The sequence below is a fragment of the Caenimonas soli genome (assembly GCF_013155545.1).
GTDB lineage: Bacteria > Pseudomonadota > Gammaproteobacteria > Burkholderiales > Burkholderiaceae_C > Ramlibacter > Ramlibacter soli.
In genome coordinates, this window is sequence record NZ_JABJVV010000011.1 from 115,343 (window position 1) to 170,664 (window position 55,322).

General features: G+C 66.6%; 54 protein-coding genes and 1 riboswitch (2 of these 55 running past the window's edge). Of the genes, 40 read left to right on the forward strand and 14 right to left on the reverse strand.

Annotated features, from left to right (window positions below):
* Both HNE04_RS18035 and HNE04_RS18040 read right to left on the reverse strand, forming a co-directional pair.
* Positions 1-847 carry the 5' portion of a TolC family protein gene (locus HNE04_RS18035; RefSeq protein WP_235965142.1) on the reverse strand. The gene continues 425 nt to the left of window position 1, outside the view, so only the first 847 of its 1,272 coding nucleotides appear in the window; its start codon is at positions 845-847; its stop codon lies beyond the left edge, outside the window.
* 74 nt (positions 848-921) lie between these two features.
* Positions 922-1,311 carry a hypothetical protein gene (locus tag HNE04_RS18040; RefSeq protein WP_172222153.1) on the reverse strand — a complete coding sequence of 130 codons (390 nt, stop codon included), beginning with the start codon at positions 1,309-1,311 and terminating at the stop codon, positions 922-924.
* Positions 1,312-1,470: 159 nt separating this feature from the next.
* Here HNE04_RS18040 and HNE04_RS18045 point away from each other — a divergent pair, with 159 nt between their 5' ends.
* The 7 genes from HNE04_RS18045 (at position 1,471) to HNE04_RS18075 (ending at position 8,307) form a co-directional block, all read left to right on the forward strand.
* Entirely contained in the window at positions 1,471-2,523 is a 1,053-nt protein-coding gene (locus tag HNE04_RS18045; RefSeq protein ID WP_172222156.1) for a glycosyltransferase family 4 protein, read from the forward strand.
* 20 nt (positions 2,524-2,543) lie between these two features.
* Positions 2,544-4,715, forward strand: coding sequence for an amylo-alpha-1,6-glucosidase (locus HNE04_RS18050; protein ID WP_172222159.1), 2,172 nt, complete (start codon positions 2,544-2,546; stop codon positions 4,713-4,715).
* 57 nt (positions 4,716-4,772) lie between these two features.
* Entirely contained in the window at positions 4,773-4,922 is a 150-nt protein-coding gene (locus tag HNE04_RS18055; RefSeq protein ID WP_172222161.1) for a hypothetical protein, read from the forward strand.
* Between the two features lie 188 nt (positions 4,923-5,110).
* A complete protein-coding gene (locus HNE04_RS18060) occupies positions 5,111-5,290 on the forward strand; it encodes a ribbon-helix-helix protein, CopG family (protein WP_172222164.1) in 180 nt (59 codons plus the stop codon).
* Between the two features lie 71 nt (positions 5,291-5,361).
* On the forward strand, positions 5,362-5,544 hold the full coding sequence (locus HNE04_RS18065) for a CopG family transcriptional regulator (RefSeq protein ID WP_172222167.1): 183 nt from the start codon (positions 5,362-5,364) through the stop codon (positions 5,542-5,544).
* 29 nt (positions 5,545-5,573) lie between these two features.
* Entirely contained in the window at positions 5,574-6,983 is a 1,410-nt protein-coding gene (locus HNE04_RS18070) for a homospermidine synthase (protein WP_172222169.1), read from the forward strand.
* Between the two features lie 19 nt (positions 6,984-7,002).
* Positions 7,003-8,307: an NAD(P)/FAD-dependent oxidoreductase gene (locus HNE04_RS18075; RefSeq protein ID WP_172222172.1), complete on the forward strand. Its 1,305-nt coding sequence runs from the start codon at positions 7,003-7,005 to the stop codon at positions 8,305-8,307.
* A gap of 303 nt (positions 8,308-8,610) precedes the next feature.
* On the opposite strand, the gene HNE04_RS18080 is transcribed toward HNE04_RS18075, so the two are convergent.
* The 4 genes from HNE04_RS18080 to HNE04_RS18095 all read right to left on the reverse strand — a co-directional run bounded on the left by HNE04_RS18080 (position 8,611) and on the right by HNE04_RS18095 (position 13,510).
* Complete coding sequence (locus HNE04_RS18080; protein ID WP_172222174.1) at positions 8,611-9,216, reverse strand: 3-keto-disaccharide hydrolase; 606 nt, start codon at positions 9,214-9,216, stop codon at positions 8,611-8,613.
* Positions 9,217-9,287: 71 nt separating this feature from the next.
* Positions 9,288-9,734, reverse strand: coding sequence for a GNAT family N-acetyltransferase (locus HNE04_RS18085; RefSeq protein WP_172222177.1), 447 nt, complete (start codon positions 9,732-9,734; stop codon positions 9,288-9,290).
* Between the two features lie 21 nt (positions 9,735-9,755).
* Positions 9,756-12,818 (reverse strand): FAD-binding and (Fe-S)-binding domain-containing protein, encoded by a 3,063-nt coding sequence (locus tag HNE04_RS18090; protein WP_172222180.1) that lies wholly within the window; start codon positions 12,816-12,818, stop codon positions 9,756-9,758.
* A complete protein-coding gene (locus HNE04_RS18095) occupies positions 12,815-13,510 on the reverse strand; it encodes a GntR family transcriptional regulator (RefSeq protein ID WP_172222182.1) in 696 nt (231 codons plus the stop codon). Before HNE04_RS18095 ends, HNE04_RS18090 begins: the two co-directional genes overlap by 4 nt.
* Positions 13,511-13,626: 116 nt before the next feature.
* Between HNE04_RS18095 and HNE04_RS18100 the strand changes: the two genes are divergently transcribed.
* From HNE04_RS18100 to HNE04_RS18120, 5 genes are all read left to right on the forward strand, one after another.
* Complete coding sequence (locus tag HNE04_RS18100) at positions 13,627-14,856, forward strand: pyridoxal-phosphate-dependent aminotransferase family protein (protein ID WP_172222185.1); 1,230 nt, start codon at positions 13,627-13,629, stop codon at positions 14,854-14,856.
* A 25-nt stretch (positions 14,857-14,881) separates the two neighbouring features.
* Positions 14,882-15,850 carry a Bug family tripartite tricarboxylate transporter substrate binding protein gene (locus HNE04_RS18105; protein WP_172222188.1) on the forward strand — a complete coding sequence of 323 codons (969 nt, stop codon included), beginning with the start codon at positions 14,882-14,884 and terminating at the stop codon, positions 15,848-15,850.
* 32 nt (positions 15,851-15,882) lie between these two features.
* Entirely contained in the window at positions 15,883-17,103 is a 1,221-nt protein-coding gene (locus HNE04_RS18110) for a CaiB/BaiF CoA transferase family protein (RefSeq protein WP_172222190.1), read from the forward strand.
* Positions 17,100-17,876, forward strand: coding sequence for an enoyl-CoA hydratase/isomerase family protein (locus HNE04_RS18115; protein WP_172222193.1), 777 nt, complete (start codon positions 17,100-17,102; stop codon positions 17,874-17,876). Before HNE04_RS18110 ends, HNE04_RS18115 begins: the two co-directional genes overlap by 4 nt.
* 118 nt (positions 17,877-17,994) lie before the next feature.
* On the forward strand, positions 17,995-18,192 hold the full coding sequence (locus tag HNE04_RS18120; RefSeq protein WP_172222195.1) for a hypothetical protein: 198 nt from the start codon (positions 17,995-17,997) through the stop codon (positions 18,190-18,192).
* Between the two features lie 40 nt (positions 18,193-18,232).
* Here the strand turns inward: HNE04_RS18120 and HNE04_RS18125 are convergent, their stop codons facing one another.
* The gene (locus HNE04_RS18125; RefSeq protein ID WP_172222198.1) at positions 18,233-18,919 is read right to left on the reverse strand and encodes an ArsR/SmtB family transcription factor; all 687 of its coding nucleotides are present in this window, start codon (positions 18,917-18,919) and stop codon (positions 18,233-18,235) included.
* Between the two features lie 153 nt (positions 18,920-19,072).
* Between HNE04_RS18125 and HNE04_RS18130 the strand changes: the two genes are divergently transcribed.
* The gene (locus HNE04_RS18130) at positions 19,073-20,152 is read left to right on the forward strand and encodes a cytochrome P450 (RefSeq protein WP_172222200.1); all 1,080 of its coding nucleotides are present in this window, start codon (positions 19,073-19,075) and stop codon (positions 20,150-20,152) included.
* 12 nt (positions 20,153-20,164) lie between these two features.
* Positions 20,165-20,509 carry an antibiotic biosynthesis monooxygenase family protein gene (locus HNE04_RS18135; RefSeq protein ID WP_172222203.1) on the forward strand — a complete coding sequence of 115 codons (345 nt, stop codon included), beginning with the start codon at positions 20,165-20,167 and terminating at the stop codon, positions 20,507-20,509.
* A 5-nt stretch (positions 20,510-20,514) separates the two neighbouring features.
* Here the strand turns inward: HNE04_RS18135 and HNE04_RS18140 are convergent, their stop codons facing one another.
* The 4 genes from HNE04_RS18140 to HNE04_RS18155 all read right to left on the reverse strand — a co-directional run bounded on the left by HNE04_RS18140 (position 20,515) and on the right by HNE04_RS18155 (position 23,170).
* The gene (locus HNE04_RS18140) at positions 20,515-21,417 is read right to left on the reverse strand and encodes a transglutaminase-like domain-containing protein (protein WP_172222205.1); all 903 of its coding nucleotides are present in this window, start codon (positions 21,415-21,417) and stop codon (positions 20,515-20,517) included.
* Between the two features lie 22 nt (positions 21,418-21,439).
* On the reverse strand, positions 21,440-22,258 hold the full coding sequence (locus HNE04_RS18145) for a sulfite exporter TauE/SafE family protein (RefSeq protein ID WP_172222207.1): 819 nt from the start codon (positions 22,256-22,258) through the stop codon (positions 21,440-21,442).
* 352 nt (positions 22,259-22,610) lie between these two features.
* The gene (locus HNE04_RS18150; RefSeq protein WP_172222314.1) at positions 22,611-22,952 is read right to left on the reverse strand and encodes a cell division protein ZapA; all 342 of its coding nucleotides are present in this window, start codon (positions 22,950-22,952) and stop codon (positions 22,611-22,613) included.
* Between the two features lie 5 nt (positions 22,953-22,957).
* Positions 22,958-23,170 carry a DUF904 domain-containing protein gene (locus tag HNE04_RS18155; RefSeq protein WP_172222209.1) on the reverse strand — a complete coding sequence of 71 codons (213 nt, stop codon included), beginning with the start codon at positions 23,168-23,170 and terminating at the stop codon, positions 22,958-22,960.
* Positions 23,171-23,207: 37 nt separating this feature from the next.
* Positions 23,208-23,452: riboswitch (cobalamin riboswitch) on the forward strand.
* A gap of 78 nt (positions 23,453-23,530) precedes the next feature.
* Here HNE04_RS18155 and HNE04_RS18160 point away from each other — a divergent pair.
* The 23 genes from HNE04_RS18160 (at position 23,531) to HNE04_RS18270 (ending at position 50,824) form a co-directional block, all read left to right on the forward strand.
* Complete coding sequence (locus HNE04_RS18160) at positions 23,531-25,459, forward strand: TonB-dependent receptor (RefSeq protein WP_172222211.1); 1,929 nt, start codon at positions 23,531-23,533, stop codon at positions 25,457-25,459.
* A gap of 8 nt (positions 25,460-25,467) precedes the next feature.
* Entirely contained in the window at positions 25,468-26,283 is an 816-nt protein-coding gene (locus tag HNE04_RS18165; RefSeq protein WP_407926608.1) for a cobalamin-binding protein, read from the forward strand.
* Positions 26,276-26,848 (forward strand): bifunctional adenosylcobinamide kinase/adenosylcobinamide-phosphate guanylyltransferase, encoded by a 573-nt coding sequence (locus tag HNE04_RS18170; protein WP_172222213.1) that lies wholly within the window; start codon positions 26,276-26,278, stop codon positions 26,846-26,848. Before HNE04_RS18165 ends, HNE04_RS18170 begins: the two co-directional genes overlap by 8 nt.
* Positions 26,845-27,708: an ABC transporter substrate-binding protein gene (locus tag HNE04_RS18175; protein WP_172222215.1), complete on the forward strand. Its 864-nt coding sequence runs from the start codon at positions 26,845-26,847 to the stop codon at positions 27,706-27,708. The genes HNE04_RS18170 and HNE04_RS18175 overlap by 4 nt, the downstream gene beginning before the upstream one ends.
* A 29-nt stretch (positions 27,709-27,737) precedes the next feature.
* Complete coding sequence (locus tag HNE04_RS18180) at positions 27,738-28,700, forward strand: FecCD family ABC transporter permease (RefSeq protein ID WP_172222319.1); 963 nt, start codon at positions 27,738-27,740, stop codon at positions 28,698-28,700.
* Positions 28,697-29,461: an ABC transporter ATP-binding protein gene (locus HNE04_RS18185; RefSeq protein ID WP_172222217.1), complete on the forward strand. Its 765-nt coding sequence runs from the start codon at positions 28,697-28,699 to the stop codon at positions 29,459-29,461. The genes HNE04_RS18180 and HNE04_RS18185 overlap by 4 nt, the downstream gene beginning before the upstream one ends.
* Before the next feature lie 16 nt (positions 29,462-29,477).
* Positions 29,478-30,047, forward strand: coding sequence for a cob(I)yrinic acid a,c-diamide adenosyltransferase (cobO, locus tag HNE04_RS18190; RefSeq protein ID WP_172222219.1), 570 nt, complete (start codon positions 29,478-29,480; stop codon positions 30,045-30,047).
* A gap of 4 nt (positions 30,048-30,051) precedes the next feature.
* The gene (gene cbiB, locus HNE04_RS18195; RefSeq protein WP_172222221.1) at positions 30,052-31,011 is read left to right on the forward strand and encodes an adenosylcobinamide-phosphate synthase CbiB; all 960 of its coding nucleotides are present in this window, start codon (positions 30,052-30,054) and stop codon (positions 31,009-31,011) included.
* Positions 31,005-31,973: an aminotransferase class I/II-fold pyridoxal phosphate-dependent enzyme gene (locus HNE04_RS18200; RefSeq protein WP_172222223.1), complete on the forward strand. Its 969-nt coding sequence runs from the start codon at positions 31,005-31,007 to the stop codon at positions 31,971-31,973. Before cbiB ends, HNE04_RS18200 begins: the two co-directional genes overlap by 7 nt.
* Complete coding sequence (locus HNE04_RS18205) at positions 31,970-33,466, forward strand: cobyric acid synthase (RefSeq protein ID WP_235965144.1); 1,497 nt, start codon at positions 31,970-31,972, stop codon at positions 33,464-33,466. Before HNE04_RS18200 ends, HNE04_RS18205 begins: the two co-directional genes overlap by 4 nt.
* A complete protein-coding gene (cobT, locus tag HNE04_RS18210) occupies positions 33,463-34,518 on the forward strand; it encodes a nicotinate-nucleotide--dimethylbenzimidazole phosphoribosyltransferase (RefSeq protein WP_172222226.1) in 1,056 nt (351 codons plus the stop codon). The genes HNE04_RS18205 and cobT overlap by 4 nt, the downstream gene beginning before the upstream one ends.
* Before the next feature lie 5 nt (positions 34,519-34,523).
* A complete protein-coding gene (locus HNE04_RS18215; protein WP_172222228.1) occupies positions 34,524-35,336 on the forward strand; it encodes an adenosylcobinamide-GDP ribazoletransferase in 813 nt (270 codons plus the stop codon).
* A 2-nt stretch (positions 35,337-35,338) separates the two neighbouring features.
* Complete coding sequence (locus HNE04_RS18220; RefSeq protein WP_172222231.1) at positions 35,339-35,890, forward strand: histidine phosphatase family protein; 552 nt, start codon at positions 35,339-35,341, stop codon at positions 35,888-35,890.
* 79 nt (positions 35,891-35,969) lie between these two features.
* Positions 35,970-36,407 (forward strand): universal stress protein, encoded by a 438-nt coding sequence (locus tag HNE04_RS18225; RefSeq protein ID WP_172222233.1) that lies wholly within the window; start codon positions 35,970-35,972, stop codon positions 36,405-36,407.
* Positions 36,408-36,421: 14 nt separating this feature from the next.
* A complete protein-coding gene (locus HNE04_RS18230; RefSeq protein WP_172222236.1) occupies positions 36,422-37,066 on the forward strand; it encodes a class I SAM-dependent methyltransferase in 645 nt (214 codons plus the stop codon).
* Complete coding sequence (locus tag HNE04_RS18235; RefSeq protein ID WP_172222239.1) at positions 37,063-38,712, forward strand: alkaline phosphatase family protein; 1,650 nt, start codon at positions 37,063-37,065, stop codon at positions 38,710-38,712. The genes HNE04_RS18230 and HNE04_RS18235 overlap by 4 nt, the downstream gene beginning before the upstream one ends.
* Before the next feature lie 115 nt (positions 38,713-38,827).
* A complete protein-coding gene (locus HNE04_RS18240; RefSeq protein WP_172222241.1) occupies positions 38,828-40,261 on the forward strand; it encodes an efflux RND transporter periplasmic adaptor subunit in 1,434 nt (477 codons plus the stop codon).
* Positions 40,258-43,386: an efflux RND transporter permease subunit gene (locus HNE04_RS18245; RefSeq protein ID WP_172222244.1), complete on the forward strand. Its 3,129-nt coding sequence runs from the start codon at positions 40,258-40,260 to the stop codon at positions 43,384-43,386. The genes HNE04_RS18240 and HNE04_RS18245 overlap by 4 nt, the downstream gene beginning before the upstream one ends.
* On the forward strand, positions 43,383-46,640 hold the full coding sequence (locus tag HNE04_RS18250) for an efflux RND transporter permease subunit (RefSeq protein WP_172222247.1): 3,258 nt from the start codon (positions 43,383-43,385) through the stop codon (positions 46,638-46,640). The genes HNE04_RS18245 and HNE04_RS18250 overlap by 4 nt, the downstream gene beginning before the upstream one ends.
* Before the next feature lie 5 nt (positions 46,641-46,645).
* Entirely contained in the window at positions 46,646-48,046 is a 1,401-nt protein-coding gene (locus tag HNE04_RS18255) for an efflux transporter outer membrane subunit (protein WP_172222250.1), read from the forward strand.
* A 64-nt stretch (positions 48,047-48,110) separates the two neighbouring features.
* Positions 48,111-49,205 carry an alpha/beta fold hydrolase gene (locus HNE04_RS28425; RefSeq protein ID WP_172222252.1) on the forward strand — a complete coding sequence of 365 codons (1,095 nt, stop codon included), beginning with the start codon at positions 48,111-48,113 and terminating at the stop codon, positions 49,203-49,205.
* Between the two features lie 137 nt (positions 49,206-49,342).
* On the forward strand, positions 49,343-50,311 hold the full coding sequence (locus tag HNE04_RS18265; RefSeq protein ID WP_172222255.1) for a hypothetical protein: 969 nt from the start codon (positions 49,343-49,345) through the stop codon (positions 50,309-50,311).
* A 99-nt stretch (positions 50,312-50,410) separates the two neighbouring features.
* Positions 50,411-50,824, forward strand: a complete 414-nt coding sequence (locus HNE04_RS18270) for a hypothetical protein (protein ID WP_172222258.1) — start codon at positions 50,411-50,413, stop codon at positions 50,822-50,824.
* Between the two features lie 18 nt (positions 50,825-50,842).
* Here HNE04_RS18270 and HNE04_RS18275 read toward each other — a convergent pair whose 3' ends face one another.
* Both HNE04_RS18275 and nth read right to left on the reverse strand, forming a co-directional pair.
* The gene (locus HNE04_RS18275) at positions 50,843-51,112 is read right to left on the reverse strand and encodes a hypothetical protein (RefSeq protein ID WP_172222261.1); all 270 of its coding nucleotides are present in this window, start codon (positions 51,110-51,112) and stop codon (positions 50,843-50,845) included.
* 26 nt (positions 51,113-51,138) lie between these two features.
* Positions 51,139-51,789, reverse strand: coding sequence for an endonuclease III (gene nth, locus HNE04_RS18280; RefSeq protein ID WP_172222264.1), 651 nt, complete (start codon positions 51,787-51,789; stop codon positions 51,139-51,141).
* A 52-nt stretch (positions 51,790-51,841) separates the two neighbouring features.
* Between nth and HNE04_RS18285 the strand changes: the two genes are divergently transcribed.
* Together HNE04_RS18285 and HNE04_RS18290 are read left to right on the forward strand one after the other, a co-directional pair.
* Complete coding sequence (locus HNE04_RS18285; RefSeq protein WP_172222266.1) at positions 51,842-52,804, forward strand: tripartite tricarboxylate transporter substrate binding protein; 963 nt, start codon at positions 51,842-51,844, stop codon at positions 52,802-52,804.
* A gap of 18 nt (positions 52,805-52,822) precedes the next feature.
* Positions 52,823-54,433 carry a gamma-glutamyltransferase family protein gene (locus tag HNE04_RS18290; RefSeq protein ID WP_207717616.1) on the forward strand — a complete coding sequence of 537 codons (1,611 nt, stop codon included), beginning with the start codon at positions 52,823-52,825 and terminating at the stop codon, positions 54,431-54,433.
* A gap of 7 nt (positions 54,434-54,440) precedes the next feature.
* Here the strand turns inward: HNE04_RS18290 and HNE04_RS18295 are convergent, their stop codons facing one another.
* Positions 54,441-54,623, reverse strand: a complete 183-nt coding sequence (locus HNE04_RS18295) for a DUF3606 domain-containing protein (protein ID WP_172222269.1) — start codon at positions 54,621-54,623, stop codon at positions 54,441-54,443.
* A 103-nt stretch (positions 54,624-54,726) separates the two neighbouring features.
* Here HNE04_RS18295 and HNE04_RS18300 point away from each other — a divergent pair, with 103 nt between their 5' ends.
* Positions 54,727-55,322: the 5' portion of an aldose epimerase family protein gene (locus tag HNE04_RS18300; protein WP_172222271.1), read on the forward strand. Its footprint extends 475 nt past the window's final position; 596 of the gene's 1,071 nt are visible here — the first part of the coding sequence; its start codon is at positions 54,727-54,729; the stop codon falls past the right edge of the window.

The window sequence follows — 55,322 nt, forward strand, 5'->3', positions numbered from 1 at the left end:
CATAGGAAGCTTCCCAGGTCCAGTTTGGTCGCCGATTGCTTGCTGTAGACGCGGCCTCCAGGCGTGCGACCTGAACCTCCTGCTGCTTGACCAATACGCTGGGGTGGCCTTCTACAAATGCCTCCTCGGAGAGGCCGCCCATTTGCGGCGCCGCGGCCAGTTCGCCGGCCGCGACACCTGACCAGCGCTGCAGTGCGACCTGCGCGGCGGCTTGCTGCTGGTGAATTTCGGTGGATTCGTCCTCGGCCATCGCCCGTGCGCCCGTGAGCGCCAGGACCTCGGAGCTGCTGCCGCTGGAGGAGGCGAGGCGGGCCCGCGAGGCCTCGAATTCTTCGCGGGCGTGATGCTGCATCAATTGCGCGAGTTTCAACGCTTCGCCGGCGTAGAAGGCGTCCAGGTACGCAAGCGATGTTTGCAGCCGCGCCTCCGCCACGCTGGCCTTGAGCTGGGCCTCTTCCCGGCTGACCAATGCTTGCGCCGCTGCAGTCCGCGCGGCGCGCTTTTCAGCCGACAGCCATTCCTGGCTGATACCAATGCGCTTCATCGTCATGGAGTCACGGGTCGTGCTCAATCGGTCAGGGCCCGTGACGGGCAGATTGTCGATGCCGGCTCGGAGCGTCGGGTCAGGGAGTTGACCGGCGACGCGTGCAGATTGCGATGCGCTTGCCATGCTCGCGCGTGCTGCGCGGGCGGACTGCGACCGCTGGACGGCGAGTTCGAGCGCCCTGTCGAAGGTCAAGGACTCGGTGACGACAGGCGCGGCCTCATGGGTCATGGGCTGGGACACAGCCGGCATCGGCACCAGGGCAGCGGCGCAGGTGACCACAAGAAAATAGCGGGGCAACATGAGCTCTCCAAGACGAACGAGGACTTGCTGGCAGGCGGACTTGCCGCGCCAGCGCCAGTCAATCGACGGAGATTTCAGACGCGGAGTCTGAGCGTGGAAAGAAAGAGCGGGTCCGGTGGAGGGCGGACCTCGGGCTCGGCCGAAACCGGCAGTGCCAGGGCCTGGGCCGACAGGTTCAACACCGGCAGGAAGAGCACTTGAACCAGGGCCGGCAGGGTCGGAGTAACGACCTTCAGCTGTTCGACTGCCTGTGCGGCAGAGGCAGAGTACTGGTGGCAAAGAACTGGCTGGGCCGCATCCATCCCTTCACAGGGTTCGCCCGCAGCCATCATCTCCGCCATGGCGGCCATGTCCTGTTCGCCAGGACAGACGTAGTTCGCCAGCGCCAGCTGTGAGAACAGCAGCGACACGACCACCAGAAATGTGGTCAGAAAGCGGCGAGAAGGACGGCGGAACATGTGCATGCGAAGTGTATCAATTTGGCTGTCAACCGTCCCCGCTGAGTTGGCTTGGCAGTCCACACCCTGCGGCCGACACAAGGTCTCGTCCTACAGCTTGGGTCTATTCGCACAGCTATCTTCGGGTTCCGGTGCCACGCCGCACCACGAAAAGAGGACTCCCCCGTGAAGATTGCCCAGGTTGCGCCGCTGTACGAAAGCGTGCCTCCGCGCGCCTATGGCGGCACCGAACGCGTAGTTTCATACCTGACCGAAGCCCTGGTGGAAATGGGCCACGAGGTCACTCTGTTCGCCAGCGGCGACTCGGTTACGTCTGCACACCTGGTTTCCGTGCTGCCCCGCAGCCTGCGGCTGGACTCGCGCAAACCGGATCCGCTGGTGTGGCACACCATCATGATGGACATGGTGCTCAAGGCGGCACCATCCTTCGACGTGATCCACTTCCACACCGATGTGCTGCAGCTTGCGCTGGTGGGTCAATGCAGGACGCCCTGCATGTCGACGGCGCACGGCCGCCTCGACTTGCCGGACTTGAAGCCGTTATTCCGCTGTTTTCCAAAGCACCCCATGGTGTCGATTTCGGCCAGCCAGCGTGCGCCTCTTCCCTGGCTCAACTGGCGTGCGACGGTGCACCACGGCTTGCCGCTGGGCTTGTATTCGCTGCACCCGCAACCACAGGATTATTTCGCTTTCGTCGGGCGCATCTCGCCCGAAAAGCGGGCCGACCGGGCCATCGAGATCGCCAGGGCTTGCGGTACGCCACTGCGCATCGCCGCCAAGGTCGACCCTGCCGACCAGGCGTACTTCGAATCCACGATAAAACCGCTGCTGGACGATCCGCTGGTGACCTACGTCGGTGAGATCGGCGACGAGGCCAAGAACGACTTCATCGGCAACGCGAGGGCGCTGCTGATGCCGATCGATTGGCCCGAACCGTTCGGCCTGGTGATGATCGAGGCCATGGCCTGCGGCACACCCGTGATCGCGTACGGGCAGGGTTCGGTTCCCGAGATCCTCGAAGACGGCGTCACCGGCTTCATTGTCGAGAACCAGGAACAGGCCATCGCCGCAGCCAGGAACATCGAGAGCATCAATCGCCGCCGCTGCCGCCAGGTGTTCGAGCAGCGCTTTGCGGCGCGGGTCATGGCCAAGCGCTACCTGGAGGTTTACCGGGAGCTCGTGGACAGCCGGGTGGGCGAAACCCGCGTTCCCGCGTAGGGCCAACAGGAAGCAGTTGCATGCCGAACAAGATCCAGATCGGCGACAAGTGGTATGTCGCCGCCACCACCGCGAGTGCCGAAGAGCAGCCGCAGGTCCTGAAGAACGACCACACCTTCGCGATGTACGACCGCTTCGGCGACGTACAGGTTCTGGTGCCGGGCAAGGAAGGCCTGTACCACAACGACACCCGCTACCTCTCGCACCAGGATCTGCTGATCGACGGGGCGCGGCCGCTCTACCTGGGCTCGTCGGTGGAGCATTCCAACAGCCTGCTCGCCATCGACCTGATGAATCCCGACTTGCCGGCGCGCGGCGACCGGCCGGCGCTGGCGAAGGGAACACTGCATGTCTTTCGCGCCAAGTTGCTGTGGCAAGCGGCCTGCTACGAGCATGTACGCCTGACGCACCACGGCAGCGAGCCCACACGGGTGCGGCTGGAGTTCACCTTCGAAGCGGATTTCGTCGACCTGTTCGAAGTGCGCGGCATGAAGCGCGAGCGGCGCGGCGAGCGCCTGCAGCCTGAGGTCTCGGCCGGCGAAGTCGTCCTGCCTTACCGCGGCCTCGACAACCGGCTGCGGCGCACGCGCATCCACTTCGAACCGGCGCCGACGATGATCGACGGGGGGCGGGCCGCCTTCGAGCTGCAGCTGGATCCGGGATCGGAACAGCACATCTACTGCACGGTGACGTGCGAGTGCGAAGGCGACGCACGGGCGCCACGAATTTCGTACGACGCCGCGCTGCGCGAGAACGAGGCACAGCGGCGAGCATGGGTGGGTGGGCGCTGCCTGATGGTCACGTCGAACCCTCTGGTCAACCTCTGGCTGGAACGCTCCGTCGCGGACCTGTCCATGCTGACCACCATACTGCCGACGGGGCCGTATCCCTTTGCCGGGGTGCCCTGGTATTCCACGACCTTCGGCCGCGACGGCATCCTGACTGCGCTTGAATATCTCTGGGTGGACCCCTCGCTCGCCGCCGGCGTGCTGTCGTTCCTGGCGGCGACGCAGGCCACGGAGATGGACCCGCAGAATGACGCGGAGCCGGGCAAGATCTTGCATGAGGGCCGGCAAAGCGAAATGGCGTTGACGCGGGAGATCCCGTTCGGGCGCTATTACGGCTCCGTCGACTCGACGCCGCTGTTCCTGGTCCTGGCTGCCGCCTACTGGCGGCGCACGGGCGACACGGTGCTCATCCGGCGCATCTGGCCCAACATCCTCGCGGCGCTGGAATGGATCGACCGCTATGGCGACGCCGACGGCGACGGGTTCGTCGAATACGCGCGGCGCAGCAGCGAAGGCCTGGTGCAACAGGGCTGGAAGGATTCGCAGGATTCCGTCTTCCACAGCGACGGCACGCTGGCGCAGGCTCCGATAGCGTTGTGCGAGGTGCAGGGCTATGTCTACGAAGCCAAGCTGGGTGTTGCCGCGCTGGCGGCTGCGATCGGAGAGGGCGCGCTGGCCGCGTCGCTCGAGCATCAGGCGCGCGAGCTGGGCCAGCGCTTCCAGGCGGCGTTCTGGTGCGAGGAGATCGGCAGCTATGCGATCGCGCTGGATGGCGAGAAGAAGCAGTGCAAAGTGGGTTCGTCCAACGCCGGGCACACGCTCTGGAGTGGCATTGCGTCTCCCGAGCATGCGCAGCGAATCGTCGATGGCCTGATGGGCCAGGCGTTCTTCAGCGGCTGGGGCATTCGCACCATTGCGGCCGGCGCGTCCCGCTACAACCCGATGTCGTACCACAACGGCTCGATCTGGCCGCACGACAACGCCTTGATCGCAGCCGGCATGGCGCGCTATGGCCGCACCGAGAGCGCGATGCAGTTGTTCGCGTGCGCCTTCGAATCGAGCCTGCACTTCGATGCCCACCGCCTGCCGGAGCTGTTCTGCGGCTTCAAGCGGCGTCCTGGGGCCGGGCCGACCCTGTACCCGGTGGCGTGTTCGCCGCAGGCATGGGCCGCCGCCGCAGTGTTTGGCATGCTGCAGGCTTGCCTTGGGCTGGAAATTCACGCGCGGCGCTCGGAGATCGTGCTGCAGGCGCCGAGGCTGCCGCCGTTCATCGACTGGATCCGCATCTCACGCGTCGGCATGCCGGGCGCCAGTGCGGATCTGCTGCTGCAGCGGTACGAGCGCAACGTGGGGATCGAGGTATTGCGCAAGGACCCGGACGTCAGGGTCACGGTCGTGGCCTAGGCAGGGACGGGCGGGTCGCCTACAGCCGCATACGGCTGAGTGCGTAACCATACGTGAATGAAAATACTCAACTTCATCCACGTCATGCTGGCCCAGGCGTTCTACGGGTGGGCCATGAGCGAGATCAACCCCATGCATCCCGACGTGCCGCGCATCATGCGCCGCCAGATCGAGCTGGCGGACAAGGCCCAACGCCTCTTCGCCTGACCCGTCTTCGCGCCACTGCGCGCACCGTTCGTCGCCTCATATGGGAAAAGGATGACAGCGCCGCAAGGTCAAGCCGCAGCCACGGCTCGGGAACCCGTCCTAACGGATCACCGGCAAAAGTACTACCATCCGCGTTCAACCATAGGCGCAGAATATTATCATGTTATTAACCTATGGCTTGGTGATGCATGGAAGATAAAGCCCGACTGACGATCCTGATCGACCCCGCAAAAAAGAAAGCGTTCGAGGAGCTTTGCTCTTCCCAGGACGTGACCTCGTCGCAGGTAGTGCGACTGTTGATCAAGCAATACCTGGAAAAACACGGCGTGCTGCAAGTCCCCGCGGTGAAGAAAGCGCGGAGCAGGTAGGGCCGCGGCCGCTGTGGGCGGGGCGTTAATCAAAAAAGCAATTATAATTTGATTAACATAGAGATCGCTCAATGGAGAACAAGACAGCCAGGCTGACAGTGCTAATCGACCCCGCGCGCAAGGATGCGTTCGAGAAGCTCTGCCACGCCCAGGACATGACGCCCTCGCAGGTCATGCGCCGCCTGATCCGCGACTTCCTCAACGAAAACGGGATCAAGCTGCCCATCGCTGCGGCCAAGAAGGCCCGCAAGTAGAGTTTTACTGCTGTCCTACACTGTCGCCCATGAGGCGGCAAGCAACGTTCGCGGGCAGGGTGGTCATGTTGGGCTTCGGCAGCGTCGGCCAAGGCATGCTGCCACTGTTGCCGCGCGAATTCGGCGTCAAGCCCGGCCGCGTCAAGATCGTCAAGACCCGCGAGGACGATACCGGCATCGCCGCGGAGTTCGGCGCCGAAGTGATCGCCACGCCGTTGAACGAAGGCAACTTCGAGACCGTGCTCGAGCCCTTGCTGGGGAAGGGCGACTTCCTGCTGAACCTCTCAGTCGACGTTTCCAGCATCGCGCTGATGCGGTTCTGCCGCAAACGCGGCGCCTTCTATCTGGACACCTGCAACGAGCCTTGGCCGGGGCGTTACGACAACCCGGAGCTGTCGCCGTCACAGCGTTCCAATTACGCCTTGCGCGAAGAGGCGCTGGCCTTCCGGCGGGACCTTCGCTCGGGACCGACGGCGGTTCTCACGCAGGGCGCCAATCCCGGGCTGGTATCGGCCCTGGTCAAGCGGGCCTTGCTCAACATGGCCGAAGAAACGCATCTGAAGGTGGAGAGGCCCACCAGCTACGAGGATTGGGCGGAGCTGGCCCGCAGCCTGGACATCAAGGTAATCCACATCGCCGAACGCGACTCGCAGATTTCCGACAGGCGCAAGGAGAGTGACGAATTCGTCAACACCTGGTCGGTGGAAGGCTTCTTCGACGAAGGCCTGCAGCCCGCGGAACTGGGCTGGGGCAGCCACGAGAGGCATTGGCCCGAGGATGCCGGCCGCCATGGCTTCGGCTGCGACGCGGCGATCTACCTGAACCGTCCCGGCATCGCGACGCGGGTGCGCAGCTGGACTCCGCTGGAAGGCCCTTACCACGGCTTTTTGGTGACCCACGCCGAATCGATCTCCATCGCCGATCACTTCACGCTGCGCGACAACGGCAACATCACCTACCGGCCCACCGTGCACTACGCCTACCATCCGTGCGACGACGCCGTGTTGTCCCTGCACGAAGTGGCGGGCAAGAACTGGAAACTGCAGCGCAAGCAGCGCATCATGCGCGACGAGATCACCGGCGGGATGGACGAACTCGGCGTGCTGCTGATGGGCAATGCCAAGGGCGTGTATTGGTATGGATCGCGCCTGTCCATCGAGCAGGCGCGCAAGCTGGCGCCGTACAACACGGCCACCAGCCTCCAGGTGGTAGCGGGCATCCTGGGCGGCATGGCCTGGGCCTTGCGCAATCCGGACGCCGGCCTGGTCGAGCCCGACGACCTGGACTGGGAGACCGTGTTGGAAGTGGCCGTTCCCTACCTGGGCGATGTCGTCGGCGAGTGGGGTGACTGGACGCCGCTGCAGGGCCGCAGCCCGCTTTTCAGCGAAGACAAGGACCTCGAGGATCCCTGGCAGTTCCTGAACTTCCTTGTGAAATAGCGCTCACCGCGAGGCCCGCTTGCTGCTCAAGAAAGAACTCGGCGTCGTCGAGAATTCCTGGTACGAGGCAAGCGTGGAGCGGCCGCCGCCTTCGCGGCCGCTGGCCGAGCGCACGACCGCCGACATCTGCGTGGTGGGAGGTGGTTATGCCGGCGTGTCGGCCGCGCTGGAGCTGGCCGAGCGTGGCTATTCGGTGGTGCTGCTGGAAGCGCAGCGCATCGGCTGGGGCGCTTCCGGGCGCAATGGCGGGCAGGCCATCGTGGGCTTCGGCTCGGACGGCGAGTGTGCGATAGAAAAGCAGTTCTCGCCGGCGGATGCGCGCCGCACCTGGGACGTTTCCGTCGAGGGGCTGCAGCTGCTGCGCGAGCGGATCGCCCGCTATGGCATCGACTGCGATTTCCGTCCCGGCTACCTCAGCCTTGCCGTCAAGCCGCGCAAGTCGGACGAGCTGCGGCGCTGGATGGATCACGCCGCAGCCGCCTACCGGCACCCGCTGCAGTGGATAGGTCCCGCGGAGATCGGCGAGTGGCTGGCCACCAAGCGCTTTCATTCGGCGGTGTTCGACGCGACCTCCGGCCACCTGCATCCCCTGAAGTATTGCCTGGGCCTGGCCGGCGCAGCCCGCGCGGCCGGTGTGCGGATCCACGAGAACTCCGCGGCGTTCGTGGTCGAGCGGGGCGACAAGCCAGTGGTGAAAACCGCGCAGGGCGAGTGCCGGTGCAATTTCGTGGTGCTTGCCGGCAACGTGTACCTGGGCGAGTACGGCGACGAGATCGCGCCGGAGGTATCCGCGCGCATCATGCCCGTCGGCACCTACATGATCGCCACGGAGCCGATGGGCCAGGAGCGCGCCGACGCATTGATGCGGACACGTCCCGCGGCCTCGGACACCAACTTCGTGCTCGACTATTTCCGCCTGAGCGCCGACCACCGGCTGCTGTTCGGCGGCGCCGACAGCTACAGCGGGGCGGCACCGCGCGACCTGATAGCGCGGATCCGCTCCAGCATGCTGGTGGTATTTCCGCAGCTGGACGATCTGGCCATACCGCACGCCTGGGGCGGCTTTGTCGACATCACCATGAACAAGGCGCCGAATTTCGGGCGCCTGGGCCACAACATCTACTATCTGCAAGGGTTCTCGGGCCATGGCCTGGCGCTGGCCGGAATGGCCGGCAAGCTCGTGGCCGAGGCGGTCGCGGGGCAGGCGGAGCGCTTCGACCTGTTCGCCCGCATCAGGCACCATCAGTTCCCCGGCGGCGCGCTGATGCGCACGCCGGCCCTGATCCTGGGAATGCTGTACTACCGCCTGCGCGACGCGCTGTAGTCCCGCTGGGGCGTCACCACTGGGCAGGATGCGCTCGCCCGGCAGCACTTCGTAAGGCGGGGCCCAGCCGTCGATCTCGCGCAGCCGCGCCAGCCAGGCCGCGATGTTCGGATGGCTTTGCTCGAAGGCGTAGCCGCTCTCTTCGGACGGGTAGTGCAAGTAAGCCGACATGGAGAAATCGGCGATGGTGGGCGCGTCGCCGACGATGAAGCGGAGCCTCCCAGGGCTGGCGCAGCGCGCGCAGGAAGAATACGACCTTGAAGCTGTTGCCCGATTGGCTGAAGCAGTGCAGGCGGTACATCGCTACAGCTGCCGGATCTGGAACTTGCGGAATTTCACCACACCGCCGGCGTATTCCAGGGCGATGGGTCCGCTCGCGCGCCGGCTGTCTTCGACTTCCGCGGTTTTCACGCCGTTGAGCATCACCGTGATGCGGTTGCCTTTGACGGTGATGTCATAGGTGTTCCACTTGCCGGCCGCCTTGGGCATGGGCACGACCTTGGCCAGGTGGACGACGGCACCCGTGCCGAAGGCCGGGTCGGGGCGGCGGTCGAAGATGTTGGCCTCGTAGCAGGTGCGGTCCGTGATGGGCCTCACGTCGGCACAGCGCATGTAGATGCCGCTGTTGGTGTCCGAGGTAACCCAGAACTCAGTGCGGATTTGGAAATCCTTGTACGGATTGTGGGTCACCAGGTACGCGGAATCGCTGCTGAGCTTGTTGTCGGCCACGATGGCGCCATCCTGGGCACGCCAATTGCCACCGCCTATGCTGCTCCAGTTGTTCAACCCCGTGTTCCCGTCGATCAGCGTCTCCCATCCGGTGGTCGCGACCGGGGGTGTGCTCGTGCAGCCAACGATGGACAGGGCGGCCAGCAGCGAAGCCGCGGCAAAGGAAGGAAGTCGGGTCATACACGGCCTTTCATTGCTCTTGCCGAGCGGGACTCGTTTTATAGCATCAAGCTTCGGCTGCGTGTTGCCTGCTATCGCTTGATCACGTAGCGCACGAAGCCATCGGCCTGCGCGAACTGGTCGTAAAGCTTGCGCACGCTAGCGTTGTCCTCGCGTGTCATCCAATACAGACGGGCCCAGCCCTCGGCCCGCATGGCGTTGCGCAGCCACTCGATCAGCGCCTTGCCGATCCCGTGCCCGCGGGCGGAAGGAAGCACGAACAGGTCTTCCAGGTAGCACACCGGCTGCGTCTCCCAGGTGTTCTCGTGCACCACGCAGTTGGCGAAGCCGTACACCTGGCCATCCACTTCGGCCACGACGCACATGATGGCGGAGTCGGGATCCAGGATGCGCTTCCAGGTACGGTCGGTGACGGCGTCTCCCAGGCTCGCGCCATAGAAGTCGCAGTAGCCGCGCCACAGACCGCGCCAGGCGGCTTCGTCGGCGGGCAGGGCGGAACGGATGATCGGTAAAGACATGCCTCCCATTCTGCCGCCGACTCAGGCGATCTGGCTGGCCAGCAGCACTGCCGCATGGACCGATTCGCGCTGCGCCCCGTCCTGGATCTGGTGGCGGCAACTGGTGCCGTCGGCGATGACGATGGCGCCGGGGTATTTGCGCACCGCCGGCAAGAGGCTCAGCTCGGCCATCTGCATGGAGACCTCATAGTGCTTGGCCTCGTAGCCGAAGCTGCCCGCCATGCCGCAGCAGCTGCTTTCTATCAGCTCGGGCTGCACGCCGGGAATCAGCTTGAGGACCTCGACGATCGGCGTTACCGCGGCGAACGCCTTCTGATGGCAGTGGCCGTGCAGCAGCACGCGCTTGTCCAGCGGACGCAGCTTCCGGCGCAGGCCATCCAGCCGGCCGGCCTGGTTCTCGCGAGCCAGGAATTCCTCGAACAACAGGGCCTGCGCGGCCACCACCTGCGCGGGCGCGCCCAGGCCCATGGACAGCATCTCGTCACGCAGCGTCAGCAAGCAGGAAGGTTCCAAGCCGACGATGGGGATGAACTTTTCGGCGAACGGCAGGAGCGACTCGATGACTTCGCGCGCCTTGGCCCGCGCTTCTTCGACCATCCCGCTGGCCAGGTAGGTCCGGCCGCAGCACAAGTGCTTGCCGTCCGGCCTGGCCTTGGCGGCGACATGGACCGTATAGCCCGCGGCTTGCAAGACCTTGAGCGCCGAGCGCGCGTTCACCGACTCGAAGAAACCGTTGAAGGTATCGACGAACAGCACGACCGGCTTGGCCGCCGCCAGGACTTCCTCGCGGGTGGCCGTATTCGGCGTGTCGTTGAAGAAGTGCTTGGGCCGCCAGGCGGGCAGGCTGCGCCGCGCCGAAAAACCGAGAAACTTCTCGCCCAGGCGCGCCAGGAAGGGGCTGCGGTTGCGCAGGTTCAAGAGCGAGGCGATGGAAGCGGCACGGTGCGCATAGTCGGGCAGCCGTGCGATCAGCTTGTCCTTGAACGAGTAGCCGTTCTTCTTCCTGTCGTGATGCAGGAATTCGATCTTCATCTTCGCCATGTCCACCCCGGTGGGGCAGTCCCGCTTGCAACCCTTGCAGCTCACGCACAGGTCCATCGCTTCCCGGACCTCGTCGCTCGCCAGCCCCTGCGGACCCAGCTGGCCGGACAGCGCCAGCCGCAGCGTGTTGGCGCGCCCGCGCGTGAGGTGTTTCTCGTCGCGGGTGACGCGGTAGCTCGGGCACATGGTGCCCGCGTCGAACTTGCGGCAATGCCCGTTGTTGTTGCACATCTCCACGGCTTTGGCGAACCCGCCGGCCGGGTCGCCGCCGCTTCCGGGCGGTGAAATGCGCTCGGTCGCGGGATCGTTCTGCACGTCCCAGGCGCTCCAGTCCAGCGCAGTTTTCAAGGGGATGACCTTGTAGGCCGGCGAAAACCGCATGAGCCGCGTGTCGTCCATGCGCGGCGGATCGATGATGCGCTTCGGGCAGAGCAGGCCTTGCGGATCGAACAGGTTCTTGATCTCGGCGAAGGCTTCATTGATCTTGGGCCCGAACTGCCAGCCTATCCATTCGCCGCGGCACAGGCCGTCGCCATGCTCGCCGCTGTACGCGCCCTTGAACTTGCGCACCAGGGCGGAGGCTTCCTCGGCGATGGCCCGCATCTTCGGCGCGCCGCCGGTGCGCATGTCCAGGATCGGCCGCACGTGCAGGGTGCCCACCGAGGCATGGGCGTACCAGGTGCCCTTGCTGCCGTACTTGCGGAACACCTGGGTCAACGCGTCGGTGTATTCGGCCAGGTGCTCCAGCGGCACGGCGCAGTCCTCGATGAAGCTCACCGGCTTGCCGTCGCCCTTGAGGCTCATCATGATGTTCAGGCCGGCCTTGCGCACTTCCCACAGGTTCTTCTGGGGCGCGTCATCGGTCATCTGCACGACCGAGCCCGGCAGGCCCAGGTCGCCCATCAGCTCGACCAGTTGCTGGAGCTTGCGCACCAGCGCGGCCTTGTCGCTGCCGGAGAACTCCACCAGCAGCACCGCATCGGGCTGGCCGATCACGGCGGTGCGGATGACGGGCGCGAACGCCGGGTTCTGCAGCGACAGGTCGATCATGGTGCGATCGACCAGCTCCACCGCCGTCAGGGTGCCGTCCGTGCCCAGCTTGACGATGTGCTGGGCGCTGTCCATGGCCTTGTAGAAGGTCGGGAAGTTCACCACGCCCAGCACCTTGGCCTTGGGCAGCTCGGCCAGCTGCAGCGTGAGCGAGCGCGTCAACGCCAGCGTGCCCTCGCTGCCCACGAGCAGATGGGCCAGGTTGACGGCGCCGTTGGGCGTGTAGGGCCGCTCGCTCTGGTTGTGGAAGATGTCGAGGTTGTAGCCGCCGACGCGCCGCATCACCTTGGGCCAGCGCTTGTCGATTTCGGGGGCCAGCTGCGCGGCCAGATCCCTGACGCGGTCGCCGATGTCGCGCGCGCGGCCCACGCTGTCCTCATAGCGCCCGAAGCGGTGCAGCTCGCCATCGGATGTCCAGGCCTGCGCGCCGATCACGTTGTGCACCATGTTGCCGTAGGCGATGCTGCGGCTGCCGCAGGAGTTGTTGCCCGCCATGCCGCCGAGCGTGGCCTGCGCGCTGGTCGACACGTCCACGGGAAACCACAGGCCGAGTTTTTTCAGCGCCAGGTTCAGGTGGTCGAGCACCATGCCCGGCTCGACTTCGGCCAGACGCGCGTGCGCATCGAAGTGCAGGATCTTGCGGACATGCTTGGTGTGATCGATGACCAGACCCGCGCCGACCGTCTGGCCGCACTGGCTGGTGCCCGCGCCGCGCGCGACGATGGGCACCTTGAGGTCGCGGCAGATGTCCAGGGCCAGCTTGACGTCGTCGCCGCCGCTCGGCACGAACACGCCGACCGGCATGATCTGGTAGATGGAGGCGTCGGTGGAGTAACGGCCCCGGTCCGCGGGGGAGAACAGCACCTCGCCCTTGGTCTCTTTGGACAGGCGCCGGGCCAGCAGCCCCGCCACTTCGTTGCTGTCCCGGGCAACAGTGTCGTAGACCTGGCCTGCAGCGCCTTGCGCCACTTTGAGCGGGAGCGGGGCGTTCATTGCGCCACCCCCGAAGCGGGAGTTGCGTCGCCCTGCCGCAACTGGTCGATGACGACGTCGCGCTTGTTGTGCAGATGGTTCAACAGGACCTCGCGCATGGCGGCGGCGTCGCGCGCCTCGAGCGCGGCGATCATCCTCTCGTGCTCCTTCATGGCGCGCTTCCATTTCTCGCCATCCTGGTTGGAGCGGAAGCGCAGCGCCTGGAGACGGGCATTGACCTGGTTGTAAGTGCTCGTGAGCACCGGGTTCTTGGCCGCCGCATTGATGGCGCGGTGGATCTGCGCATTGATGCGGTAGTAGTTGGAGAGGTCGCCTCGGGTGTACGCGGCCATCATCTCGAAGTGCATGGCCTTGATCTCGGCCATCTCCTCGTCGGTGATGCGCTGCGCGGCCAGTTCCCCCGACAGCGCCTCCAGGCCGGCCATCACCTCGAAGGTATTGAGCACGTCGGTCTCGCTCAGCGACACCGCGATCGCGCCGCGATTGGGCAGCAGCTCGACCAGCCCCTCGGCAGCGAGCATCTTGATCGCTTCGCGAAGGGGCGTGCGGGAAACCTGCAGCACCTCAGCCAGTTCCCGTTCATTGAGCTTGGCGCCTGGGGCTATGCGGTTTTCCACCAACATCTGGCGCAGGCGGTGGGCCACCTGTTCATGCAAGGCGGCGCGAGGAATTGAAATGATGTCGGCGGTCATGTGGCTATTTTGTATGCAAAAAACCAGCGTGTAAAGGGTTTCCCTGGAGAGATATCTTCTTGACATTGAAATTTTGTATGCAAAAATCTCCGGGAATTCCCGAACCTGAGCCATCCATGCTGACACTCGACTTCCACCCCACCGGGCGCCACTTCCTCCAGATCCCCGGCCCGTCGCCCGTGCCCGACCGCATCCTGCGGGCCATGAGCCTGCCCACCATCGACCATCGCGGGCCGGAGTTCGGCGCGCTGGGCCTGCGCGTGCTCAAGGGCATCCAGCAGATCTTCCAGACCAAGCATCCGGTGATCATCTATCCGGCCTCGGGCACCGGGGCCTGGGAGGCGGCGCTCTGCAACGTGCTGAGCCCGGGCGATCAGGTGCTGATGTACGAGACGGGGCACTTCGCCAGCCTGTGGAACAAGATGGCCATGCGGCTGGGCCTGAAGACCGAGTTCATCGGCTTGCCGGGCACCGAGGGATGGCGGCGCGGTGTGCAGGCCGACATGATCGAGGCGCGGCTGAAGGCCGACACCCAGCACGCCATCAAGGCCGTGTGCGTGGTCCACAACGAAACGTCCACCGGCGTCACCAGCAACATCGTCGCGGTGCGCAAGGCCATCGACGCGGCAAAGCATCCGGCCTTGCTGCTGGTGGACAGCATCTCCGGCCTGGCTTCGGCCGAGTACAAGCATGACGAGTGGGGCGTCGACGTCACCATCAGCGGCTCGCAAAAAGGCCTGATGCTGCCGCCGGGCATCAGCTTCAACGCCTTGTCGCCCAAGGCCATCGAAGCAAGCAAGAAGGCGAAGCTGCCCAAGGCCTTCTGGGCCTGGGACGAAATCATCGAGATGAACAAGACGGGCTACTGGCCCTACACGCCCAACACCAACCTGTTGTATGGCCTGGCCGAGGCCTGCGACATGCTGCTGGCCCCCGAGCATGGCGGGCTGCCCGCGGTGTTCGCCCGGCATGAGCGCTGGGGCGAAGGCGTGCGTGCCGGCGTCAAGGCCTGGGGCCTGGAGATCCAGTGCGCCGACCCCGCGGTCTATTCGCCGGTGCTCACGGGCGTCATCACGCCCGAGGGTGTGGATGCCGACGCGGTGCGCAAGATCATCTACGACCGGTTCGATTGTTCCCTGGGCACGGGCCTGGGCAAGGTCAAGGGCCGCATGTTCCGCATCGGCCACCTGGGCGACTGCAACGACCTCACGCTGATGGCCGCGCTGGCCGGCTGCGAGATGGGCCTGAAGCTCGCGGGCGTGAAGCTCGCCGGCTCGGGCGTGCAGGCCGCCATGGAATTTTTCGCCTCGCATCCGGCGCGTTTGCCGATGCAAAAGGCAGCCTGATTTCCAACACTCAAAGGAGACAACCATGCAACGCAGAACCTTCGTCGCCGGAGCGGCCGCCTCGCTCGCCGTGCCCATGCTTGGCGCACAGAACCTGCCGAACGGGCCGATCCGCATCGTCGTCGGCTTCGCCCCGGGCGGCGGCACCGATATACTGGCGCGGGTCATCGCGCAAAAGCTGCAGGCGATGTGGAACACCACCGTCATCGTGGAAAACAAGGCGGGTGCCGCCGGCATGATCGCAGCCGAATACGTCTCCAAGCAGGCCAGTGACGGCACGACCTTGCTGATGGCGCACATCAACAGCCATGCCATCGCCCCGGCGCTCATGCCCCGGATGAACTACAGCGTCGAGCGCGACTTCGCGCCGGTGATCCTGGTGGGCGTCACTCCCAACCTGCTGATCTGCAACGAGCAGCAGCCGGCCAAGACCGTCAAGGACCTGGTCGAACTGTGCCGCAAGAACCCGGGCCGTGTCACGTTCGGCTCGGCCGGCAACGGTTCGGCCCAGCACCTGGCGCTGGAGATGTTCAAGCTGGCCGCCAAGGTCGAAGCCATCCACGTGCCGTACAAGGGTTCGGGCCCGATGCTCACCGACCTGATCGGCGGGCAGATCCAGTACAGCTTCGACACCATGACCGCGGCCACCCCGCACGTGAAGTCGGGCAAGGCGATCGCGATCGCGCAGACGCGGCAAAAGCGCGCCAAGGGCCACCCCAACGTGCCGACCATGGCCGAATCGGGCTTTCCCGGCTTCGAGGCCACCACTTGGTACGGCCTGGCCGGGCCGGGCAAGCTGCCCACGCCGATCGCCAAGCGCATGAACGAGGACATCAACAAGATCCTGCTGATGCCCGACGTGGCGGAGAAGTTCCAGCAATACGGCGCCGAGGACGGCGGTGGCTCCACCGAGAAATTCGGCGCCTTCATCAAGGCCGAGGCGAAGAAATGGGCCAAGGTCGTCAAGGATGCGAACGTCAAGGTCGATTCTTGACATCGCAGGATACAAACTGAAAGGGTGATTCGATGAGCAAGGGAGAAGGCGCGGCCCGCCCGCTGCCGCTGGCGGGCGTACGCGTGCTGGACATCAGCCAGGTGATGGCCGGTCCTTACGCGTGCATGCTGCTGGCCGACCTGGGCGCCGACGTGATCAAGATCGAGCCGCCCGGCGGCGGTGATCAGACCCGCGGCGCGATGGGCTTCAAGATGAAGGGGCCCGACAGCATGGGCTTCCTGAACATGAACCGCAACAAGCGCAGCGTGACGCTGAACCTCAAGTCCGAGGCCGGCCGCGCGGTGCTGTTGCGCATGGCCAAGGACGCGGACATCCTGATCGAGAACTACCGGCCCGGCGCGATGAAGCGGCTGGGCCTGGGCTATGAAGTCCTGAAGGTCGTCAACCCGCGGCTGGTCTACACCAGCATCTCCGGTTTCGGCCAGACCGGCCCCTGGGCCGACCGCCCGGGCTTCGACCTGATGGCGCAGGCCATGTCGGGCGTGATGAGCGTGACGGGTTATCCCGGCGGTCCCCCGGTGAAGGCCGGAGTGCCGGTCGCCGACATCGGCTGCGCGCTGTTCGCCATCTATGCCACGCTGGCCGCCTACATCGGCGTGAAATCGACGGGGCAGGGCCAGCATGTGGACGCGTCGCTGTTCGATTCAGCGTTGGCGTTTTCGGTCTGGGACATCTCGGAGTACTGGGGCACCGGCAAGGAGCCCGAGCCTCTGGGCACCTCCAACAAGATGACCGCGCCGTACCAGGCGATGGCCAGCTCGGATGGGTATTTCGTGATGGGCGCCAACAACCAGAAGCTCTGGCAACTGCTCTGCAACGTGATCGACCGGCACGATCTGCTGGCCGACGAGCGCTTCCCCACGATTTCACTGCGCCTCGCGAACCGGGCGGCGCTGGAGCAGGAACTGGAGAAGACCTTTCGCCAGCGTCCCAAGGACTACTGGGTCGACACGCTGCTGGCCGCGGGCATTCCCGCCGGCCCCATCCTCAGCTATCCCCAAGCCTTCGAAAGCGAGCATGCCCGTGCGCGCGGCATGCGCATGGATATCGATCACCCGATCGAAGGCAAGGTGCCCAACATCGGGTTTGCGGTCAAGCTCTCGGGCACGCCGCAGCAGGTGCGCCGGCATCCGCCGCTGCTGGGCGAACACACGGCCGAAGTGCTGGCCGAGCTGGGCATCGACGAGGAAGAGCGCGCGCGGCTGGAAACGCAGGGAGCGTTCGCGGCATGAGCGACGGAACCGTTCGCCTGAGCATCGAGGCCGGAGTGGCATCGGTGGTGTTCGACCGGCCGGCGGCACGCAACGCCATGACCTGGACGATGTACACGCAGCTGGGTGAAATTTGTGAGCGCCTGCGCAGCGAGCCCGGTGTGCGCGTGGTCTGCATGCGCGGCGCGGGACGCGAGGCCTTCGTGGCCGGCACCGACATCGAGCAGTTCAAAGATTTTGCGGACGGCCATGCGGGCGTGGCGTATGAGGCGCGCATCGACGAGGGCATGGCCGCCATCGAGGCGCTGCCGATGCCGACGGTGGCGGTGGTCGAAGGTTGGGCAGTGGGTGGCGGGCTCGCCATCGCCACGGCCTGCGACATCCGGATTGCCACGCCCACCGCGCGTTTCGGCGTGCCCATCGCCAAGACGCTCGGCAATTGCCTGTCGATGGCGAATATCGCCCGGCTGGTGGCCGCGTTCGGCCGGCCGCGTGTCCAACGCATGCTGATCGGTGCGGAAATCCTGACGGCCGCGGAGGCGCTGGGCAGCGGCTACCTGGCGCAGTTGGTCGACGGTGAGGAGATCGACGCGGCGGCCGCACAGCTGTGCCGGCGCCTGGCCTCGCTCGCCCCCGTCACACAAGCGGTGACGAAGCAGGCGCTGAGTCGCTTGCTGATTCAGGCCTTGCCGGATGGGCAGGACCTGATCGAGCGAGCCTACGGCAGCCAGGATTTTCGCGAGGGCGTCAGCGCCTTCTGCGAAAAGCGCAGTCCCTCCTGGCAGGGGCGCTGACCGCGGCGCCGGGGGTTGCCGAGCTTTCGTTACCCAATCCCTGGGTTTGTTGCATCGGGTTCGCAGCCGCACGCGAGGTTCTGTTGTCGAATGGCCTTCATGGCCCTCAAGAGGTGACATGATGATTGGCAAAAAAGTCGACTTGACCGAATCGGTGGCCGGCGAAGAAGACCCGGGCGCGTCCATCGAATTGCCCATCTCGCCCACGAGCGAGAAAGCCTGCCCCAACTGCGGCGGCAGCGGTCGCACGGCCAGCGGCGAATGCCCTGTGTGTAAGGGCACGGGCGAGGTAACGGCGGGCATTGGCGGCGCCTGAGAGGTGCAACTCGCCGAACCGCAGCTGGTGCTCGACGTGCTCAGGTGGCGGGCAATCCAAGCCGGTTGAACTGCTCGCGGCCCAATGCCGTGATGCGCACCACGCGGCTGTGCTTCTGCCGCTCTATCCATTGCGCCGCCGCCATGTGGTCAGCGAGCGCCGCACCCAGTGATCCTCCCAGGTGGTCCTGCCGTTCCGACCAGTCCAGGCAGCGGCAGGCGAACTGGCGGCGCCGCTGGCGCGCCGCCGGTATGTCCAGGCCCAATGCGGCCAGCGACTTTTCGCCCTTCGCCGTGAGTTCCAGCTGCTTCGCATCGGCGCCGTCGTTTTGCAGCCAGCCCTTGCGCAGCATCAAGGCCAGCAGGCTGGTGCCCAGGCTGCCCGCCAAGTGGTCGTAGCAGAAGCGGGCAGAGCGGATCGCCTCCTCGCTTTTCGGGATGGAAATCGGCTTACGGCGTGGCGCTACGCGCATCAGCGACTCCACCAGTTGGGCCACCTGCTCGGACGCAAAACGGAAATACTTGTGCCGCCCCTGAGCGGCGGATTCGAGCAGTCCGTCGTCGAGCAACCGCTTGAGGTGCGAGGTGGCCGTGGCGGGTTCGATGCCCGCACCCAACGCCAGCTCCTTGGCGGTGAGCGCTCGGCCCTCCATCAGCAGCGCCAGCATCTGGATGCGACGTGGGTCGCCCACGGTAGCGGCGATGCGGGCGAGATCGGGTTCATTCATGGGTGCCCCCACGTTTGCCGCCAAGGCGGCTGCACTGCCCCCCAAGGGGGCGTAATCTTGCTTGAAGCGGTTCGGCGCTGCGATTCCATTGTTTGATCATAGACAAACTGTTGATGCTGGACAAGCACGGCGGCGCTTGCGACACTGCTTCGCATGACTGAGATCGCAGAACCACTGGACCCGGTGGCCGCCGTCGTTCATCCCGATCCGTACCCGTACTACGCGCGGCTGCGCCGCGAGCGGCCGCTGTACCTGGACAGCGGGCTCGGGCTGTGGGTGGCGGCCACGCACGAGACGGTGGAAGCCGCTTTACGGCACCCCGCATTGCGGGTGCGCCCGCCGGCCGAGCTGGTGCCGCGGGCGCTGATAGGCACTGCGGCGGGCGAGGTGTTCGCGCGGCTGGTTCGCATGAACGATGGCGATTTTCATGTCCGCCACAAGCCCGCTGTGGAGCAAGCAGCTCGCCGATTCTCGCTGGCCGACGTGGCCCACGCCGCTGCAACCGCGGCCTTGGATCTGGCTGCCCGCGTGGATGCCAACGCGCTGCTCACGACCTTGCCGGTCCAGGCGATGGCGCGCCTGTTGCGCGTTCCGGCGGGCTTGCTGGATGCCACTACTCGGTGGGTGGAGGCGTTCGTCCAAGGCATCGCGCCACAGGCTTCGCCCGAGGCGATCGCGCGCGCCAACGAGGCTGCCATTCAGCTGATGGCGCAGGGCGAGTCACAAGGCCTGGGCGCCGTGCAATCCGCCAACCGGATCGCGATGATGCAGCAGGCCCTGGACGCCACGGCGGGCCTGGTGGGCAACACGGTCCGCCTCTTGCGCGATCGGCCGCAGCTGGTGGCGTCGCCGGAAAACTGGCGGGCCATCGTGGCCGAGGTCGCACGCTGGGACGCGCCGGTCCAGAACACGCGCCGCTTCGCCGCGGCCGACCTCAGCCTCGGGGGACAGGAGATCGCGCAAGGGCAGGGTGTACTGGTGCTGCTGGCCAGCGCCAATCGCGATCAGGCCCTCAACACCAACCCCGATGTGTTCGACCCAGCCCGCATCGAACGGCGCAGCATGAGCTTTGGCGCCGGACCGCATGGCTGCCCGGGCGACGCCATCGCAATCGAGATCGCCGCCGCCGGCCTTGAGGCGCTGCACGCGGCGCGTCCACTCGACGAACTGTTCGGGCCCTGCACGGGCTTCAGACCACTCGCCAACGCCCGCATCCCCGTATTCGCAAACTGAGGAGAAAACGCCATGGTGTCCGTCATCTTTGAAGTCTGGCCGCATCCCGAGCATCGCGCCGGTTATCTGGATTGGGCTGCCGAGCTCAAGAGCGAACTGGTGAAGATGGAGGGCTTCATTTCGATCGAGCGCTTCCAGAGCCTGACCGATCCCGACAAGCTGCTGTCGCTGCAGTTCTGGCGCGACGACGCGTGCCTGACGGCCTGGCGCAATCTGGAGGCGCATCGCGCGGCACAGTCGGCCGGCCGCAAGACGATGTTCAAGGACTACCGCTTGAGGATTGCTGAAGTGGTTCGCGACTACGGGCTCAACGAGCGGAACGAAGCGCCGGCCGATTCCCGGCAGGCGCACGGCTGACAAGCTCAGCGCGCGTCGGGTCCCGGGTCCGTCGACAGTCCGTCTTCGCACTGCTCCGGCGCCCGGAGGACGCCGTCGGCGCCGGCAATCGCTTCGATGTGAATCAGCGGGCTCTGCCATTCCACGCTGCCGAAGATGGAGGCGAACGCGCAATCAGCGGCGTCGCGGCCCGTCGCCAGGCGGATGAAGCCCATGGGGATGGCCGTGCCGGAGGGATCGAACATGTACCAGCGGTTGCCGACGTAGGCCTCCACATAGGCGTGAAAATCCGGCGGCCCGAGCACGGGATCGGCGCCGTAGTCGATGCCGGTGGCGAAACGCGCCGGGATGTTCACTGCCCGGCACAAGGCGATCATGAGGTGCGCGAAATCGCGGCAGACGCCCTGCTTGGTGACCAGCGTGTCGACGGCCGCGGTATTGGCGTCGGAGCTGTTTGATACAAACTCCACGTGGCCGAGGACCCAGTCGCGAATGGCCTGGACGCGGCCATAGCCCTGCTGGAGACTGCCGAACTGGGCGAAGGCGAAGCGATGCAGGCGGTCGGACTGGCAATACCGGCTGGGATAGAGGTAGGGCAGCGTTTCGGCCGGCAGCTCGGAGATGGGTACCTCGGCCAGGGTCGACGTGGGTGCCCGGTGATGCACCAGATCGACCACCGTTTCGCAATAGACCCGCAAGGGCCCCTGCTCGGCGCGAAGCCGCAAGTACCTGGAATTGGTGGCCGTGTCGATGAAGGCCTGCGACGGGACCGGCTGGCTGATCTCGAGCTTCTCGCTCACCACTTGCTGGGCAGCCGTGCGCGCGGCCTGCACGTTGAAGATGAAGTCGCACGCGGGCGAGCGCACTTCGTACTGCAGATCCGCGTGGTAGCGCAGCCGGATGGGGGAAGCTTTGTCGGCAGTTGTCATGAACTCCCGATTGTGCTCGTTTTCAGGTGGTAAGGCCTTTGTAGAACATGTAGGCCGCCAGCGCATAAAGGATACTCGCGAACACACGCTTGAGCCTGTCCACCGGCAGCGCGTGCGCCGCCCTGGCCCCCATCGGCGCCGTAAAGACGCTGCACAGGGCGATCACCACCAGGCCCGGCAGCCAGATGTAGCCGAAGGACGCCGGCGGCAGGTTCTGCACGGTGAGGCCGCTGACCACGTAGCCCGCCACGTTGGCCACGGCAATCGGGAAACCCAATGCGGCGGACGTGGCTACGGCGTTGTGGATGGCGACGTTGCACCATGTCATGAAGGGCACGCTGATGAAGCCGCCGCCCGCGCCCACCAGGCCCGAGAGGAAGCCGATGAAGCCGCCGGCCGCCAATTGGCCGCCGGTGCCGGGCATCTGGCGCGTCGGCTTGGGCTTTTTGTTCAGGAACATCTGCGTGGCCGAGAAACTCACGAACAGGCCGAAGAAGATGGCCAGGTAGGAGCCCTTGAGCAGCGCGAACACGCCCATGCTGCCGATGATGCTGCCGATCACGATGCCGGGCGCAAGCCGCCTGACGATGTCCCAGCGCACGGCGCCGCGCTTGTGGTGGGCGCGCACGCTGGACACGGAAGTGAAGATGATGGTGGCCATGGAAGTGGCGATCGCCATCTTCACGGCCAGGTCGGGCGCGACGCCCTGCCTGGAAAGGATGATGGTGATGAACGGCACCATCAGCATGCCCCCACCTATGCCCAGCAAGCCGGCGAGAAAACCGGTGCCTATGCCCAGCAGGGCGAGTTGGAAGATAAGGAGAGGCTCAAGGATTGTCATTGCGGGCTTGACCCGCAATCCACCGTCGCGTGCGGCATATTTTTATTCTCGAAAAAAGGTGTCTGCAAGTGCCACCGGACCGGCATCCTGAACCAGGGTTCAGGTGGGCGAGGTCAGCCTGGCTTTGGGTTCATCTGACGCGAGACGATCACGCTAGCCAAGAGATGTTCCAAGCCCGTGCTCAATGAGCATTGGTTCAAGGAAATATAAAGCCCGGCACGCACCGCAGACGTTTGCATTGTAGGTCTTCGCATCGGGCAGCGGGGTGCAATGCCGGCGAAATACCTTCACTGCCAGCGTGCAAAAAAGATTTGGCTTGACAGGGGAAAAATCAACCGAACTGTGAACACCGTCACAGCAGGCGGCCGTCGTCGCCCAGCGCGTCGTCGAGCCGGTTGACAAGGCCTGCGAGCCGGGGATCGTTCGCGTCGTAACCGTTGCCATCGGTCGGGAACTCGGACTGGGCGAAGCCCGAAGCATGGAGCGCTGACGTGTTGCGATCGCTTACGTCAAAGGCCAGGTTCAGTGCCGCCAGCACCGCGATGCGGTCGCGCGCCTTCACCTTGCCCGCGTCGCGGATCTTGCACATGGCGGTGTCGACTTTCTCCACCGCCTCCAGAAGCCGCTGCTGGCCGCCATCGGGGCAGCCCAGAAGGTAGCTCTGGCCCATGATCTGTACTTCGACTTGCTTCAGGACACTCATGCGGGGCTCTTGATTTCGGGCAGGCGCTCCAGCAGCGCCTCCACGCGCGAGCGGGCGGCCGACAGGCGGGACTTGAGGGAATCGCGTTCGTTCGTGAGCATTTCGACCTGTTCGGCCAGCAGCGCATTGGTGCGTTGCAGTTCCTCGTAGCGTACGAGCAGGCGCTCTACGCGTTCCGCAATCTGGTCGATTTGGGAGGCACTGGGCATATCTGGGCCAATTGTATGGTTTTGTGACAGATTTCAACCGTAAAATAAAGTCGTTGGTGCTCGCGGTGTGGTTCGCATGCCGCAGTTCAACGGGAAGCAGGAGGGAAGCCGGCAAACGGCGTACCTAACCTGCGCTGCCCCCGCAACGGTAAGCGGACGAATTTTCTCAAGAAATTCCGCCTCCATCACAAGAAGCCACTGGGCGCGTCTGAACAGCGCGCCTGGGAAGGCGATGGAAGTCGACCCGCCAGCCCGGATACCGGCCAACACGGTGGCTGCACGCCCGAAAGAGCGCGCGGCCGTGACGCCCAATGTACTGGCGGGGAAGCCGGTACGGGTATTGAAACGTTTCCGTCAATCATGAACGCTATCCGTATTTCTCGCGCAGCTGCGCTTCCGCTGGCGCTCGCCGCCGCATTCCCATCCTCTTTTGCCCAGACCCCGGCGCTCAAGGAAACCGTGGTCACCGCCACGCGCTTTGCCGAGCCGGCGCAGTCATTGCCCCTGGGCGTGAGCGTGGTCACGGCCGAGGAGATCCAAGCCTCGGGCGCGACCACCATCAACGAAGCGCTGATGCGCATACTGGGTGTCGTGGGACGGCAGGATTTCTTCGGTGGCGGCGACTACAGCCTGGACCTGAGGGGCTTCGGTGTCACCGCCGATAACAACCAGGTCGTGATCGTGGACGGCCTGCGCTTCAGCGAAGCCGACCTGGGTGGCACACGGCTCGCGGGCATCCCCGTTGAATCCGTGGAGCGCATCGAGGTCTTGCGCGGCAGCGGCGCGGTGCTGTACGGAGAGGGCGCAACGGGCGGCGTGATCATCATCACCACCAAGGCCGGAGCCGGCAAGGACCGCCGCAACAGCGCCTCGGTCTATGCGGGCGCGGGCACCTACGGACTGCGCGACCTGCGCGCCAACGCCACGGTCGCCGGTGGTGGTTTCTCGTTGGATGTTTCAGGGCAAAAGCGCGACAGCGACAACCACCGCGACAACTTCCGCTCGGAAACCGACGCGGCCTCCGTGACCGGCCAGTGGTCCAACGACTGGCTGCGCGTGGGCGCACGTTTCGCGCGCGATTCGCTGGACACCGGCCTGCCTGGCGGGCTGACCGCGGCGCAGTACGCGGCTAATCCGCGCCAGACGACAACGCCTGACGACAAGGCAAGTATTCGCAACGAGCGCGGCAGCGTTTTTGCCGAGGCGCAGCTGGGTAGCTGGCAACTGGCCGCGGATGCCGGTCGTCGCGACAAGAGCCTGCGGAGCATGAACAGCAGTTTTCCGTTTGACTTCGACATCGATGCAACGAACTACTCGCTCCGTGCGCGCAACGAGGCGGGTATCGGCGGCGCCAAGAACGTGCTGGTGTTTGGGACCGACTACGCGCATTGGAGCCGCGAGGTGCTCGGCGCCTTCGGTTCCACCGCGGACCAGGTTTCGCGCGCGTGGTACGCGAAAGACGACGTGACGCTGGCGGGCGGCACGCGCCTGAGCGCGGGCCTGCGCACCGAGCGCATCGCCAAGAGCAACAGCAGCGCCCTGGCGCCGCTTGCCGACCGCATGAAGGCGTGGGAGCTCGGCGCGAGCCAGCCCGTCGGCGCCGGCGTGACGGTCTACGGCCGGGCAGGGCGCAGCTTCCGGCTGGCCAATGTCGATGAGTTCGGCTTTACCGCGCCTGGCGTGGCCCTCGAGCCCCAGACCTCGCGTGACGTGGAGCTGGGCGCGCGCTGGGCGTACACCGGGGGGAAGCTGGAAGCGCGCCTGTACCGTAGCCTGCTCGAGAATGAGATCGGCTTCGACCCCAACGCGCCGGGGCCATTCGGTCCGGGCGCCAACACGAATTTCGATCCGACCCGCCGCCAGGGCCTGGAGCTGGATGCCGCCCACGCGCTCACGCGGGAGCTGGGCCTGCGTATCAATGCCAGCGTGCGTCAGGCGACGTTCCGATCCGGCCCCTATGCCGGCCGCGACTTGCCCCTGGTGCCGGGCAAGACCCTTTCGGTTCGAGCCGACTGGACTCCGGGCGCGGGGCACCGCGTCACGGGCGGCGTGAACTGGGTATCCTCGCAGCATCCGGACTTCGACAACGCTTGCACCGTGCCGGCTTACACCACCGCCGACGTACGCTATGCCTATCAGTGGCAGCAATTGGAGCTGTCTCTGGGGGTCAGCAATCTCTTCGATAAGAAGTACTACACCCAAGCCTTCCGCTGCACCGGCGGCGTTACCGCGTCCATCTTCCCCGAGGCCGGGCGGGCGGTCACCGCCGCGGTGCGGGTGCGCTTCTAGGAGATCTTGTGCTGCAGTCCGTGTCTACCCTTGGTCCCCAACGCATCGTCTGCCTGACTGAGGAGACAACGGAATGGCTGTACCTGCTCGGGCAGGAGGCGCGGATCGTGGGCATCTCGGGCTACACGGTGCGGCCGCGCCGTGCGCGCGAGGAGAAGCCCAAGGTCAGCGCCTTTCTCTCGGCCAAGATCGACAAGATCCTGGACCTGCGGCCCGACTGCGTATTCGGCTTCTCGGACCTGCAGGCCGACATCGCGGCCGAACTCATCCGCAAGGGCGTGCAGGTGACGGTGTTCAACCAGCGCAGCGTGGAGGAGATCTTCTCCATGCTGTGCCAGGTGGCTGCCATCGTCGGGCAGGTGGAGCGGGGGCTGGAGCTGCTTGAACAGATGCGAACACGCTTGCTGGCCATCGAGCAGGCGGCGCGGGCCTTGCCGCGCCGCCCCAAGGTGTTCTTCGAGGAGTGGGACGAGCCTCACATCAGCAGCATCCGCTGGGTGTCCGAGCTGGTGGGCATCGCCGGCGGCGACGACTGCTTTCCCGAATTGGCGGTGCAGTCGCTGGGCAAGGACCGCATCATCGGCGACGGCGCCGAGATCGTGCGGCGCAATCCCGACATCATCATCGGCTCGTGGTGCGGCAAGAAATTCCGCCCCGAGAAGGTGGCGGCGCGGCCTGGCTGGCAAGGCGTGAACGCGGTGAAGAACGGGCAGCTGTTCGAGATCAAGTCCGCCGACATCCTGCAGCCCGGCCCGGCAGCACTTACCGACGGTGTGGAGCAACTGCATCGCATCATGTTGAATTGGAGCAAGGCCCATGGCTGAACTGCGGATCGCACGCAGCGAGTTGATCCTGGGCGGCCAGAAGAGCGGCAAGACGATGCGCGCCGAAAACCTGGCCGCCGCCTGGCTCGACCAATCGCCGCAGCATCGTGCGGTGTACATAGCGACCGCGCAAGCCTGGGACGAGGAAATGCGCGAGCGCATCGCCCGCCACCAGCGCCAGCGCGCCGAACGGGTGCCGCGCATGACCACCGTGGAAGAGCCGGTGGAGCTCGCACATGCGATCGGCCAGCACAGCCGCGCCGACACATTGATCGTGGTGGACTGCCTCACCCTGTGGCTCACGGCGCGGCTGATGCCGGCGGTGGGAAAGGGGGAGGGAACAAAAAATGAGGAGGGCGCGTCTATCGCCGGCGCCTTGCGCGCCTGCGCCGGCCCCATCGTCCTCATCAGCAACGAGATCGGACTGGGCGTCATCCCGATGGGAAAGGACGTGCGCACTTTCGTCGATGCGCTGGGTGGCCTGAACCAGCAAGCCGCCGCGGCCTGCGAACGCGTCACGCTGATGTCGGCAGGTTTGCCGCTCACGCTTAAGGGGTCCTCGTGAAGCGGTGGCTGTGGATCTTGCTGTGGGCCCTGGCGCTGCAAGCCCAGGCCCTGCAGGTGACTGACGACCGAGGGGTTTCCGTCGAGTTGGCTCAGCCCCCGCAACGCATCGTGAGCCTCTTGCCCTCGCTGACGGAGATGGTGTGTGAGCTGGGCGCCTGCGACCGGCTGGTCGGCGTGGACAACTATTCGAACTGGCCGGCCGCCGCGCAGAAGCTCACCCGCGTGGGCGGGCTCGAAGACGCCAACATCGAGATCATCGTATCGCTCCGGCCCGACGTCGTGCTGCTGTCGGTTTCGTCGCGCGCGATGGCGCGTCTCGAGAGCTTGGGCGTGAAAGTGGTCGCGCTGGAGCCCAAGACACTGGCGGACGTGCAGCGGGTGTTGGGCAAAGTGGGGCAGGTCTTGCACGTGCCCGGCGCGCCAGCCTTGTGGGAGCGCATCGATAACGGAGTGAATCTTGCTGCGCAGAGCCTGCCAGCGGCCTTGCGCGGCACGACGGTGTACTTCGAGGTGAATAGCGGCCCCTACGCAGCGAGCGAATCGTCCTTCATCGGCGAAATGCTGGCGCGCATCGGCGTGGCCAACGTGGTGCCCGGCAAGCTGGGTCCGTTCCCCAAGCTCAACCCCGAGTTCGTGGTGCGCGCCGATCCGCAGGTCATCATGATCTCGGACCGCCACGCCCAGGCCCTGAAGGACCGCCCGGGATGGGGCCGCGTCCGCGCGATCCGCGACGGCCGCGTGTGCATGTTCACGCCGGCGCAAGGCGACGTGCTCGTGCGGCCGGGTCCGCGCATGGCCGAGGCCGCGCAGCTGATGGTGCAGTGCCTGCAAGGACCGCTCAAGGGCAGGGCACGGTGAGCACCATCCGCTACCGGGCGCCCGCGCCGCTGGGCCTGCTGTTGCTGGCGGCGACCGCCGTTCTCTGCATCGGCGGGGTGGCCGTGGGCAGCCTGGGCTGGGAACCACTGTGGGAGCGGGCGGGCGATGCATCGTTCGCCATCCTTTGGGACATCCGCTTGCCGCGGACCCTCGGCGCCTGGCTGGCAGGCGCCTTGCTCGGCCTGGCGGGCGCCGTGGCGCAGGGCCTGTTCCGCAATCCGCTGGCCGACCCCTATCTGCTGGGCAGCGCCACCGGCGCAGCGCTCGGCGTCGCGGTGCTGCTGGTCGCCATCGGCATCTCGCCCGTGGCCGCTTCCGGCTGGGCCGCCCACCTGGGGCTGACGGGTGCGGGCTTTGCGGGCGCGGTCGTCGCGGTGCTCGTCACGCTCGGCTTGGCCAAAGGCGTGCAGCACACCTTGCGGCTGCTGCTGGCCGGCGTGATCGTCAGCATGGTGTTCGGCGCTTTCTCGGCGCTGGTGATGTTCTGGGTGCCCGACATCATGCGGTCGATGCAGGCATTTTTGCTGGGCACGACCGGTTTCCTGGGCTGGGTCAGCGTGGTTCTGCTCGGTTTGGTATTCGGCCTGAGCTTGGTGGCATCGATCGCCTTCAGCCGAGCGCTGGATGCGCTGTCGCTGGGCGAAACCACGGCCATGAGCCTGGGTGTGCCACTGGTGCGGGTGCGGGTGGTCATGGTCAGCGTCATGGCGCTCGCGACTGGCGCCGCCGTGGCCCAGGTCGGGCTGATCGCTTTCATCGGCTTGGTGGCGCCGCATCTGGTGCGCGCCGCCGTCAAGCCCACCCACCGCTGGCTGCTGCCGCTGGCCGCACTGACCGGCGGCGTGCTGCTGCTGGCCGCGGACGTGCTGGCGCGCTGGCTGCTGGCGCCGCAGGAGCTGCCGGTGGGCGTGCTCACTGCGGTGCTGGGCGGCGGCTATCTGCTCTGGCTGATGCACCGGAGGCCGCTGTGAGCGCCGCCGCGGCCCTGGCAAAAGGCCTGAGCGTCACGCTCGGGCGCAACGAGGTCCTGCACGGCGTCGACCTGGCCGTGCCCAGCGGCCGCTGGACCGCCATCGTCGGTCCCAACGGCGCTGGCAAGACAACCTTGCTGCGGGCGGTGGCGCAGCTGGTGCCTTATCGCGGCCGGGTGTCATTGCTGGGCCGCGACGCGCCGGCCTGGAGCCACCGCGAGCGGGCGCAACAGATCGCCTGGCTGGGCCAGAACGAAACGGGCGCCGAAGACCTGCTGGCGCGCGACGTCGTGATGCTGGGCCGCTTGCCCCACCAGGCCTGGCTGGGAGCGCCCAACGCACAAGACCAGACGGCGGTGGAGGGCGCGATGCGACAGACGCAATCCTGGGACTGGCGCGACCGCCCGCTGGGCAACCTGTCCGGCGGCGAGCGCCAGCGTGTGCTGCTGGCGCGCGCGTTGGCGGTGGGCGCGCCGCTGTTGCTGATGGACGAGCCGCTGGCCAACCTCGATCCGCCGCACCAAGCCGACTGGCTGCGCATCGTGCGCGAGCATGTAGAGGCGGGCGGCACCGCAGTGAGCGTGCTGCACGAGATCACCATGGCGCTGCACGCCGACGAAATGGTCGTGATGGACGCCGGCCGCGTCGTCCATCAGGGAGCCTGCGGTGACGTTGCGACGCACCGTGCGTTGGAAGAAGTGTTCGGCCGGCGCCTCGTCGTGCACTCGCTGGCCGGGCAATGGGTCGCGCTGCCGAACTGACAGGAATACCACGCAAATGAATATCGAAACTCCTCCGTCCACCAAGCCTTACGAGAAGCCGGAAGGCGAGCGGCGCGGCCTGGTGATCGTGAACACCGGCGACGGCAAGGGCAAGAGCACGGCGGGCTTCGGGCTGGCCCTGCGCGCGCACGGGCGCGGCAAGGCCGTGAAGATCTACCAGTTCATGAAGGTGCCCACGGCGCGGTTCGGCGAACATCGCATGTTCGAGCAGATCGGCATCCCGATCGAGGGCCTGGGAGACGGCTTCAGCTGGAAGAGCCAGGACCTGGAACACTCGGCCCAGCTGGCTCGGGAGGGCTGGGAGAAGGCCAAGCAATCCATCCTGGGCGGAGAGCTGTTCCTCGTGGTGCTCGACGAGCTCACCTATCCCCTGATCTACGGCTGGTTGCCGCTGGAGGATGTGCTGCAAACCTTGCGCGCCCGGCCCAAGGACGTGCACGTGGTCATCACCGGCCGGCGCTGCCCGCCCGAGATCATCGAGTTGGCCGATACGGTAACCGAAATGACCAAGATCAAGCACGCCTTCAATGCCGGCGTGCCCGCGCAGCGCGGAATCGAGGACTGAACATATGGCCCTCGCGCCCTGGACCGCAGTTATCGCCGTGCTGTTCGCCTTCTGGCTGGACCGCGCGTTCGGCGAGCCGCCGGTCCGCTGGCATCCGGTGGTGTGGATGGGCAAGTACCTGGGCTGGTTCGGCGGGCGCGTCGCTCCGCGCGAGGTGCTGGCTGCCGCCGACTGGCGCGCCTTCTCGGCGGGCGCGCTGGCCTGGTACGGTGGCGCGATGCTGGCCGGCCTCGCCGCATTTCTCTTGCAGTCTTCTCTCCTGCCCCTGGGGCAGGTCGTGGCGGGGCTGCTGCTGGGCGTGCTGCTGAAGCCCCTGTTTTCCTGGCGCATGTTGCATAGCGAGGTGACGGCGGTGGAGACCGAGCTCGGGCGTTCGCTTCACGCCGGGCGGCGCCAGCTGGGCCGGCTGGTCAGCCGGGACGTCGTGCGCCTCACCGATGAGGAGGTGCGCGAGAGCGCCATCGAATCGCTGGCCGAAAACCTCAACGACTCCGTGGTGGCCCCGATGTTCTGGTTCGTCGTGGCCGGCCTGCCCGGCGCCGTGGTCTATCGCTTCGCCAACACGGCCGACGCCATGTGGGGCTACCGCCATATGCGGGCCGGGCTGTACTGGGAATGGGCGGGCAAATGGGCGGCGCGGGCCGACGATGTGCTGTCGTGGGTGCCGGCCCGGATCACCGCTTTGCTATTGGCCGTGTCGGCCGGCGGCCTGCCGCTGCGCCAGCTGCGGCGGGAGGCGGCGCGCACGCCGTCTCCCAACAGCGGATGGCCCATGGCTGCGATGGCGCTGGCCCTCGGCGTGCGGCTGCGAAAGCCCGGCGGCTACTCGCTGCACGGAGTAGGCGCGCAGGCGCAGGCCGGTGACACCGGGCGCGCCGTCGAACTCGCCAAGCGCAGCATCGCTTTGCTGCTGCTGATCGCCTCCGTGGCCGTCTTCGCGATCGCGCAGGAGTGGCCATGGTGATGCAAGCCGCTCACGGCGGGCCGGACTACCTCGGGATCCCGCTGCACGACTTCTCCAGCAACGGCAACGCTTGCGGCCCTTGCCCTGCGGCGCTGCTTGCCGTGCAGGATGCGGACCCGACGCGCTATCCCGATCCCGCCTACACGGAACTGCGGGCCGGTCTCGCGGCCTTCCACCGAGTGGCGGTGCAGCGCGTCGTGCTGGCTGCCAGCGGCAGCGAATTCATCATGAGGATGACCTCGTGGGTGCGAGGGCAGGGCGGCCGCAGCGTCTGGGTGCCTTCGCCAGGCTATGGCGACTACGCACAGGCGGCGCTTGCGCACGGGCTGGAGCTGGCCCGTGCGTCCGATGGCGCGGACCTGGCCTGGGACTGCGATCCTTCCAGCCCGCTGGGTCAGGCTGACCGCGGTCTGGCGCGGCTGCGGGCTGCCACGGTGGTGTTGGACCGGGCCTATGAGCCGCTGCGTCTGTCCGGCTCGCCCGCGACGGGTGAAGAGTTGTTGCTCTCGCGGTGTTGGCAGCTCTGGACGCCCAACAAGGCACTCGGCCTCACCGGCGTGCGGGCTGCCTACGCGATCGCACCGCTCGGCGGCCACGAGGCTGCCAGGCAGCTGGAGGCCCTGGCGCCTTCCTGGCCCATCGGCTCGCATGGCGTCGCCATGCTGCTGGCCTGGTGCGAGCCCGCGGTGCAGGAGTGGCTGTCGCAGAGCCTGCGCACGCTGCGCGATTGGAAACGGCGCCAAGTGGCCCTGTGCGAATCCCTGGGTTGGGAATGCCTGCCGAGCGACACGAATTTCTTTTTGGCCCGCAACTTCCGGCCCGGGTCGCTCGAGCAGCTGCGAGCGCGCGACATCAAGTTGCGCGATTGCGCTTCATTCGGGTTGCCGGACCACGCACGCTTGAGCGTGCAGCCACCGGCGGTGCAGGACGCCCTCGAGAAGGCGTGGAAGTCACTGGCATGACAAAGACGACAAAGGCGCGATGCGTGATGGTGCTGGGCACGACCAGCGGCGCCGGCAAGAGCTGGCTCGCCACGGCCCTGTGCCGCTGGTACGCACGCCAGGGCCTGAAGGTGGCGCCCTTCAAGGCGCAGAACATGAGCAACAACGCCAGGGTCGTGGCGGGTGGCGAGATCGGCAGCGCCCAGTATTTCCAGGCCCTGGCCGCGCGGGCCGAGCCCGAGGTGCGCATGAACCCGCTGCTGCTCAAGCCGGAACACGACACGCACAGCCAGGTGGTGCTGCTCGGCCAGGTGAGCGCCGAACTCTCACGCATGCCCTGGCGTGGCCGCAGCGCCAGTGTCTGGCCGGTTATCGCGAAGGCGCTGGACGAACTGCGGGCCGAAAACGACGTGGTGGTGATCGAGGGCGCGGGCTCGCCGGCCGAGATCAACCTCGCATCCAGCGACATCGTGAACATGCGCGTGGCGCAGCATGCCGATGCGCGCTGCCTGCTCGTCACCGACATCGATCGTGGCGGCGCCTTCGCCCATCTCTACGGAACCTGGGCATTGCTCGAAGAGGCGCAGCGCAAGTTGATCCGCGGCTTCGTGCTCAACAAGTTCCGGGGCGATGATTCGTTGCTGGCGCCGGCGCCGCAGATGCTGCAGGATCTCACCGGCATTCCCACCGTGGCAACCTTGCCCATGTGGTGGCAGCACGGACTGCCCGAAGAGGACGGCGTGTTCGACGACCGCAGCACCGCCGCGGGCGTCATCAGCAAGACCATCGCCGTCATCGCCTATCCGCGCATCAGCAACCTGGACGAGTTCCAGCCCTTGAAGAACCTTCCCGGCGTGCGCCTGGTCTGGGCGCGCAGCCCGGCCGACGTGGCGCAGGCCGACTGGATCATCCTGCCGGGCTCCAAGCACACCAGCGGCGACCTGGCGTGGCTGCGCGGCCAGGGCCTGGACCGGGCGATAGCGCAGCACGCGGAGCGCGGCGGCGCGGTGCTGGGGATCTGCGGCGGCCTGCAAATGCTCGGCGAGGCGCTGATCGACACCCATGGCATCGACGGTAATGCGCCGGGCCTGGGCCTGCTGCCGCTGGTGACCGTGTTCGAGCCGGCGAAGACGCTGAAGCGGACGCAGGCGCGCTTCGACGCACTCGCAGGCACCTGGGCGGCGCTCACCGGCGTGACAGCGGCAGGCTACGAGATCCACCACGGCCAGACCTCGCAACACCCGGCCATGCCTGCCGCGCGGCCCGTCATGGCGGATGGCCTGGCTTGGCAGAACGAGCAGGGCAATGTGCTGGGCGTCTACCTGCACGGCCTGTTCGAAGACCCGGGCGTCGTGCACGCGCTGTTCGGCGCGGTGGCGCCGACGCTGGATGACGTGTTCGACGGCCTGGCCGATTTCATCCACAGCCATTTCGCTCCCTCTGTCATCCCGGACTTGATCCGGGATCCACAGGGGCGCGCCAACAACCTGGATTCCGGGTCAAGCCCGGAATGACAACCAAGATGCATATCCCCGACATCGGCAATCCACAACTCGCCCAGCGCCTGCAGCACAAGATCGACCACAAGACCAAGCCGCTGGGCTCGCTCGGCCGGCTGGAAGAGCTGGCGCTGCAGATCGGCCTGGTCCTGGAAACCGAGACGCCCGAGCTCCAGCAGCCGCAGCTGGTGGTGTTCGCCGGCGACCACGGCTTGGCGCAGCATGGCGTGTCGGCCTATCCCAGTGAAGTCACGGGGCAGATGGTGGAGAACTTCCTGGCCGGGGGCGCGGCAGTGAGCGTGCTTGCGCGCCAGCACGGCCTAGCGCTCACGGTGGTGGATTGCGGCGTGCGGCGCGACTTCGCTCCGCGGGCGGGCCTGGTCATCCGCAAGATCGCGCCCGGCACCGCGGATTCTCGCGTGGGTCCGGCCATGTCTGCCGATCAATGCGCGCGAGCCATCGCCAACGGCCGGGCCCTCGTGGATGATCTGCCGGGCAACGTGTTGCTGCTGGGAGAAATGGGCATCGGAAATACCTCGGCGGCTTCGCTGCTGCTGGCGCGCCTCACCGGCCACGATCTCGGGGAATGCGTCGGCGCCGGCACGGGCCTGGACGAGGCGGGCATCGAGCGCAAGCGCAAGGTCTTGCAGGACGTGCTGGCGTTTCACGCCAACGCCGTAGCGCCGCTGGAGGCGCTCGCCGCGTTCGGCGGCTTCGAAATCGCCACCATGGCCGGCGCGGTGCTGCGGGCCGCCGAGCAGCGGCGCGTGATCGTCGTCGATGGCTTCATTTCCACTGCTGCCGTGCTGGTGGCGAGCCGGCTCGCCCCGCATGTCACCCAGCGCTGCGTGTTCTCGCATCGCTCCGGCGAATGCGGCCACGCGCTGATGTTGCGCCACCTGGGGCCGAGCCGGCAGGAGCCCGCGCGAGCGCTGTTGGACCTGGGCTTGCGGCTGGGCGAGGGCTCGGGCGCGGCATTGGCCTGGCCGCTGCTCGTGTCGGCCTGTGCGCTGCTGCGCGAGATGGCGAGCTTCGAATCGGCGGGCGTTTCGGGCGCACAGACTTGAATTCGATGGCGCAGTCGGCGCGCAGCTTCGTTCTGGCTCTGCAGTACTTCACGCGGGTGCCCATCCCTGGCGCATTGGCGCAGTGGACCGGCTACAGCGCCGAGCTGCAGCGCACCAGCCTGGCGCATTTCCCGGGCATCGGGTTCCTGGTGGCGGCCGTGGCGATCGCCTGCTACTGGGTCGCCGCGCAACTGCTGCCGGCAGCCGCCTTGACGCCCCTGATCGCCGCGGTGCTGTCCACCATGGCCACGCTGGTGCTGACCGGCGCGCTGCACGAGGATGGCCTGGCCGACACCGCGGACGGACTTGGCGGCAGCGCCGAGCGCGAGCGGGCGCTCGAGATCATGAAGGATTCGCGCATCGGCAGCTTCGGGGCGCTGGCGCTGATGCTGATCTTGCTGATGAAGATGGGGCTGCTGGCCCTGATGGGGTCCGCGGGCGGGATGCCCGCCGTGGCGGCGGCACTTTTCGGGGGCCACGCGATCTCGCGTGGCCTCGCACTCGTGGTCGTTGCCAGCCTGCCCCACATCGGCCAGGCGGCGACTTCCAAGTCGATCGAAGTCGCCGCGCGGATCGAATGGCCGAGTCTGGCCGTCGCCGTGCTCTGGTGCCTGCCGGCACTGGCGCTGGCCGCGGAGCTCACCTCGCCGGCCTTCGCCGTCGTCGCGACCGCTGCGGCCGTCTGCGCCGTGCTGTGGATGCGCCGCGTGCTCGTCCGGCGCTTGCAGGGGTTCACCGGCGACTGCCTGGGCGCCACCCAGCAGCTGTGCGAATGCGCGTTCTACCTGGGCGCCGCCCTGACGCTTGGGGCGGATTGACGATGCGGCTCTGGTTGGCGCGTCACGCCCGCCCACTGGTGGAAGAAGGCCTGTGCTACGGGGCGCTGGATGTCGCCGCCGACGAGAACGAGACAGCCGCCGCCGCGCAGCAGCTTGCCCAGGTGCTGCCGCACGGTGTTGATGTGTTGAGCTCGCCGCTGCGGCGTTGCACGGATCTGGCGCGGGCCCTGGCCGGCTTGCGACCCGATCTGGTGCCTCGGGCGGACCCGCGGCTGGCCGAGATGGACTTTGGTTCCTGGGAAGGCCGGCCATGGAAGGCGCTAGCCCGGGCCGAGATCGATGCCTGGACCAGCGATTTCGCCGCCTATCGCGCGGGCGGCACCGGGGAGAGCGTGTCTCAGTTCGCCGCGCGTGTGGACGGGCTGCTGCACCAACTGCGCGCATCCGGCCGCGATCAGGCCTGGATCGCGCACGCAGGGGTGTTCAAGGTGCTGGTGCGGCGCCTCGATGGCAGGGCCCTGGACCACGCGGCCGACTGGCCGGTCGAAGCGCTGGATTGGGGCCGCTGGCATCTGTTCCGCATCGACGACTGAGGCCCTGGGGACAACGCCTGTTGTGTACGGGTCCGCCACGGTCTATGCTTGCATCGTCGCCACAACAAGGGAGCTCGCCATGTACAAGCGGATTCTGTTGGCCTATGACGGCTCAGACGCCGGCCAGAAAGCTCTGCTGGACTGCCGGGAATTGGCCGAGTGGAGCCAGTCTGCGCTCTTCCTGATCGCGGTCATGCCGTCGGCCATGAGCTTCGTCGGACTCGAGGGCGGTGTCTATGACATGGAGCTCGAGGAACGCGAGAAGAAGAAGTACCAGGCCGTGCTCGAAGATGGCTTGCGCCGCTTGGCCGAGGCCGGCTATGTGGCGCGGGGCGAGGTGCTGGTCGGCGAGGCCGTCGACGAGATCACCAAGTACGCCAAGAAGACCGAGGCCAACCTGATCGTCGTGGGCCACAAGCACCTGAACAGCTGGGCCGCCCGCTGGTGGCGCGGCTCGATCTCCGGAGCCCTGATCGAGCATGCGCCCTGCAGTGTCCTGGTGGTCATCACGCAGTAACCGGCGCGTCTTCCATGCACATTCCCGTATCGAGCCGGGCGCCGGACCGTGCCGCCGCGCTCGCGCAGTATCGCCGCCGCGCCCAAGGCTACGACACCGAGCTGGCGCTGTTCGAGCCCATCCGCAGTGAGGCCATCGCCCTGCTGGACCTGCGTCCGGGGGACACGGTGATCGACGTCGGTTGTGGCACGGGCCTGAGCTTCGAGCCGCTGCACCGCCGCGTCGGCAGGAAAGGCCGCATCGTAGGCATCGAGCAATGTCCCGAGATGATGGCCAAGGCGCAGGCTCGCGTGCAGGAGCACCACTGGCAAGACGTCGAGCTGGTGTGCGCGCCTGCGGAGACAGCGCATGTATCGGTACAGGCTGATGCGGCTTTGTTTCACTTCACGCACGACATCGTTCGCGATGACGCGGCCTTGGCCAATATCTTTGCCCATCTCAAACCGGGCGCCCACGTGGTGGCGTCGGGCCTGCAATGGGCCGCGCCCTGGATGTGGCCCACCAATGCCTTCGTTCTGCTGGCGGCGGTATATTCCGTCACCTCGTTCGAGGGACTGGGCCATCCGTGGGATAGGCTGACCGCACACCTGCGTGACGTGCAGGTGCGCACCACGCTGATGGGCGGCATCTATATCGCCAACGGAATTTACGAAGAATGAATCTCACCCGGCTTTGGCGCATTGGTGCCGCCGTCCTGCTGTCTGCCGTGCTTGCCTCCTGTGCCGGGGCGCCCCAGGCCCAGGCCAAACCCAAGCTCGTTGTCCTGTTGGTGATCGACGGCTTGCCGCAGCGTCAGGTGCTGGCTTACCGCGACCAGCTCGCGCCCGACGGCCTGGCCCGTTTCCTGGACAGGGGCGCCTGGTTCGCCGATGCCCACTATGGCCACGCCTTCACCGTCACGGCCGCAGGCCACGCGACCATGCTCACCGGCGCCTACCCGCACCGCAGCGGCATCATCGGCAACGACTGGCGCGACGTGAACACCGGCGCCGAGGTCTATTGCACCGGCGACTCCTCGGCCAGCTACATCGGCCACAAGACCAACGCACTGGACGGCACCAGCCCGAAAAACCTGAAGGCGGAAACAGTGGGCGACGTGCTGCGACGTGTCGACGTCCGCTCCAAGGTCATCGGCATCTCCGGCAAGGACCGCGGCGCCATCCTGCCCGCCGGCAAGACCGGCACTGCCTACATGTACATGGGCGCCAGCGGACAGTTCGCCTCCAGTACCTACTACATGAAGCAGCACCCGGCGTGGGTCGATGCCTTCAATGCACGCAAGCCGGCGGACCGCTATTTCAAGACCGAGTGGAAGCCGCTGCTGCCCGACGCCGCCTACACCCGCTCCCTCCCCGACAGCCAGCCCTGGTTCGGGCCGCGCGGCGGCAAGCTGCCGATGATGATGGGCGTGGCGGCCGACGATGCGCCGGGCCCGGCGTACTACAGTGCCTTGCTGCGCAGCCCCTTCGCCGACATCCTCTCGCTCGAATTCGCGCGGGCCGCGATCGCGGGCGAGCAGCTGGGGCGCGACGATGCGCCCGACATCCTGTCCGTGAGCCTGTCGGGCCACGACTACGTCAATCACCAGTGGAGCGCCGAGTCGCGCATCTCGCACGACCACATGCTGCAACTCGATCGCATGCTCCAGGCGTTCTTCGGCGACCTGGACGCTGCGGTGGGCAAGGACAATTACATCGCCGTGCTGACGGCGGACCATGGCTTCATGCCCGCGCCGGAGCACAACCAGGCGCAAGGCCTGCCGTCCGGCCGGCTTTCGGGCAGCCAGGCCCTGGGACGCATGAATGCCGAACTGGAACGCGGCTTCGGCGCGCCCAAGCTGGCTCCCTTCATCTCGGCCTCGGCCCTGGTGCTGGATCGCAAGCAGATCGCGGCCAAGGCGCTGGACCTGGACACCGTGGCCGAAGCCGCTCGCACCATGCTGGTGGCCGAGCCGGCCGTCGCCGCGGCCTACACCCGGCGCGAGTTGGAAACCGGCAGCCGCGCCGGCGCTCCCTTCTTCGAGCAGATGCGCAAGTCCTGGAACAAGGACATTTCGGGGGACGTCCAGTACGCGCTCAAACCGGGTTGGATGGGCACCTCCAGCTCCTCCGTCACCACGCACGGCTCACCCCATCCTTACGACACCCATGTCCCCATCCTTGTCTATGGTCCGAGGTGGGTGAAGGCGGGGCGCGTGGACAGCCGCGTCGAAGTTGCCGACATCGCGCCCACGCTGGCACGGTTGCTGGGGGTGCCCGCGCCCTCCGCCAGCGAGGGAAAGCTGCTGCCTCTGGCTGCGCCCTGACGGCCGTAAGCCGAGGCGCCGTCACTTTGCAAGACTTTTACCTACGCGGGCTCGCGCCGCCCGCCGATGGCTCGACGGCGGCATTAGGATCAAGCTGCATCCGACAAGGAGATCCATGGACCCGCAGCCGCCGTACGATTCGCAAGCACCTCTGGCCGGGGCAGAACCGCCGCGGCGGCGCATCAGCCGGCGCGCGACCCTCATCGGCAGCGTCATCGCCCTCCTGGTGGTCGGCGGCCTCGGCTGGCTGGCCTGGGAACTGACCCATCCTGAGACGCCGGCGGTGGCTGAAGGCGGCCGGGCCGGTGCGGGTGCCCGTTCCGGTGGCGGCGCGGGAGGGGCGGGCGGTGGTCGCGCCGGCGGCGGTGGCGGCGGTGGCGGCGGGCGAGGTGCGGCCACGACGGTCGGCATAGCGGTAGCGGAGCGCGTCGACATTCCCATCGCCATCGACGCGCTGGGTACCGTCGTGCCGCAGTCCACCGTGCGGGTGCGGCCCCAGGTCGCGGGCGTGCTGCAGCAAGTTCTCTACAAGGAAGGCCAGATGGTGCGCAAGGGCGACCTGCTGGCTCTCATCGATCCGCGCCAGTTCCAGATGTCGTTGCAGCAGGCATCGGGCCAGCGCATGCGCGACGAGGCGCAGCTGGAAGCGGCCCGCGTCACCCTGCAGCGCTTTCGCACCCTGCTGCAACAGGACTCCATCGCGCGCCAGGAGGTCGATACGCAGGCCGCGCTGGTCAAGCAGCTGGAAGCGGCGGTGGTCATGTCCAAGGCCAACGAGGGCACGGCACGGCTGAACCTGGGCTACACCCGCATCGTGGCTCCGATCGGCGGCCGCGTCGGCCTGCGTACCGTGGACGTGGGCAATGTGGTCAGCACGAGCGACGCTAACGGCGTGGCGCTGATCACGCAGATCTCGCCGATCGACGTCGAGTTCGCCATCCCGCAGGACCAGGCGCCCATGCTGCAGCAGAACGCCGGCGCTTTCATGGAAGCCAAGGCACTGGACCGCACCCGAACCACAGTGCTGGACACCGGCGTCTTCGCCTCGCTGGACAACCAGGTCGATACCCAGACCGGCACCGTGCGCGCCAAGGCCCGCTTCAACAATGCGCGGCTGGCGCTGTTTCCCAGCCAATTCGTCAACGTGCAGTTGAACGTGCGCACCATCAAGGACGCTGTGGTCGTGCCCGTGGCCGCCGTGCGCCATGGCAGCACCGGCGACTATGTGTTCGTGCTCAAGGACGACCGCACCGTCGCCGTCAGGCAGGTCACGCGCGGCCAGGCGACGGTCGACAAGGTGCAGATCGCGACCGGGCTGGAAGTGGGTGAGCGCGTGATCACCGAGGGTGCGGACCGGTTGCGCGAAGGTTCGCGCGTAGTCCTGCCCGGCGATGCACCGGGCGGCCGCATGCGGGGTGCGCCCGGCGCCGTGCCGCCGGAGGCCGCCGCCTCGGGCGCGCAACGCATGGGGGCGGGCGGCGGGAGTGGTGAGAGAGGTGAGCGCAGGCGCCGGCGCGAAGCCGAGGCACCCGCCGCAACGACGCAATGAGCCCGTCGCAGCCTTTCATCCTGCGGCCGGTTGCGACCTCGCTGCTGATGCTGGCCATTGTGCTGGCGGGCATCGTCGGATTCCGTTTCTTGCCGCTGTCGGCCTTGCCGCAGGTCGATTACCCCACCATCCAGGTGCAGACGCTGTATCCCGGCGCCAGCCCGGAAGTGATGGCGCAAACCGTCACGGCGCCGCTGGAGCGGCAGTTCGGCCAGATGCCGGGGCTTTCACGCATGAGCTCGACCAGCGCGGCCGGCGTCTCCATCGTCACCCTGCAATTCGGCCTGGGCCTGGCGCTCGACGTCGCGGAGCAGCAGGTGCAGGCCGCGATCAACGCGGGCGGCTCGCTGCTGCCGGCCGACTTGCCCGCGCCGCCCGTGTACGCCAAGGTCAACCCGGCCGATGCACCGGTGCTCACGCTGGCGATGACATCCGACACGCTGCCCCTGACCGAGGTACAGAACATCGCCAACACCCGGCTGGCGCTGAAGATCAGCCAGGTGACGGGCGTGGGCCTGGTCACGCTGTCCGGCGGCCAGCGGCCCGCCGTGCGCATCCAGGTCGATACCCGCGCACTGGCCTCCTATGGCCTGACCCTGGACAACGTGCGCACGGCCATCACCGCAGCCAACGCCAACAGCGCCAAGGGCAGCATCGACGGCCCGACTCGCGCCTACACCATCAACTCCAACGACCAGTTGCTCGCGGCGGCCGACTACCAGAACCTGATCGTGGCCTTCAAGAACGGCGCGCCGATCCGGCTGGCCAACGTGGCGCAGGCGGTGGAGAGCGCGGAGAACGTCAAGCTCGGCGCCTGGGCCGTCATCGGCGGGCAGCTCAAGCCGGCCATCATCCTGAACGTGCAGCGCCAGCCCGGCGCCAACGTGATCGCCACCGTGGACGCCATCAAGGAGCGCCTGCCTGAATTGACGGACGGTATGCCGGCGTCGATCAAGGTCGATGTGCTGAGCGACCGCACCACGGGCATCCGGGCGTCGGTCCATCATGTGCAGATCGAGCTGATCCTGGCGGTGCTGCTGGTGGTGCTGGTGATCTTCGCCTTCCTGCACAGTCCGCGCGCAACCCTGATCGCCAGCCTGGCGGTACCGATTTCCCTCATCGGCACCTTCGGCGCGATGTATTTGCTGGGCTACAGCCTGAACAACCTGTCGCTGATGGCGCTGACCATCGCCACCGGCTTCGTCGTCGATGACGCGATCGTGATGATCGAGAACATCGCCCGGCATATCGAGGACGGCGAGCCGCCGATGCAGGCGGCGCTGAAGGGCGCGACCGAGATCGGCTTCACCATCATTTCTCTGACCGTGTCGTTGATCGCCGTGCTGATCCCGCTGCTCTTCATGGGCGATGTGGTGGGGCGGCTGTTCCGCGAGTTCGCGGTGACGCTGGCCATCACCATACTGATCTCGGCGGTCGTTTCGCTGACCCTGGTGCCCATGATGTCGGCGCGCTGGCTCACCGCGCACCCGGGCGGCGAGACCGGCTGGGGCGGGGCCATGCAGCGCCGCTTCGACCGGTTGGTCGAGCACTACGACGGCTGGCTGGGCTGGGTGCTGGAGCGCGAGAAGCTGACGCTGCTGGTGGCCCTGGCAACGCTGGTGCTGACCGTGCTGCTCTATATCTGGATTCCCAAGGGCCTGTTCCCCACGCAGGACACGGGGCAACTGCAGGCGCGGGTCGAAGCCTCGCAGTCGGTCTCTTACACCCGCATGGCGCAGCTGCAGCAGGAAGTCGCGCGGCAGCTGATGGAAGACCCGGACGTCGAGACGCTGAGCAGCTTCGTCGGTGTGGACGCCGCCAACAACACCATGCTGCATACCGGCCGCATGCTGATCAACTTGAAGAGCGGCCACGACAACCAGCAGCGCGTGATCGACCGGTTGCGCGCCAAGGCGCAGCGCGTTCCCGGCATCGTGCTGTACCTGCAGCCCACGCAGGACCTGACCATCGACGCCGAATCGGGGCCGACGCAGTACCGCCTGGCGCTCGAAGGCGCGGACAACGCCACGGTGGTGGAGTGGGCCGGCAAGCTGGTTCAGCAACTGCGCACCGTCAGCAAGGTACGCAACGTGGTCACCGACGCCGATGCGTCCGGCGCCGCGGTGTACGTCGACATCGACCGCGATACCGCCGCGCGCCTGAACATCTCGGCCGCAACCATCGACGAAGCACTCTATAGCGCGTTCGGCCAGCGCATCGTCTCGACCATCTTCACCCAGACCAACCAGTACCGCGTGATCCTCGAGGCGCGCCCCGATGCGGCCGCCACGCCGGCGTCGCTGGGGATGGTCCAGTTGCGCACGTCGTCGGGCGATTCCACGCCCTTGTCCGCGGTCGCCAAGATCGTCGAGCGGCGCGCGCCGCTGCAGATCACCCACGTGGCGCAGTACCCGGCGACCACCATTGGCTTCGACACGGCGTCGGGCGTGGCGCTGGGTACGGCGGTGAGCGCGATCCGCGACGCGGCGAAGGACATCAAGCTGCCCCCGGGCGTGAGCATGACCTTCCTGGGTGCATCGGGCGCCTACGAGGCTTCGCTCACCAACCAGCTGTGGCTGATCCTGGCCGCCGTCATCTGCGTGTACATCGTGCTGGGTGTGCTGTACGAGAGCTATATCCACCCGCTGACGATCCTTTCCACCTTGCCGTCCGCCGGCGTCGGGGCGCTGCTGGCACTGCTGGTCACCGGCAACGACCTGGGGGTGATCGGCATCATCGGCATCATCTTGCTGATCGGCATCGTCAAGAAGAACGCGATCATGATGATCGACTTCGCCATCGACGCCGAGCGCACCGAGGGCAAGTCGCCGCGCGACGCCATCCGCCAGGCCGCGCTGCTGCGCTTCCGGCCCATTCTCATGACCACGCTGGCGGCCCTGTTCGCCGCCGTGCCGCTGATGCTGGGGTGGGGCGAGGGCGCCGAGCTGCGCCGGCCGCTGGGCCTGGCGATCTTCGGCGGTCTGATCGTGAGCCAGATGCTGACGCTGTTCACCACACCGGTGATCTATCTGGGGTTTGATCGGTTGGGGAGGCGGTGGAACAAGGGCGCTGGCATCCCGGGCTCGACCCGGGATCCACGGCTCGGCATGGACGCCAAGTCATGAACCTCTCCGAGCCCTTCGTCCGCCGCCCGGTCGCCACGGTCTTGCTGACCATTGGCATCGCGCTGGCCGGCATAGGCGCTTTCTTCATGCTGGCCGTGGCGCCGCTGCCGCAGGTCGACTACCCCGTGATCACGGTCAACGCCAGCCTGCCGGGCGCCAGCCCGGACACCATGGCGACCAGCGTCGCCACGCCGCTGGAGCGAAGGCTGGGGGTGATCGCGGGGGTCAACGAAATGACCTCCAGCAGCGGCAACGGGTCCACCCGCATCAGCCTGCAGTTCGACCTGAACCGCAAGATCGACTCCGCGGCCCGCGAGGTGCAGGCCGCCATCAACGCCGCCCGCGCCGACCTGCCATCGACGCTGCGCAGCAACCCGACCTACCGCAAAGCCAATCCCTCGGCAGCGCCGGTGATCATCCTGGCGCTCACCTCGCCCACGCGCTCGCCGGGCCAGATCTACGACGCCGTCTCCAACGTCGTGCAGCAGAAGATCGCCCAGGTGCAGGGCGTCGGCGATGTCGAGCTGGGTGGCGGATCGCTTCCTGCTGTGCGGGTCGAGTTGCTGCCCTTTGCATTGAGTCGCTACGGCGTCAGCAGCGAAGACGTGCGCGCGGCCCTGCAGGCCAGCAATGCCAATCGTCCCAAGGGCACCATCGAAGGGACGGGGCGGCAGCTGCAGATCTACACGGGCAGCCGTGCTTCCGATCAGGGTCGGCCCATGGCTGCGGACTATCGCGGCTTGGTCGTCGCGTGGCGCGATGGCGCGGCGATTCGGCTGTCCGACATCGCCGAGATCACGGACAGCGTGGAGAACGTCAACACGCTGGGTCTGTTCAACGGCGATCCGGCCGTGGTCGTGCTGGTCACCTTGCAGCCGGGCGCCAACGCCATCCAGACCGTGGACAGCGTGCGCGACTTGCTGCCCGAGCTGCAGGACCAGCTGCCCAAGGACATCAAGCTGCAGGTCGCGACCGACCGCACCAACTCGATCCGCTCTTCGCTGCACGAGGTCGAGATCACGCTGCTGATCGCCGTGGCGCTCGTCGTGATCGTGGTCAGCGCCTTCCTGCGCAGCGTTCGCGCCACCATCATTCCCGCCGTGGCCACCGTGGTCTCGTTGCTCGGCACCTTCGGCGTCATGTACGTGCTGGGGTTCTCGCTCAACAACCTGAGCCTGATGGCGCTGACGGTGGCCACCGGCTTCGTGGTGGACGACGCCATCGTGGTGCTGGAGAACACCAGCCGCCACATCGAGGCCGGCATGGACCGCTTCCAGGCGGCGCTGCTGGGTGCGCGCGAGGTCGGCTTCACGGTGCTGTCGATCAGCCTGTCACTGGTGGCGGTGTTCATCCCGCTGCTGTTCATGGGCGGCCAGGTGGGCCGGTTGTTCCGCGAATTCGCGGTGACCTTGTCGGCCGCGGTGATGATCTCGCTGCTCATCTCGCTCACCACCACGCCGATGATGTGCGCCTGGCTGCTTCGGCCTGACGCGCACGAGCGGCCGCCGGGGCGGATCTCCCGCTGGTTCGAACGCGGCTTCGCGCGCGTGCAGCGCGGCTACGAGCACAGCCTGGACTGGGCGCTGTCGGCGCAGTGGCTGGTGCTGGGCGTCCTGGCGCTGGTGATCGGCTTGAACGCCTACCTCTTCATCATGATCCCCAAGGGCTTCTTCCCGCAGCAGGATACCGGCCAGATCCAGGGCGGCCTGCGCGCCGACCAGAGCATCTCGTTCCAGGCTATGCAGGAGAAGCTGCGCCAGCTGGTCAACATCATCCGCAACGACCCGGCGGTGGACACCGTGGTGGGCTTCACCGGCGGCGGCCGCGCCGGCGGTGGCTTCCTGATGGTCAGCCTCAAGCGCGGCGCCGAACGCACCGACAAGGGCCAGGCCGTCATTGCGCGGCTGCGCCCGCAACTCGCCACCGTGACCGGCGTCAGTCTGTTCCTCAATCCGGTGCAAGACCTGCGCATGGGCGGCCGCCAGAGCAGCAGCACCTACCAGTACACCCTGAAGAGCGACAACATCGCCGATCTGCGCAGCTGGGCCACCCGGCTGGCAGAGTCCATGAAGAACCAGCCGGCGCTGGTGGACGTGGACACCGACCAGCAGGAAAACGGCGTCGAGGTCTATGTGGAGGTGGACAAGGATTCGGCTTCGCGCCTGGGCATCAATTCGCGCGACGTCGACAACGCCCTGTACAACGGCTTCGGCCAGCGCCAGGTCGCAACCATCTACGACGAGCTCAACCAATACCGCGTGATCATGGGCGTGGCGCCGCTCTACACCCGCAGTCCCGAGGCGCTCAGGGACATCTACGTGCCGGCACGCGGCACAACGGGCAGCTTCGCCACGCCGGTCAACTCCGCGGCGAACGGCACGTCCACCACGGCCAGTACCGGCTCGAGTCCCATCAACCCCGGCCTGCGCGATCAGGCGACCGGCCAGCCCGTAAGCGGCACTGCGACCACGATGGTGCCGCTTTCCGCCATCGCGCGCTTCGCGCAGCGGCCCACGGCCAGCGCCGTCAACCACCAGGACGCCGAACTCGCCACCACCATCTCGTACAACCTCGCCGAAGGCAGCAACCTGGCCGACGGCCAGGCGGCGGTGCGCCAGGCCGAGGCCGACATCGGCTTGCCGATCAACGTGCGCGGCAGCTTCCAGGGCACGGCGCGGGCGGCGCAGGACTCGCAGAAGGAGCAGCCGATGCTGATCCTGGCGGCCATCGTCGTCATCTACATCCTGCTGGGCATTCTGTACGAGAGCCTGGTGCACCCGATCACCGTCCTGTCCACGCTGCCCTCGGCCGGCGTGGGTGCGGCGCTCGCGTTGCTCATCTTCAGGATGGAGCTGTCCATCATTGCGTTGATCGGCCTGTTCCTCCTGATAGGCATCGTCAAGAAGAACGCCATCCTCATCATCGACTTCGCGCTGGACGCCGAGCGATCCCGCGGACTGTCACCCTATGCGGCCGTGCGCGAAGCCTGCCTGCTGCGCTTCCGCCCCATCCTCATGACGACGCTGGCCGCCGGGCTGGGCGCGCTGCCCCTGGCCATCGGCTTCGGCGAGGGCGCGGAGCTGCGGCGCCCGCTGGGCATCGCCATCATCGGTGGCCTGATCGCCAGCCAGATCATCACGCTCCTGACCACGCCGGTCGTCTATCTGCTGCTGGACAGGTTCCGCCGCCGCAGCCCGCTGGAGCGCCAGTTGGGGCGCCATGCCGAACCCGATCCCGAACTGCGAACGTCCTGACCCTCATGCGATACCTGCTCCCACCTTCCAAACCTGCCGTGATCGTGCTGGCGCTTGCCCTGGCGGGCTGCGCCGTCGGGCCGACCTACCAGCGGCCCGAGATGGAAACGCCCGTGGCGTTCAAGGAAGGGCGGGGCGAGTGGGTGCGCGCCATGCCGGCCGACACGCTGGAACGCGGCCCCTGGTGGGACTTGTTCAGCGACCCGGTGCTCAACGACTTGGCGTCCCGCGTGGAAGTCTCGAACCAGAACGTAGCGGCGGCGGTCGCTGCCTACGCCCAGGCCCGCGCCTTGGTGGCCGAGCAGCGCTCATCGCTTTTCCCCGTCGTCAATCTCGACGTCGGCGCCAATCGCAGCGGCGGCCGTGGCGGCACGCCCACCCGCAGCAACTACCAGGTCGGCATCGGCGGCAGCTGGGAGCCGGACGTCTGGGGCCGTTTGCGGCGCGGCGTGGACAGCGCCCGCGCCGGGGAGCAGGCGAGCCTGGCCGACCTGCAGGCCGCCAAGCTGTCGGCGCAGGGCGAACTGGCCATCAACTATTTCAACCTGCGCGAGCTCGATGCGCAGAGTGCATCGCAGGCCGAAACCATTGCCGGCTACGAGCGCACTTTCAAGATCACGCAGAACCGCTACAACGCCGGCATCGTGGCGCGCACCGACGTGCTGCAGGCCGAAACTCAGTACGCCAACGCCCGTGCCGATCAGCTGAGCCTGGAGCGCCAGCGCGCGACGCTGGAGCATGCGATTGCCGTGCTGGTGGGTCAGGCGCCCGCCAACTTCGATCTGCCGCGCAGGCCGGTGTGGGACGGCTTGGTGCCCGACGTGCCGTTCGACGTGCCCTCGACGCTGCTGCAGCGCCGTCCCGACATCGCTTCGGCCGAACGGCGCGTGGCCCAGGCCAACGAGCAGATCGGCATCGCGCAGTCCGCCTACTTTCCCAGTCTGAGCCTCTCGGGCTCGGCCGGTCTGGGCGCAGCCAGCATCGGCGACCTGTTCAGTGCCTCGGCGCTGGTCTGGTCGCTCGGCGCTTCACTGGCCCAGACCATCTTCAACGCCGGCGCCACGCGGGCGCGCGTGGAGGGCGCTCGCGCCGGCCTGGACGAAGCTGCGGCGCGCTACCGCCAGACCGTTCTGACGGCCTTCCAGGACGTCGAAGACCAGCTGGTCGCGTCACGCATCCTGCAGCAGCAACTGGCGCTGCGCCAGCAGGCCGCGCAGGCGGCAAACCTGGTGGAGCAACAGGTCCTGAACCGCTACCAGGCCGGGCAGGTCAACTACACCGAGGTCATCACCGCGCAAGTGACGGCGCAGAACGCCCGCCGGGCGCTGGTACAGGCGCAGTCGGATCGACAGGTCGCGGCGGTGGCGTTGATCCAGGCGCTGGGCGGTGGCTGGCGCGGGCTGTAGCGGCGCTTGTAACCAACTTCATCCAGCCGTGGCGTTTTGGGGCCGTGCGGCATAGACTGCCCGCATGAAGGCGTTTCGCCAGCAGATCCGCTTCGCCACCGCGGCCGACGGCGTGAAGATCGCTTTTGCCGAAAGCGGGAAGGGGCTTCCGCTGGTGCGCGCCGGCCACTGGATGACGCACCTCGAATGGGACTGGCAGACGCCGGTCTGGGGCCCGTGGCTCGAATCATTGAGCGGCCGCCATCATCTGCTGCGCTACGACTCGCGCGGCTGCGGCTTGTCGGACCGCAACGTTGCAGCAGTCACCCTGGACGATCTCGTGTCCGACCTCGAGGCGGTCGTGGATGCGGCCGGCCTGGATCGGTTCGCGCTGTTCGGAGCTTCGCATGGCGGCGCGGTGTCCATCGCGTACGCAGCGCGCCATCCGGAACGCGTGACCCATATGGTCCTGCTCGACGCGCTGGCGCGCGGCCGCCTGGTGCGCAATCCCAGCGCCTCGGAGCGCAACATGCTCGCGGCAACCGTGCGGCTGGTACTTCTGGGCTGGGGCCAGGACAACGCCGCCTTCAGGCAGATGTTCACCACGCAGTTCTTTCCCAATGCCAGCCGGGAGCAGGCTGACGCATTCAACCAACTGCAGCGCTTGTCCTGCACGCCTGAGCACGCAGGCCGCCTGATGCTCGGCTTCGCTGTGCTCGACGCATCGGCATTGCCGGCGAAGGTGCGGTGCCCCACCTTGGTGCTGCATTGCGTCGGCGACGCGCGGGTGCCTTTCGACGAAGGCCGGCTCATCGCGTCGGGCATCCACAATGCGCGCTTCGAGCCGCTTGATTCGATGAACCACATACCGCTGTCGGGCGAGCCTGCCTTCGAGGAAGCCCTCGCCCTGATCCACGACTTCCTGCCGTCGGCGCAGGGTCCGATGGCCGGCAAGGCTTTTGAACACCTGACCAGGCGCGAGCGCGAAGTGGTCGAGCTGCTGGCCCGCGGCTGTGACAACGCGCAGATCGGGGCGCACCTGGGCCTGGCGGAAAAGACGGTGCGCAACAATATCTCGGTGGTGTTCGACAAGCTGGGCGTGGAGAACCGTGCACAGGCCATCGTGCGCGCGCGAGACGCCGGCTTCGGTCATGCGGCCGAGCCCGCCCCGCATCCGTGAGAGCATCAGGATGTGCGGCGGGACACTTGTCCCGCTCGGCCTTGGCGTTAACCGCCCGAAGCGGGACGCGTGTCCCGCGACAACGCGGCTGCGTTCACATTCAATCAGGGTTCCAACTTCACGAAGAGGAACCCATCATGTCCGCTGCCGCTTCCACCGAACGTTATGCCAAGGTCATCGAGGTTTCGCGCCGCGTGCGCTGGGAAATCGACCGCGATGTCATTCGCGGCCGCGGCTTCGACCACAGCAAGACCTTCATGCCCAGCGGCCTGTCGCTGGTCGACGAGCTGCCCTTCCTAGCCGCGCAGGACAAGCGCCTGCTCAGCCAGGTTCAGGGCCGCACCTATGCCTACCTGTTCGGCCTCGTCGAGCGCTTCATCGGCGCGAAGGTGCTGGACGTCAGCCGCAATCACTGGCTGGGCGACCAAATGGCGCTGGAAGCACTGGTGCGCCTGACTGATGAAGAGCTCAAGCACCAGGAGCTGTTCCGCCGCCTGGAGGCGATGATGGCCGCCGGCATGCCGCCCGGCTACCGGCAGACGGCCGACTCCGACGCCGTCGCACAGGCCGTCCTGAGCAAGAGTACCTGGGCCGTGTTGGCGCTGACGCTGGACATCGAGCTGTTCTCGCAAGCCCACTACCGCTGCAGCATCGCGCCGCAGGACAACCTGTCCGATCTGTGGAAAGATGTGTTCCTGTTCCATTGGCGGGAGGAGTCGCAGCACGCGATCCTTGACGAGATCGAGCTGCTGGCCGAAGACGCCCGGCTGACTATGGCCGAGCGTGACGCCGCGGTGAACGACCTGATCGCGCTCGTGGGCGCGGTGGACGGGCTCGTGCAGGCGCAGGCCGCGGCCGACGCCGAGTACTTCATGCAGGCATCGGGGACGACCTTCAGCGACAAGCAGCGGGAGCAGATCAAGGAGAAAGTGCTCAAGGCCTATCGCTGGCAATACATCGTGTCCGGCGTAATGGAGCCGCGCTACCAGAAAGTGCTGTTCGGCCTGCTCGACGAGCCGCAGGCCACTCGCATCCGCAACGCCTTGGCCCCGCTGAGCTACGCAGTACCGGATCAGCCCGAGATGCCTATTCCGATGGCCGCCTAAGCCAGGAGCGAACAGGATCCCTCAATCTGTCGTCTGCAAGTTCTGCAAAGGATTGATTCACGTCAAGCAGCAGACGCGGGAGTGGACTAACGTTGCTGCATGGAACGCCGCATTCTCTTCATCATTCTGGTGGCGTTCATTGCGCTGGCTGCGCCGGCGCACGTTGTCACACAGAAGAGCAGCGTCAACGGCGTGATCGTGGCGGTCACCGCGGGCAATCTTGGCCCGGATGCCAGCGTGTGGGACTTTGCCGTCGTGCTGAGGTCGAGCCAGCAGGACCTCCCCGACGACCTGGTCTCCAACGCCGTCCTGGTCGATCCGGCAGGGAAAAAGTACAAGGCCTTGATCTGGGAGGGCGCGCCGTCCCAGGGAAATCATCGCGCCGGCGTGCTGAAGTTCATCGCCGTGGAACCGCGCCCCGATTCGATCGAGCTGCGCATCACGCGCCCCGGCGAAAAGAAGCCGCGTTCCTTCAGCTGGCTGCTCGGTAGCGGCTTGGTCGCCAGCCGCTAGCCTTCATGCCGCGCGGGGTCAGGCCTGGTGCTGGCCCAGCAGCGCCAGCATGCCGCTTTCCAACGCTTCCATCCGGCTGGCCAATTGCGGCGCGGACTGCTTGGATATCTTCATGTATTGCTGAAACGTCGCCAGCAGCGCCGGGCGATCGGGATGATGCAGCAGCGCCGTCGCCAATGCGGCCTGCAACACCTGCACCTGCGCGGTGAGCGCGAGCTGGTTGTCCATCAGGCCGTTGATGTTGTCGCTGTAGAGCGCCAGCATCTCTTCCATCTTGGTCGTGTCCATAGTCACCTTCGGGGTCAGATTTCAATTTACCTCGTCGCCCCGGGCGGCGGCGTCTTGGGCTGGTAGTCGCAATATTGGATCACAGCGCATTCCCAGCAGCGGGGTGTGCGCGCCACGCACACGTAGCGCCCATGGAGGATGAGCCAGTGATGCGCATGGGCCATGAATTCCTTGGGCACGCGCTTCAGCAGCGCCGTCTCCACTTCCATGGGATTCTTGCCCGGTGCCAGGCCGGTGCGGTTGCTGACGCGGAAGATGTGCGTGTCCACCGCCATGGTCTCCTCGCCGAAGATCACGTTCAGCACCACGTTGGCGGTCTTGCGGCCTACACCTGGCAGCGATTCCAGCGCCTCGCGCGTGCGCGGCACATCCCCTGCGTATTGTTCGACCAGGATGCGGCAGGTTTCCATCAGGTTCCTGGCCTTGGTGCGGTACAGGCCGATGGTCTTGATGTAGCCCTCCAGCCGCTCCAGTCCCAGGTCCAGGATGGCCTGCGGCGTGTTGGCGACCGGGTACAGCCGGCGCGTCGCCTTGTTCACGCCCACGTCGGTGGCTTGGGCCGACAACAGCACCGCCGTGAGTAATTCAAAAGCGCTGGTGTATTCCAGCTCCGTCTCCGGAAGCGGGTTGGCCGCCTGCAGCGTCGCGAAAAACGGGCCTATGTGATCTTTCTTCATCGGCGCCAAGTCTAGCTGCGGCGCAATAATGGCGTTCCACCCGAGGAGACCCATGAAAAAACGAAGCTTCCTGGTTGCCGGCGTTATCGCGCTGGCCGGTGCGGCCGCTGTGGCCCAGACCTATCCCAACAAGCCCATCCGTCTGGTCGTGCCATTCCCGGCCGGCGGCGCCACGGACATCTTCGCCCGCGCCGTCTCGCAAAAATTAGGCGAGAAACTGGGCACCACCATCTTCGTGGACAACAAGCCCGGCGCCGGCGGCACCATAGGTTCCGACCTGGCGGCCAAGGCGCCCGCCGACGGCTACACGCTATTGCTGGCCACGAGCAGCACGCACTCCATCGGCCCCAGCTTCGGCAACAAGCTCCCGTATGACGCCGTCGCCGACTTCACGCCCATCTCGCATGTGGGCAACGCGCCCAGCATCATGGTCGTGCCCAACGCCTCGCCCGCCAAAACGGTGAAGGAGTGGGTGGCCCACGCCAAGCAGAACCCCGGCAAGCTCAACTATGCGAGCAGCGGCAACGGCACCATCGTCCACCTCACTTCCGAGTATTTCAAGGCCCAGACCGGGCTGTACCTGGTGCACATTCCCTACCGCGGAACGGCCCTGGCCATTCCGGATCTGGTGAGCGGCAAGGTCGATGTGTTGTTCGATTCCCTGCCCAGCGGTTTGCCCCACGTGAAAGAGGGCCGTTTGCGGGCGTTGGGCATTACCTCCCTCAAGCGCTCGCCCCTGCTGCCCGATCTGCCCGCCATCTCCGAAACCGTGCCGGGCTACGAGTCGGTCACCTGGTTCGGCCTGTACGGGCCTAAGGGCGTGCCCGCCGACATCGTCGCGCGGCTGAGCGCCGGCGTGAACCAGGCACTGCAAGAGGCCGATGTGAAGGACCGGCTGGCACGATTGGGCATCGAGCCCGTGGGCGGTACGCCGGCGCAATTCGCGGCGATGGCCGACAGCGACCGTGCCAAGTGGAAGAAGATCATCCTCGATCGCAAGATCGCCGCCGAGTAACCCATCCAGCAGTCCCCCATGAACTTCGACTTCCGAAATCCCTATCCCACCGCGCGCCTGCCCGTATTCGCACGCAACGTGGTTTCCACCTCGCACCCCTTGGCGGCCCAGGCAGGGCTGCGCATGCTGTGGAAGCGCGGCAATGCGGTGGACGCCGCCATCGCCGCCGCCGCCGCCATGACCGTCTGCGAGCCGGTGAGCAACGGCCTGGGCAGCGACGCATTCGCGATTCTCTGGGACGGCAGGGAGTTGCACGGCCTCAACGCCTCGGGGCGTGCGCCCTCGGGCTGGACGCCCGACTACTTCAAGCGCAAGTACGGCTCGGACGCCAAGACGCCGCCCAAGCGCGGCATCGACGCCGTGACGGTGCCGGGCGCCGTCGCCGGTTGGGTGGCGATGAGCGAGCGCTTCGGTAAGCTGCCCTTCGCCGACCTGATGGAGCCGGCGATCGAGATCGCCGAGCGCGGCTACCTGCTGCCCATCGTGGTGCAGCAGAAATGGGCCGCCGCCACGCCGGAACTCGGCAAGCTGCCGGGCTTTGCGGAAGCGTTTTTGCCATGGGGCAGGGCGCCCGAAATCGGCGAGCTGTTCCAGTTCCCGTCGGCAGCGCGCGGACTGCGGGCCATCGCGCAAAGCAAGGGCGAAGCCTTCTACGGCGGCGAGATCGCGCAAGCCATAGAGAAATTCGCGGTGGCCAACGGCGGCAGCATCACGGCCCGCGACTTTGCCGCCTTCAAGCCCGAGTGGGTCAAACCCATCGGCAAGGACTACCGCGGCCACACGCTGCACGAGATCCCGCCCAACGGGCAGGGCATCGCCGCACTCATCGCGCTGGGCATCCTGGAGAAGTTCGATCTGGCGAGCATGCCGGTGGACGGCCCCGATTCGCAGCACCTGCAGATCGAAGCCATGAAGCTCGCGTTTGCCGACACCTACCGGTTTGTGGCCGAGCCTGCCAGCATGGAAGTGACGTCCGAGCAGATGCTGGACGACGCTTACCTCTCCAGCCGCGCCAAGCTCATCGACATGAAGCGGGCTCAGAGTTTCGGTGCGGGCAACCCTGCCAAGGGCGGCACCATCTACCTCACCACGGCCGACGAGAGCGGCATGATGGTCAGCTTCATCCAGAGCAACTTCATGGGCTTCGGCTCGGGCTGCGTCGAGCCTAATTTCGGCATCAGCCTGCAAAACCGCGGCCACGGTTTCAGCTTGAACGCGGGCCCCAACCAGGTCGCGCCAGGCAAGCGGCCGTTCCATACCATCATCCCGGCCTTCCTCACCAAGGACGGCAAGCCGGTGATGAGCTTTGGCGTGATGGGCGCCAACATGCAGCCCCAGGGCCACATGCAGACCCTGGTGCGCATGCTCGATTACAAGCAAAGCCCGCAGACCGCGTGCGACGCGCCGCGCTGGCGCTACAACGCGGGCCTGGAGATCAACGTGGAGCAGCAGCTGGACAAGGCCACCCTGCGCGAACTGCAAGCCCGCGGCCACCTCGTGGAAGTGATCAACGACAACTACCAGGATTTCGGCGCGGGCCAGTTCATCTGGCGCGCGGGTGACCCGAAGCGCGAAGGCTACATCGCCGCATCGGATTCACGCCGCGATGGTCTGGCTGCGGGTTTCTAAGGGTCGATCACTTCTTTTCGCTTAGAAATTCGCGTACCTTGTCGGCCCGGTCGCCCACGGCCTGCACTGCCTCTTTCAGTTTCTCGGGCGTGGTGTTCAAGCTCTTGGCCCAGTCGCGCAGCTCGTGCGCCTGGTTCACGTTGATGCGTTCACGGTCCTGACCACCGGATTTCGATTTGTCGTCGGGCATGACAGTCTCCTGTTCTGTTTCAGAAAGAGTCATCCTAGAAAGCCCGGGCTATTTGCCACTGTAGGACGCTGCCTTTATTACACTGCGGCTACACGAGACAGCTATGGAAATCCTGCAAGCCCACAACTTCGAGGGCGAGGTCGGCGGCAAGCCGACCCGCCTCTTCACGCTTCGCAACAGCCGCGGCATGAGCGTGAGTTTCACCAACCTGGGAGCCAAGATCCTGCAGATCGTCGTGCCCGACCGCAACGGCAAGATGGACGACGTGGCACTGGGCTACGACACCATCCAGGGCGTGATCGACGGACAGGCCAGCATAGGCGCCTTCATCGGGCGCTTCGCCAACCGCATCGCCAAGGGCCGCTTCACGCTGGACGGCGTGGAGTATGCGCTGGAGCCCAACAACAACGGCAACAGCCTGCATGGCGGACCCATGGGCTCGCGCTACCGCGTATTCGACACGGTGCAGCGCGACGCGGCGACGGCCGACCTGACGATGTACTACGAGAGCAAGGTCGATGGCTTTCCCGGCAACTTGATGTCGCGCGTCGTCTACCAGGTGACCGAGAACAACGAGCTGCTCATTCAATACGACGCGGTCACCGACAGCCCGACCGTCGTCAACATGACCTCGCATGTGTTCTTCAATCTCGCCGGCCACAGCAACACCAATGCGCGATCACTGGCGCGGCACGAGTT

What these genes read in the sequence shown, in the direction of transcription:
- HNE04_RS18130 (WP_172222200.1), top strand. Translation starts at nt 19,073, where the DNA reads ATGACTGAGATCGCAGAACCACTGGACCCGGTGGCCGCCGTCGTTCAT.
- HNE04_RS18135 (WP_172222203.1), top strand. Translation starts at nt 20,165, where the DNA reads ATGGTGTCCGTCATCTTTGAAGTCTGGCCGCATCCCGAGCATCGCGCC.
- HNE04_RS18250 (WP_172222247.1), top strand. Translation starts at nt 43,383, where the DNA reads ATGAACCTCTCCGAGCCCTTCGTCCGCCGCCCGGTCGCCACGGTCTTG.
- HNE04_RS18170 (WP_172222213.1), top strand. Translation starts at nt 26,276, where the DNA reads ATGGCTGAACTGCGGATCGCACGCAGCGAGTTGATCCTGGGCGGCCAG.
- HNE04_RS18040 (WP_172222153.1), bottom strand. Translation starts at nt 1,311, where the DNA reads ATGCACATGTTCCGCCGTCCTTCTCGCCGCTTTCTGACCACATTTCTG.
- HNE04_RS18275 (WP_172222261.1), bottom strand. Translation starts at nt 51,112, where the DNA reads ATGGACACGACCAAGATGGAAGAGATGCTGGCGCTCTACAGCGACAAC.
- HNE04_RS18120 (WP_172222195.1), top strand. Translation starts at nt 17,995, where the DNA reads ATGATGATTGGCAAAAAAGTCGACTTGACCGAATCGGTGGCCGGCGAA.
- cobO (WP_172222219.1), top strand. Translation starts at nt 29,478, where the DNA reads ATGAATATCGAAACTCCTCCGTCCACCAAGCCTTACGAGAAGCCGGAA.
- HNE04_RS18215 (WP_172222228.1), top strand. Translation starts at nt 34,524, where the DNA reads ATGGCGCAGTCGGCGCGCAGCTTCGTTCTGGCTCTGCAGTACTTCACG.
- HNE04_RS18115 (WP_172222193.1), top strand. Translation starts at nt 17,100, where the DNA reads ATGAGCGACGGAACCGTTCGCCTGAGCATCGAGGCCGGAGTGGCATCG.
- cbiB (WP_172222221.1), top strand. Translation starts at nt 30,052, where the DNA reads ATGGCCCTCGCGCCCTGGACCGCAGTTATCGCCGTGCTGTTCGCCTTC.
- HNE04_RS18090 (WP_172222180.1), bottom strand. Translation starts at nt 12,818, where the DNA reads ATGAACGCCCCGCTCCCGCTCAAAGTGGCGCAAGGCGCTGCAGGCCAG.
- HNE04_RS18295 (WP_172222269.1), bottom strand. Translation starts at nt 54,623, where the DNA reads ATGCCCGACGACAAATCGAAATCCGGTGGTCAGGACCGTGAACGCATC.
- HNE04_RS18105 (WP_172222188.1), top strand. Translation starts at nt 14,882, where the DNA reads ATGCAACGCAGAACCTTCGTCGCCGGAGCGGCCGCCTCGCTCGCCGTG.
- HNE04_RS18245 (WP_172222244.1), top strand. Translation starts at nt 40,258, where the DNA reads ATGAGCCCGTCGCAGCCTTTCATCCTGCGGCCGGTTGCGACCTCGCTG.
- HNE04_RS18240 (WP_172222241.1), top strand. Translation starts at nt 38,828, where the DNA reads ATGGACCCGCAGCCGCCGTACGATTCGCAAGCACCTCTGGCCGGGGCA.
- nth (WP_172222264.1), bottom strand. Translation starts at nt 51,789, where the DNA reads ATGAAGAAAGATCACATAGGCCCGTTTTTCGCGACGCTGCAGGCGGCC.
- HNE04_RS18095 (WP_172222182.1), bottom strand. Translation starts at nt 13,510, where the DNA reads ATGACCGCCGACATCATTTCAATTCCTCGCGCCGCCTTGCATGAACAG.
- HNE04_RS28425 (WP_172222252.1), top strand. Translation starts at nt 48,111, where the DNA reads ATGAAGGCGTTTCGCCAGCAGATCCGCTTCGCCACCGCGGCCGACGGC.
- HNE04_RS18160 (WP_172222211.1), top strand. Translation starts at nt 23,531, where the DNA reads ATGAACGCTATCCGTATTTCTCGCGCAGCTGCGCTTCCGCTGGCGCTC.
- HNE04_RS18270 (WP_172222258.1), top strand. Translation starts at nt 50,411, where the DNA reads ATGGAACGCCGCATTCTCTTCATCATTCTGGTGGCGTTCATTGCGCTG.
- HNE04_RS18255 (WP_172222250.1), top strand. Translation starts at nt 46,646, where the DNA reads ATGCGATACCTGCTCCCACCTTCCAAACCTGCCGTGATCGTGCTGGCG.
- HNE04_RS18200 (WP_172222223.1), top strand. Translation starts at nt 31,005, where the DNA reads ATGGTGATGCAAGCCGCTCACGGCGGGCCGGACTACCTCGGGATCCCG.
- HNE04_RS18235 (WP_172222239.1), top strand. Translation starts at nt 37,063, where the DNA reads ATGAATCTCACCCGGCTTTGGCGCATTGGTGCCGCCGTCCTGCTGTCT.
- HNE04_RS18205 (WP_235965144.1), top strand. Translation starts at nt 31,970, where the DNA reads ATGACAAAGACGACAAAGGCGCGATGCGTGATGGTGCTGGGCACGACC.
- HNE04_RS18155 (WP_172222209.1), bottom strand. Translation starts at nt 23,170, where the DNA reads ATGCCCAGTGCCTCCCAAATCGACCAGATTGCGGAACGCGTAGAGCGC.
- HNE04_RS18080 (WP_172222174.1), bottom strand. Translation starts at nt 9,216, where the DNA reads ATGACCCGACTTCCTTCCTTTGCCGCGGCTTCGCTGCTGGCCGCCCTG.
- HNE04_RS18060 (WP_172222164.1), top strand. Translation starts at nt 5,111, where the DNA reads ATGGAAGATAAAGCCCGACTGACGATCCTGATCGACCCCGCAAAAAAG.
- HNE04_RS18070 (WP_172222169.1), top strand. Translation starts at nt 5,574, where the DNA reads ATGAGGCGGCAAGCAACGTTCGCGGGCAGGGTGGTCATGTTGGGCTTC.
- HNE04_RS18145 (WP_172222207.1), bottom strand. Translation starts at nt 22,258, where the DNA reads ATGACAATCCTTGAGCCTCTCCTTATCTTCCAACTCGCCCTGCTGGGC.
- cobT (WP_172222226.1), top strand. Translation starts at nt 33,463, where the DNA reads ATGACAACCAAGATGCATATCCCCGACATCGGCAATCCACAACTCGCC.
- HNE04_RS18110 (WP_172222190.1), top strand. Translation starts at nt 15,883, where the DNA reads ATGAGCAAGGGAGAAGGCGCGGCCCGCCCGCTGCCGCTGGCGGGCGTA.
- HNE04_RS18065 (WP_172222167.1), top strand. Translation starts at nt 5,362, where the DNA reads ATGGAGAACAAGACAGCCAGGCTGACAGTGCTAATCGACCCCGCGCGC.
- HNE04_RS18125 (WP_172222198.1), bottom strand. Translation starts at nt 18,919, where the DNA reads ATGAATGAACCCGATCTCGCCCGCATCGCCGCTACCGTGGGCGACCCA.
- HNE04_RS18220 (WP_172222231.1), top strand. Translation starts at nt 35,339, where the DNA reads ATGCGGCTCTGGTTGGCGCGTCACGCCCGCCCACTGGTGGAAGAAGGC.
- HNE04_RS18050 (WP_172222159.1), top strand. Translation starts at nt 2,544, where the DNA reads ATGCCGAACAAGATCCAGATCGGCGACAAGTGGTATGTCGCCGCCACC.
- HNE04_RS18285 (WP_172222266.1), top strand. Translation starts at nt 51,842, where the DNA reads ATGAAAAAACGAAGCTTCCTGGTTGCCGGCGTTATCGCGCTGGCCGGT.
- HNE04_RS18290 (WP_207717616.1), top strand. Translation starts at nt 52,823, where the DNA reads ATGAACTTCGACTTCCGAAATCCCTATCCCACCGCGCGCCTGCCCGTA.
- HNE04_RS18225 (WP_172222233.1), top strand. Translation starts at nt 35,970, where the DNA reads ATGTACAAGCGGATTCTGTTGGCCTATGACGGCTCAGACGCCGGCCAG.
- HNE04_RS18085 (WP_172222177.1), bottom strand. Translation starts at nt 9,734, where the DNA reads ATGTCTTTACCGATCATCCGTTCCGCCCTGCCCGCCGACGAAGCCGCC.
- HNE04_RS18265 (WP_172222255.1), top strand. Translation starts at nt 49,343, where the DNA reads ATGTCCGCTGCCGCTTCCACCGAACGTTATGCCAAGGTCATCGAGGTT.
- HNE04_RS18055 (WP_172222161.1), top strand. Translation starts at nt 4,773, where the DNA reads ATGAAAATACTCAACTTCATCCACGTCATGCTGGCCCAGGCGTTCTAC.
- HNE04_RS18230 (WP_172222236.1), top strand. Translation starts at nt 36,422, where the DNA reads ATGCACATTCCCGTATCGAGCCGGGCGCCGGACCGTGCCGCCGCGCTC.
- HNE04_RS18100 (WP_172222185.1), top strand. Translation starts at nt 13,627, where the DNA reads ATGCTGACACTCGACTTCCACCCCACCGGGCGCCACTTCCTCCAGATC.
- HNE04_RS18140 (WP_172222205.1), bottom strand. Translation starts at nt 21,417, where the DNA reads ATGACAACTGCCGACAAAGCTTCCCCCATCCGGCTGCGCTACCACGCG.